The 56,499-nt window shown below is 58.8% G+C and carries 55 protein-coding genes (2 of these 55 running past the window's edge); 35 read left to right on the top strand and 20 right to left on the bottom strand.

From position 1 onward, the window contains the following. The 31 genes from fliF to KDX39_RS12600 form a co-directional block, all read left to right on the top strand. Positions 1 to 209: the 3' end of a flagellar basal-body MS-ring/collar protein FliF gene (gene fliF, locus KDX39_RS12450; RefSeq protein ID WP_231660569.1), read on the top strand. Its footprint begins 1,573 nt before the window's first position; only the last 209 of its 1,782 coding nucleotides appear in the window; the start codon falls outside the window, past its left edge; the stop codon is at positions 207 to 209. Next, a complete protein-coding gene (gene fliG, locus KDX39_RS12455) occupies positions 202 to 1,218 on the top strand; it encodes a flagellar motor switch protein FliG (protein ID WP_004880752.1) in 1,017 nt (338 codons plus the stop codon). Before fliF ends, fliG begins: the two co-directional genes overlap by 8 nt. A 15-nt stretch (positions 1,219 to 1,233) precedes the next feature. Next, positions 1,234 to 2,052, top strand: coding sequence for a flagellar assembly protein FliH (gene fliH, locus KDX39_RS12460; protein WP_231660570.1), 819 nt, complete (start codon positions 1,234 to 1,236; stop codon positions 2,050 to 2,052). Next, positions 2,042 to 3,400, top strand: coding sequence for a flagellar protein export ATPase FliI (gene fliI, locus KDX39_RS12465; RefSeq protein ID WP_004880755.1), 1,359 nt, complete (start codon positions 2,042 to 2,044; stop codon positions 3,398 to 3,400). The genes fliH and fliI overlap by 11 nt, the downstream gene beginning before the upstream one ends. Positions 3,401 to 3,406: 6 nt before the next feature. After that, the gene (fliJ, locus tag KDX39_RS12470) at positions 3,407 to 3,856 is read left to right on the top strand and encodes a flagellar export protein FliJ (RefSeq protein ID WP_231660571.1); all 450 of its coding nucleotides are present in this window, start codon (positions 3,407 to 3,409) and stop codon (positions 3,854 to 3,856) included. Positions 3,857 to 3,936: 80 nt separating this feature from the next. After that, a complete protein-coding gene (locus KDX39_RS12475) occupies positions 3,937 to 4,239 on the top strand; it encodes an STAS domain-containing protein (RefSeq protein ID WP_099229043.1) in 303 nt (100 codons plus the stop codon). 3 nt (positions 4,240 to 4,242) lie between these two features. Further along, complete coding sequence (locus KDX39_RS12480) at positions 4,243 to 5,940, top strand: SpoIIE family protein phosphatase (protein ID WP_231660572.1); 1,698 nt, start codon at positions 4,243 to 4,245, stop codon at positions 5,938 to 5,940. 43 nt (positions 5,941 to 5,983) lie between these two features. Beyond that, entirely contained in the window at positions 5,984 to 6,340 is a 357-nt protein-coding gene (locus KDX39_RS12485) for an Hpt domain-containing protein (RefSeq protein ID WP_231660573.1), read from the top strand. A gap of 102 nt (positions 6,341 to 6,442) precedes the next feature. Next, a complete protein-coding gene (locus KDX39_RS12490) occupies positions 6,443 to 7,855 on the top strand; it encodes a flagellar hook-length control protein FliK (protein WP_231660574.1) in 1,413 nt (470 codons plus the stop codon). Between the two features lie 248 nt (positions 7,856 to 8,103). Continuing rightward, positions 8,104 to 8,604 carry a flagellar basal body-associated protein FliL gene (fliL, locus tag KDX39_RS12495; RefSeq protein ID WP_231660575.1) on the top strand — a complete coding sequence of 167 codons (501 nt, stop codon included), beginning with the start codon at positions 8,104 to 8,106 and terminating at the stop codon, positions 8,602 to 8,604. A 9-nt stretch (positions 8,605 to 8,613) separates the two neighbouring features. After that, positions 8,614 to 9,582, top strand: coding sequence for a flagellar motor switch protein FliM (gene fliM, locus KDX39_RS12500; RefSeq protein ID WP_099229038.1), 969 nt, complete (start codon positions 8,614 to 8,616; stop codon positions 9,580 to 9,582). A 62-nt stretch (positions 9,583 to 9,644) separates the two neighbouring features. Then, positions 9,645 to 10,106, top strand: coding sequence for a flagellar motor switch protein FliN (gene fliN, locus KDX39_RS12505; RefSeq protein WP_231660576.1), 462 nt, complete (start codon positions 9,645 to 9,647; stop codon positions 10,104 to 10,106). Beyond that, positions 10,107 to 10,544: a flagellar biosynthetic protein FliO gene (gene fliO / locus KDX39_RS12510; RefSeq protein WP_099229036.1), complete on the top strand. Its 438-nt coding sequence runs from the start codon at positions 10,107 to 10,109 to the stop codon at positions 10,542 to 10,544. Next, complete coding sequence (gene fliP, locus KDX39_RS12515) at positions 10,544 to 11,296, top strand: flagellar type III secretion system pore protein FliP (protein ID WP_231660577.1); 753 nt, start codon at positions 10,544 to 10,546, stop codon at positions 11,294 to 11,296. The genes fliO and fliP overlap by 1 nt, the downstream gene beginning before the upstream one ends. A gap of 25 nt (positions 11,297 to 11,321) precedes the next feature. Beyond that, positions 11,322 to 11,591 carry a flagellar biosynthesis protein FliQ gene (gene fliQ / locus KDX39_RS12520; protein ID WP_043306603.1) on the top strand — a complete coding sequence of 90 codons (270 nt, stop codon included), beginning with the start codon at positions 11,322 to 11,324 and terminating at the stop codon, positions 11,589 to 11,591. 6 nt (positions 11,592 to 11,597) lie between these two features. Continuing rightward, positions 11,598 to 12,383, top strand: a complete 786-nt coding sequence (gene fliR, locus KDX39_RS12525) for a flagellar biosynthetic protein FliR (RefSeq protein WP_231660578.1) — start codon at positions 11,598 to 11,600, stop codon at positions 12,381 to 12,383. Position 12,384: 1 nt separating this feature from the next. Further along, positions 12,385 to 13,521: a flagellar biosynthesis protein FlhB gene (gene flhB / locus KDX39_RS12530; RefSeq protein WP_231660579.1), complete on the top strand. Its 1,137-nt coding sequence runs from the start codon at positions 12,385 to 12,387 to the stop codon at positions 13,519 to 13,521. Between the two features lie 191 nt (positions 13,522 to 13,712). After that, positions 13,713 to 15,842, top strand: coding sequence for a flagellar biosynthesis protein FlhA (flhA, locus tag KDX39_RS12535; RefSeq protein WP_099229032.1), 2,130 nt, complete (start codon positions 13,713 to 13,715; stop codon positions 15,840 to 15,842). 11 nt (positions 15,843 to 15,853) lie between these two features. Next, positions 15,854 to 17,182, top strand: a complete 1,329-nt coding sequence (flhF, locus tag KDX39_RS12540) for a flagellar biosynthesis protein FlhF (protein WP_231660580.1) — start codon at positions 15,854 to 15,856, stop codon at positions 17,180 to 17,182. Positions 17,183 to 17,297: 115 nt separating this feature from the next. Next, positions 17,298 to 18,131, top strand: a complete 834-nt coding sequence (fleN, locus tag KDX39_RS12545; RefSeq protein WP_003412391.1) for a flagellar synthesis regulator FleN — start codon at positions 17,298 to 17,300, stop codon at positions 18,129 to 18,131. Then, the gene (gene fliA, locus KDX39_RS12550) at positions 18,128 to 18,868 is read left to right on the top strand and encodes an RNA polymerase sigma factor FliA (RefSeq protein ID WP_002554271.1); all 741 of its coding nucleotides are present in this window, start codon (positions 18,128 to 18,130) and stop codon (positions 18,866 to 18,868) included. Before fleN ends, fliA begins: the two co-directional genes overlap by 4 nt. Positions 18,869 to 19,123: 255 nt before the next feature. Beyond that, positions 19,124 to 19,498 carry a chemotaxis response regulator CheY gene (locus KDX39_RS12555; RefSeq protein ID WP_161627625.1) on the top strand — a complete coding sequence of 125 codons (375 nt, stop codon included), beginning with the start codon at positions 19,124 to 19,126 and terminating at the stop codon, positions 19,496 to 19,498. A gap of 19 nt (positions 19,499 to 19,517) precedes the next feature. Next, on the top strand, positions 19,518 to 20,303 hold the full coding sequence (locus KDX39_RS12560; protein ID WP_099229030.1) for a protein phosphatase CheZ: 786 nt from the start codon (positions 19,518 to 19,520) through the stop codon (positions 20,301 to 20,303). Between the two features lie 33 nt (positions 20,304 to 20,336). Further along, positions 20,337 to 22,601: a chemotaxis protein CheA gene (locus KDX39_RS12565; protein ID WP_231660581.1), complete on the top strand. Its 2,265-nt coding sequence runs from the start codon at positions 20,337 to 20,339 to the stop codon at positions 22,599 to 22,601. Positions 22,602 to 22,652: 51 nt separating this feature from the next. Continuing rightward, positions 22,653 to 23,819 (top strand): protein-glutamate methylesterase/protein-glutamine glutaminase, encoded by a 1,167-nt coding sequence (locus KDX39_RS12570; protein WP_231660582.1) that lies wholly within the window; start codon positions 22,653 to 22,655, stop codon positions 23,817 to 23,819. After that, positions 23,819 to 24,559 (top strand): flagellar motor protein, encoded by a 741-nt coding sequence (locus KDX39_RS12575; protein WP_231660583.1) that lies wholly within the window; start codon positions 23,819 to 23,821, stop codon positions 24,557 to 24,559. Before KDX39_RS12570 ends, KDX39_RS12575 begins: the two co-directional genes overlap by 1 nt. Positions 24,560 to 24,565: 6 nt before the next feature. Further along, positions 24,566 to 25,453 carry a flagellar motor protein MotD gene (gene motD / locus KDX39_RS12580; RefSeq protein WP_231660584.1) on the top strand — a complete coding sequence of 296 codons (888 nt, stop codon included), beginning with the start codon at positions 24,566 to 24,568 and terminating at the stop codon, positions 25,451 to 25,453. A 43-nt stretch (positions 25,454 to 25,496) separates the two neighbouring features. Continuing rightward, positions 25,497 to 26,285 (top strand): ParA family protein, encoded by a 789-nt coding sequence (locus KDX39_RS12585; protein WP_099229026.1) that lies wholly within the window; start codon positions 25,497 to 25,499, stop codon positions 26,283 to 26,285. A 102-nt stretch (positions 26,286 to 26,387) separates the two neighbouring features. Continuing rightward, positions 26,388 to 27,245, top strand: a complete 858-nt coding sequence (locus KDX39_RS12590) for a CheW domain-containing protein (RefSeq protein ID WP_231660585.1) — start codon at positions 26,388 to 26,390, stop codon at positions 27,243 to 27,245. A 57-nt stretch (positions 27,246 to 27,302) separates the two neighbouring features. Next, a complete protein-coding gene (locus tag KDX39_RS12595; protein ID WP_002554262.1) occupies positions 27,303 to 27,782 on the top strand; it encodes a chemotaxis protein CheW in 480 nt (159 codons plus the stop codon). Continuing rightward, positions 27,783 to 28,184: a DUF2802 domain-containing protein gene (locus KDX39_RS12600; RefSeq protein ID WP_231660586.1), complete on the top strand. Its 402-nt coding sequence runs from the start codon at positions 27,783 to 27,785 to the stop codon at positions 28,182 to 28,184. Between the two features lie 84 nt (positions 28,185 to 28,268). On the opposite strand, the gene KDX39_RS12605 is transcribed toward KDX39_RS12600, so the two are convergent. Together KDX39_RS12605 and fnr are read right to left on the bottom strand one after the other, a co-directional pair. Continuing rightward, positions 28,269 to 28,817, bottom strand: a complete 549-nt coding sequence (locus KDX39_RS12605) for an adenine phosphoribosyltransferase (RefSeq protein ID WP_210042923.1) — start codon at positions 28,815 to 28,817, stop codon at positions 28,269 to 28,271. A 63-nt stretch (positions 28,818 to 28,880) separates the two neighbouring features. Then, positions 28,881 to 29,615 carry a fumarate/nitrate reduction transcriptional regulator Fnr gene (fnr, locus tag KDX39_RS12610; RefSeq protein WP_231660587.1) on the bottom strand — a complete coding sequence of 245 codons (735 nt, stop codon included), beginning with the start codon at positions 29,613 to 29,615 and terminating at the stop codon, positions 28,881 to 28,883. Between the two features lie 152 nt (positions 29,616 to 29,767). Between fnr and KDX39_RS12615 the strand changes: the two genes are divergently transcribed. Next, positions 29,768 to 30,235: a FlxA-like family protein gene (locus tag KDX39_RS12615; protein ID WP_231660588.1), complete on the top strand. Its 468-nt coding sequence runs from the start codon at positions 29,768 to 29,770 to the stop codon at positions 30,233 to 30,235. A 173-nt stretch (positions 30,236 to 30,408) separates the two neighbouring features. Here KDX39_RS12615 and hemN read toward each other — a convergent pair whose 3' ends face one another. From hemN to ccoN, 10 genes are all read right to left on the bottom strand, one after another. Beyond that, a complete protein-coding gene (gene hemN / locus KDX39_RS12620) occupies positions 30,409 to 31,791 on the bottom strand; it encodes an oxygen-independent coproporphyrinogen III oxidase (protein WP_231660589.1) in 1,383 nt (460 codons plus the stop codon). Positions 31,792 to 31,896: 105 nt separating this feature from the next. Next, positions 31,897 to 32,580: a sulfite exporter TauE/SafE family protein gene (locus KDX39_RS12625; RefSeq protein ID WP_231660590.1), complete on the bottom strand. Its 684-nt coding sequence runs from the start codon at positions 32,578 to 32,580 to the stop codon at positions 31,897 to 31,899. An 8-nt stretch (positions 32,581 to 32,588) separates the two neighbouring features. Beyond that, complete coding sequence (ccoS, locus tag KDX39_RS12630; protein ID WP_099229018.1) at positions 32,589 to 32,807, bottom strand: cbb3-type cytochrome oxidase assembly protein CcoS; 219 nt, start codon at positions 32,805 to 32,807, stop codon at positions 32,589 to 32,591. Continuing rightward, positions 32,786 to 35,239: a heavy metal translocating P-type ATPase gene (locus KDX39_RS12635; RefSeq protein ID WP_231660591.1), complete on the bottom strand. Its 2,454-nt coding sequence runs from the start codon at positions 35,237 to 35,239 to the stop codon at positions 32,786 to 32,788. Before KDX39_RS12635 ends, ccoS begins: the two co-directional genes overlap by 22 nt. A gap of 1 nt (position 35,240) precedes the next feature. Beyond that, positions 35,241 to 35,771: a FixH family protein gene (locus tag KDX39_RS12640; protein WP_231660592.1), complete on the bottom strand. Its 531-nt coding sequence runs from the start codon at positions 35,769 to 35,771 to the stop codon at positions 35,241 to 35,243. Between the two features lie 10 nt (positions 35,772 to 35,781). After that, positions 35,782 to 37,197, bottom strand: coding sequence for a cytochrome c oxidase accessory protein CcoG (ccoG, locus tag KDX39_RS12645; RefSeq protein WP_231660593.1), 1,416 nt, complete (start codon positions 37,195 to 37,197; stop codon positions 35,782 to 35,784). 64 nt (positions 37,198 to 37,261) lie between these two features. Next, the gene (gene ccoP / locus KDX39_RS12650) at positions 37,262 to 38,239 is read right to left on the bottom strand and encodes a cytochrome-c oxidase, cbb3-type subunit III (protein WP_231660594.1); all 978 of its coding nucleotides are present in this window, start codon (positions 38,237 to 38,239) and stop codon (positions 37,262 to 37,264) included. Continuing rightward, on the bottom strand, positions 38,236 to 38,427 hold the full coding sequence (locus tag KDX39_RS12655) for a cbb3-type cytochrome oxidase subunit 3 (RefSeq protein WP_099229287.1): 192 nt from the start codon (positions 38,425 to 38,427) through the stop codon (positions 38,236 to 38,238). Before KDX39_RS12655 ends, ccoP begins: the two co-directional genes overlap by 4 nt. Positions 38,428 to 38,432: 5 nt before the next feature. Then, positions 38,433 to 39,041: a cytochrome-c oxidase, cbb3-type subunit II gene (ccoO, locus tag KDX39_RS12660; RefSeq protein ID WP_004880829.1), complete on the bottom strand. Its 609-nt coding sequence runs from the start codon at positions 39,039 to 39,041 to the stop codon at positions 38,433 to 38,435. Continuing rightward, positions 39,041 to 40,483 (bottom strand): cytochrome-c oxidase, cbb3-type subunit I, encoded by a 1,443-nt coding sequence (gene ccoN / locus KDX39_RS12665; protein WP_231660595.1) that lies wholly within the window; start codon positions 40,481 to 40,483, stop codon positions 39,041 to 39,043. The genes ccoO and ccoN overlap by 1 nt, the downstream gene beginning before the upstream one ends. Before the next feature lie 275 nt (positions 40,484 to 40,758). On the opposite strand from ccoN, the gene KDX39_RS12670 reads away from it, so the two are divergent. Further along, on the top strand, positions 40,759 to 41,439 hold the full coding sequence (locus KDX39_RS12670) for an alpha/beta family hydrolase (protein WP_231660596.1): 681 nt from the start codon (positions 40,759 to 40,761) through the stop codon (positions 41,437 to 41,439). Between the two features lies 1 nt (position 41,440). Here KDX39_RS12670 and KDX39_RS12675 read toward each other — a convergent pair whose 3' ends face one another. The 3 genes from KDX39_RS12675 to KDX39_RS12685 all read right to left on the bottom strand — a co-directional run bounded on the left by KDX39_RS12675 (position 41,441) and on the right by KDX39_RS12685 (position 45,848). Then, complete coding sequence (locus KDX39_RS12675) at positions 41,441 to 41,899, bottom strand: hypothetical protein (protein ID WP_231660597.1); 459 nt, start codon at positions 41,897 to 41,899, stop codon at positions 41,441 to 41,443. A 113-nt stretch (positions 41,900 to 42,012) separates the two neighbouring features. Then, positions 42,013 to 43,920, bottom strand: a complete 1,908-nt coding sequence (locus KDX39_RS12680; protein WP_231660598.1) for an Ig-like domain-containing protein — start codon at positions 43,918 to 43,920, stop codon at positions 42,013 to 42,015. A gap of 47 nt (positions 43,921 to 43,967) precedes the next feature. Beyond that, positions 43,968 to 45,848, bottom strand: coding sequence for a hypothetical protein (locus KDX39_RS12685; protein WP_231660599.1), 1,881 nt, complete (start codon positions 45,846 to 45,848; stop codon positions 43,968 to 43,970). 314 nt (positions 45,849 to 46,162) lie between these two features. On the opposite strand from KDX39_RS12685, the gene KDX39_RS12690 reads away from it, so the two are divergent. Continuing rightward, entirely contained in the window at positions 46,163 to 48,448 is a 2,286-nt protein-coding gene (locus KDX39_RS12690; protein ID WP_442964537.1) for an autotransporter family protein, read from the top strand. Between the two features lie 67 nt (positions 48,449 to 48,515). Here the strand turns inward: KDX39_RS12690 and KDX39_RS12695 are convergent, their stop codons facing one another. From KDX39_RS12695 to acnA, 5 genes are all read right to left on the bottom strand, one after another. Beyond that, the gene (locus KDX39_RS12695) at positions 48,516 to 49,043 is read right to left on the bottom strand and encodes a hypothetical protein (protein ID WP_231660600.1); all 528 of its coding nucleotides are present in this window, start codon (positions 49,041 to 49,043) and stop codon (positions 48,516 to 48,518) included. 423 nt (positions 49,044 to 49,466) lie between these two features. Next, entirely contained in the window at positions 49,467 to 50,129 is a 663-nt protein-coding gene (locus tag KDX39_RS12700; protein WP_231660601.1) for a hypothetical protein, read from the bottom strand. 307 nt (positions 50,130 to 50,436) lie between these two features. Next, on the bottom strand, positions 50,437 to 52,002 hold the full coding sequence (locus KDX39_RS12705) for a methyl-accepting chemotaxis protein (RefSeq protein ID WP_231660602.1): 1,566 nt from the start codon (positions 52,000 to 52,002) through the stop codon (positions 50,437 to 50,439). Between the two features lie 96 nt (positions 52,003 to 52,098). Next, entirely contained in the window at positions 52,099 to 52,890 is a 792-nt protein-coding gene (locus KDX39_RS12710) for a CPBP family intramembrane glutamic endopeptidase (protein ID WP_231660603.1), read from the bottom strand. Positions 52,891 to 53,003: 113 nt separating this feature from the next. After that, positions 53,004 to 55,748, bottom strand: a complete 2,745-nt coding sequence (gene acnA / locus KDX39_RS12715; protein WP_231660604.1) for an aconitate hydratase AcnA — start codon at positions 55,746 to 55,748, stop codon at positions 53,004 to 53,006. 188 nt (positions 55,749 to 55,936) lie between these two features. On the opposite strand from acnA, the gene rlmM reads away from it, so the two are divergent. Next, positions 55,937 to 56,499 carry the 5' portion of a 23S rRNA (cytidine(2498)-2'-O)-methyltransferase RlmM gene (gene rlmM, locus KDX39_RS12720; protein WP_210042911.1) on the top strand. It continues 520 nt past the right edge of the window, so 563 of the gene's 1,083 nt are visible here — the first part of the coding sequence; it begins with the start codon at positions 55,937 to 55,939; its stop codon lies beyond the right edge, outside the window.

A 56,499-nucleotide genomic window follows, 5' to 3' on the forward strand; every position in this document is an offset into this window, starting at 1 on the left:
TCGGTGGCGATGCCGAGCTGGGTGGCATGGGCGGCCTGGATGGCGAGCTGTCCAACGACCGCGTCAGCCTGGGCGGTCCGCAGAGCATCCTGCTGCCTAGCCCGACCGAGGGTTATGACGCACAGCTCAACGCAATCAAGAGTTTGGTGGCTGAAGATCCGGGTCGTGTGGCCCAGGTCGTGAAAGAGTGGATTAACACTGATGAATGATCGAGCCCTCGTAGCCAAACTGAGCAAAGTCGAGAAGGCCGCCGTGCTGCTGCTTTCTCTGGGGGAAACCGATGCGGCGCAGGTATTGCGTCACATGGGGCCCAAGGAAGTGCAGAAAGTGGGCGTGGCCATGGCTCAGATGCGCAACGTGCATCGTGAGCAGGTCGAAGAAGTGATGAGCGAGTTCGTCGACATCGTCGGTGACCAGACCAGTCTGGGCGTCGGTTCCGATGGCTACATTCGCAAGATGCTCACCCAGGCCCTGGGCGAAGACAAGGCCAATGGCCTGATCGACCGCATCCTGCTTGGTGGCAACACCAGCGGTCTGGACAGCCTCAAGTGGATGGAGCCGCGCGCCGTTGCCGACGTGATCCGTTTCGAACACCCGCAGATTCAGGCCATTGTGGTGGCGTATCTGGATGCCGACCAGGCTGGTGAAGTGCTCGGGCATTTCGACCACAAGGTGCGTCTGGACATCATTCTGCGCGTCTCGTCCCTGAACACCGTGCAACCGGCGGCACTGAAAGAGCTCAACCAGATTCTCGAGAAGCAGTTCTCCGGCAACGCCAACACGTCGCGTACTACCCTGGGTGGTATCAAGCGTGCGGCCGACATCATGAACTTCCTCGACAGCTCCATCGAAGGCGCGCTCATGGATTCGATCCGCGAGGTCGACGAAGACCTTTCCGTGCAGATCGAAGACCTCATGTTTGTCTTCAACAACCTCTCCGACGTGGACGACCGTGGTATCCAGGCGCTGTTGCGCGAAGTGTCTTCGGACGTGCTGGTGCTGGCGCTCAAGGGGTCGGACGAGGCGATCAAGGAAAAAATCTTCAAGAACATGTCCAAGCGAGCTGCAGAACTGTTGCGCGACGACCTGGAAGCCAAGGGGCCGGTGCGCGTCAGCGATGTGGAAACTGCCCAGAAAGAAATCCTCACCATTGCGCGTCGTATGGCCGAAGCCGGCGAGATCGTGCTCGGTGGCAAGGGTGGCGAGGAAATGATCTAAGGATTCAGCCGACTCATGTCCAGTTCCAATAAAGAATCGGCCAGCGACCTCATTCGTGCCAAGGACGTCAGCGGTCTCGATCTCTGGGCATTGCCCAGTTTCGACCCGCATGTAGAACCCGAGCCGGAACCCGAGCCTGAAGTGCTCGATGAGCCGGCCGAGATGGAAGAAGTGCCGCTGGAAGAAGTCCAGCCGCTGACCCTGGAAGAGCTGGAAAGCATTCGCCAGGAAGCCTGGAACGAGGGTTTTGCCACCGGCGAAAAAGAGGGCTTTCACAGCACTCAGCTCAAGGTCCGGCAGGAAGCGGAAGTGGCGCTGGCTGGCAAGATTGCCAGCCTCGAAACGCTGATGGCCAGCCTGCTCAATCCGATTGCCGAGCAGGATACGCAGATCGAAAAAGCCGTCATTCATCTGGTCGAGCACATTGCCCGGCAGGTAATTCAGCGTGAGCTGGCAACCGATTCCGCGCAGATCGCCAACGTGCTGCGTGACGCGTTGAAGCTGTTGCCGATGGGTGCCAATAATCTGCGTATCTTCATCAATCCTCAGGACTTCGCGCTGGTCAAAGCCATGCGTGAGCGTCATGAGGAGACGTGGAAAATTCTCGAAGACGACACGTTGCTGCCGGGCGGTTGCCGGATTGAAACCGAGCACAGCCGCATCGATGCCAGCATCGAAACGCGGATCGCTCTGGCCATCTCGAAAATGCATGATCAACTGCACGAACAAGTCACGCACCCTGCGCCGGCCGATGTCAGCGTCGAGCTGGACGCTGCGTCCGTGCAGCCATCGAAAACCGTCGCGCCAGACATGGATACGCTCGATGCGCCTTGATCGCACCAGCTTTGGCAAACGCCTGGGAGCCTATGCAGGCTCCATCAGCCTGCCTGCGCAGCCGGTGGTTGAAGGCCGCCTGCTGCGTATGGTCGGGCTGACGCTGGAAGCCGAAGGTTTGCGTGCGGCCATGGGCAGTCGCTGCGTGGTGATCAACGACGACAGTCATCACCCGGTCGAGGTCGAGGCTGAGGTGATGGGGTTTTCCGGTGGCAAGGTGTTTCTGATGCCGGTCGGCAGCGTTGCGGGTATCGCGCCCGGTGCCCGTGTGGTGCCGTTGGCCGATGCCGGTCGTCTGCCGATGGGGATGACCATGCTGGGGCGGGTACTGGATGGTGCAGGCCGACCACTGGACGGACGTCCTCCGATCAAGGCCGAAGACTGGGTGCCAATGGACGGTCCGGCCATCAATCCGCTCAAGCGTGACCCCATCAGCCAGCCGCTGGATGTTGGCATCCGCTGCATCAACGGTCTGTTGACGGTCGGGCGCGGCCAGCGTCTCGGGCTGTTTGCCGGTACAGGCGTGGGCAAGAGTGTGCTGCTCGGCATGATGACGCGCTTCACCGAAGCCGACATTATCGTCGTAGGGCTGATCGGTGAGCGGGGCCGTGAGGTGAAGGAGTTCATCGAGCATATTCTTGGCGAGGAAGGCCTGAAACGCTCGGTGGTGGTAGCTTCGCCTGCCGATGATGCACCTTTGATGCGTCTGCGCGCTGCCATGTATTGCACGCGTATCGCCGAGTATTTTCGTGATCAGGGCAAGAACGTCCTGTTGCTGATGGATTCCCTGACCCGTTTTGCTCAGGCTCAGCGGGAAATCGCCCTGGCCATTGGTGAGCCGCCTGCGACCAAGGGTTATCCGCCGTCGGTGTTTGCCCGTTTGCCCAAGCTGGTCGAGCGTGCCGGTAACGCCGAAGCCGGGGGTGGTTCGATCACTGCGTTCTACACAGTGCTGTCCGAAGGCGATGATCAGCAGGATCCGATTGCCGACTCTGCGCGAGGTGTTCTCGACGGGCACATCGTGCTCTCGCGCCGACTGGCCGAAGAAGGGCATTACCCGGCCATCGACATCGAAGCCTCGATCAGTCGGGTCATGCCCTCGGTGGTGACGCCTGAGCACATGGCCCGGGCCCAGCATTTCAAGCAGCTGTGGTCACGCTATCAGCAGACCCGCGACCTGATCAGTGTGGGTGCCTATGTCGCCGGTGGTGACCGGGAAACCGACATGGCCATTGCGCTGCATCCGGTGCTGGTGCGCTATCAGCGTCAGGGGTTGCGCGACAATGAAAGCATGCAGGCCAGTGGCGAAGCGTTGGCTTCGGTATTCGGTCCGGCACCGGGCGGCTGATAAGCCATGGCCCAGAGTCGAGCGGCGCGTCTGGCGCCTGTGGTCGAGATGGCGGAGGCGGCCGAGCGTTCGGCGGCGCAGCGTCTCGGGCACTTTCAGGGGCAGGTCAATCTGGCCAACAGCAAGCTTCAGGAACTGGACCAGTTTCGCCATGACTATCAGCAGCAGTGGCTGCAGCGCGGTAGCTCCGGTGTGTCCGGCCAATGGTTGCTGGGTTATCAGCGCTTTCTGAGTCAGCTGGATGTCGCCGTGGCGCAGCAGTACAAAAGCCTTGAGTGGCACAAGGTCAATCTCGACAAGGCGCGCGGTTCCTGGCAGGACGCTTATGCGCGTGTCGAGGGGTTGCGCAAACTGGTCCAGCGCTACATGGACGAGGCGCGCAAGCTTGAAGACAAGCGTGAACAGAAGCTGCTTGACGAACTGTCCCAGCGTCTGCCCCGTCACGAACAGTTCTGACACTGATTTTTTGACGAGGCGATCACAAAGTCTGGTCTACGCTCACAGTGTCCAGGTTTTGAAATATTTCAGGAATTCCTATGACAGTCACTTCCGAGCTTTCCCCGGACCGGCGCCAGTTGACGCTTTATATTGCGGGGCGTTTCGACTTTGCTACGCATCAGGCCTTTCGGGGTGCCTACGAAGGGCAGTCGGGGGATTTGAGTTATGTCGTGGACCTGCGCGACACCCATTATCTGGACAGCTCCGCGCTGGGAATGTTGTTGCTGCTGCGCGATCACGCCGGTGGTGACAGGGCGCAGGTGCGACTGATCAACTGCTCGGCCGATGTGTCCAAGATCCTCGCGATCTCCAATTTCTCGAAGCTGTTTCAGTTGAGCTGATCGGTGCAGGCGCTCTCGAAAGGCCTGTGCATTCTGATCGCCGACGACAGCGCCAGTGACCGACTGTTGCTCGCAACCATCATCGCTCGCCTTGGGCATCGGGTGGTGAGCGCGGCCAACGGCCTTGAGGCTGTGGCGATCTTCAGTACCGAGCGTCCGCATCTGGTGTTGATGGACGCAATGATGCCGCTGATGGACGGCTTCGAGGCGGCGCGGCGAATCAAGCTCATGGCTGGCGAATCGTTGGTGCCGATCATCTTTCTGACGTCACTCACCGAAGGCGAGGCGCTGGCACGGTGTCTGGATGCGGGCGGCGATGACTTCGTCTCCAAGCCCTACAACACTCAAGTGCTGGCGGCCAAGATCAATGCCATGAATCGCCTGCGGCTTTTGCAGGAGACCGTTCTGCAGCAACGGGACTTGATCAGCACTCACCATGAATACCTGCTCAACGAGCAGCGCGTCGCCAAGGCCGTCTTCGATCAGGTCGCGCATTCCGGCTGTCTGGGTGCGGCGAATATTCGTTACCTGCAATCGCCTTATGCGCTGTTCAACGGGGACCTGATGCTGGCGGCCTACACCCCGGCCGGGCATATGCACGTGCTGCTGGGGGATTTTACCGGGCACGGTTTGCCGGCTGCCGTAGGGGCAATGCCGCTGGCCGACGTGTTTTACGGTATGACAGCGAAAGGCTTTGGTCTGGTCGAGATCCTGCGCGAAATGAACGCCAAGCTGAAGCGCATCCTGCCGGTGGACATGTTTTGCTGTGCCACGCTGCTGTGCGTCAATCTCTCGCAGCGGCAGGTCGAGGTCTGGAACGGCGGACTGCCGGACGGCTATCTGTTGCGCGCCGACGGGGCTGAGCCGGTCATACTGGTTTCCCGGCATCTGCCGCTTGGCGTACTGAGCGTGGATGCGTTTGAGGTCAGGACCGACGTCTATCCGCTGGCGCTGGGTGACCGGATCTTCCTGCTGTCTGACGGGGTGCTCGATACCAGCGACAGCCATGATCAGCTTTTCGGTGTGCAGCGACTGCGAGATGTATTGGCCGCCAATGACCGGCCCGCGTTTCTGATCCAGGAAATCCTTCAGGCGCTGAACGACTTCGGCGGCAAGGCGCGTGATGACGTCAGCCTGCTGGAAATCACAGTGATCGACGAGCCGCTGGATCCATTGCCGCTGCCCACGTACTCCGACAGCGGCGCCTCAAGCCCTCTGGACTGGTCGGCCAGTTTCGAATTTCGCGGCTCCACCCTCAAGCGGTTCAATCCTGTGCCTTACGTTCTGCAGTTGCTTCTGGAGGTTCACGGCCTGCGCAGCCAGGGCGGTGCGCTGCATGCGGTAATGGGTGAGTTGTACAGCAACGCCCTCGAGCACGGTGTACTGGGGCTCGATTCGGCGCTCAAGCATGATGCTGCCGGTTTTGCCCGCTACTATGAGCTGCGTGCCGAGCGTCTCGAGAATCTTCGTGACGGATTTATCTGCATGACCCTGAGAATTGAACCTGTAGGGCAGGGTGGCCGTCTTACCTTGAGTGTCGAAGACAGCGGCAACGGTTTCGATGCGCAGCAGGTGATCGACCATACACCTGTCATTGACGGTTTGTATGGGCGCGGCATCAGGTTGGTATGTGAACTGAGTCGGCAGGCCCGATGGTCCACGGATGGCAGGATCGCCTGCGTGGAATTTTCCTGGACGTGAGTGGCATAATCGCGCCCTGGAGTCTTGATCAAGGAGTGAGCAAGTGTCTGTTCATCTGGATTACAACGTTTTGAGTACCCTGCAGGAAGTCATGGAAGATGAGTATCCCACGTTGCTGGATGTTTTCTTCAAGGACTCCGAGCAGCGCCTTTCCCAGATGCGTCTGGCGCTTGAGCTCCATGGGCCTGACCTGGAAACGCTGAGCCTGAACGCCCACAGTTTCAAAGGCAGCAGCAGTAACATGGGAGCGCTACGGCTTTCCGAGCTATGTCGCGAGCTTGAGGAGCGCGCCCGTCAACAACGACGTGAGGGTCTGGAAGAGCTGATCGGCAGTATCGACAGCGAGTACGCGACTATCCGCCGGCTGTTCGATGCAGAGCGCCAGTTCTTCGTCAATTAAGCGCTTGGACCCTGTCCGGCAGATGACGTCCAGACTGCTCTTTGAGGGTTGGCCTGCATCTTGCTAGTAATTCGGTAACCAGCTGTTTATGCGGAGACCGAAATGCCCCTCGCCACCAATGCGCTTCTTCAGGCCAATGCCGCTGCGACCTCCAGGTCCAGCGCGGCCAACAATGCGGTCAAGCCTGCCGACGCCGGCAAGGATGAGGCCTCCAGCTTCTCCAATGTCTATGCCAAACAGGCAAAGGATACGGCTTCTGCGCGCGATGATGTGCCTGTGAAATCGGCAAGGGACAAGGCCGCTTCCGGCTCGGACAAGGTCGCAAGCGGCAAGGACAAGCCCTCCGCCGATCAAGGTGCTGCCACAAATACCTCATCCGTTGCCGATAGCGGCAACGGTTTGCCTGCCAACGCAACCACCGCTACTGCCGATGAAGATCAGGCAGCAGCCGACCAGGCCGCGGACGATCAGGTACTGACCGATACGCTGGCCGACGGCGAGACGTTGCCGGTTGCTGATCCGGCGCTGAATCCCGCATTGCAGGCCATGACCGCACAGACGCCTGTTGCACCTGCGATTGCCAAGCCTGCGGTTGCCGATACCAAGGCTTCGCCTGTGGTTGAGCTGGCTGCCGGAGCGAAAGCGGCGCCACCAGCAGTGGTTGACGCTGCCTTTGATCCTGAGGCAGATCCGCTCGACGGTCTTGAGGCAGTGCAGTTGGCGTTGGAAAACGCCAGCGCCAGAACGCAGATGGCGGCCCAGAATGCTCACGCCGCCAGCAAGGCGACGCCATCCAATGCCGAAGCGGACCCGTCACAGAATATCGCCAATAACCTGTCGCTGGTCAGCGAGCAGTTGCCCTCTGATGACAGCAGTACCGAAAGCAGTGACAAGTCGTTCAGCGGTCTCATCGGTGAAGGCCTGAAGGATGTGAAAAGCGCCGCAGGTGACACGCGGGTTGATAACTTTGCCGATCGTCTGGCGGCTCTGAGTCAGGCTGCACAGCCTGCCAGGGCTGCAGCGACGCCGGCGGCAACGCCGTTGATGAGTCAGCCGCTGGCCATGCACCAGAGTGGCTGGACCGAGGGTGTGGTGGACCGGGTCATGTACCTGTCGAGCCAGAACCTGAAGTCGGCCGAAATCAAGCTGGAGCCGGCGGAACTCGGGCGCCTTGATATTCGCGTCAATATGGCGCCGGATCAACAGACTCAGGTGACGTTCATGAGTGCCCATCTGGGCGTGCGTGAAGCGCTTGAAAGCCAGATGTCGCGTCTGCGTGACTCGTTCAGCCAGCAAGGGCTGGGTCAGGTGGACGTGAATGTTTCGGACCAGTCGCAACAGCAGGCCCAGCAACAGGCTCAGGAGCAGGCCAGCCGGGCTCAACGCGGCGGACGTGGTGGTGGAACGGGCTTGGGTGACAGTGCTGACGACGTTTCCATTGCAGATGCCGCCGTTCCTGTAAGTCAGCCGGCAGCGCGCGTGATCGGTACCAGCGAGATCGATTACTACGCTTGATTCGGTGGGAGCTGCGGCTTGACCCCCAGCTTCTGAAGGTGCGCTGAAGTCTGCTTCTGAGCGAAGGGCGTAGTCGGCCTTTCGCAAACTCTATGTCTTCAGCCGTTTGAGCGCCCTTGAGCGCGCGTGCTGCCATGGCTGAAAACTCGTTTGAGTCCGATCCGCCTCCCTTCTGCCAACTCTGGCATAACACTTGCTCTGCCCCTGTCACGTATTGAAGACCCCTTGAATAGTGACGGATTATTGGCATGGCGAAGAGCGAAGAAGTTAAAGACCCCGCTTCCAAAGGCAAACTCAAGCTCATCATCGTAGCGGTTGTGGCCTTGCTGCTCGCTGTCGGTCTGTCAGTGGGTGCAACCTGGTTCATCATGCACAAGAGCGAAAGCGCGCCTGATCCGGCAGTTGCTGCGGCCGCGGCCAACGCCAAGCCAGTGGCGGTTTTCGAACCGCTGACACCTGCTTTCGTCGTTAACTTCAATGCCAATGGCCGTCAGCGCTACATGCAGGTCAGCATCACCATGCTGGGTCGCAATGCTGCGGACATGGAAGCCTTGAAAGTGCACATGCCGGTGATTCGCAACAACCTGGTCATGCTGTTCGCGGCCATCCCTTTCGAGTCGCTGGCCTCGCCGATCGGCCAGGAAATGCTGCGTCAGAAGGCAACCGCCAGCATTCAGGAAGTGGCGCAGAAAGAACTTGGCAAGACTGTGATCGAACAGCTGCTGTTCACTAATTTCGTATTGCAGTAGGACCTCGACATGGCTGTGCAAGACCTGCTGTCCCAGGATGAAATCGACGCGCTGCTGCATGGCGTTGACGATGGTATGGTCCAGACCGAAAGCCCCGGCGAGCCTGGAAGCGTCAAAAGTTATGACCTGACCAGTCAGGACCGGATCGTCCGGGGGCGTATGCCGACCCTGGAAATGATCAACGAGCGATTTGCCCGTTACACCCGCATCAGCATGTTCAACCTGTTGCGCCGCTCGGCGGACGTAGCGGTGGGCGGTGTCCAGGTGATGAAGTTCGGCGAGTACGTGCATTCGCTGTACGTGCCGACCAGTCTGAACCTGGCCAAGATCAAGCCGCTGCGCGGCACGGCACTGTTCATTCTCGATGCCAAGCTGGTCTTCAAGCTGGTGGACAACTTTTTCGGTGGCGACGGCCGTCATGCCAAGATCGAAGGGCGTGAGTTCACGCCGACCGAGCTGCGTGTGGTGCGAATGGTGCTGGATCAGGCGTTCATCGACCTGAAAGAAGCCTGGCAGGCGATCATGGAAGTGAACTTCGAGTACATCAACTCGGAAGTGAATCCGGCCATGGCCAATATCGTCGGGCCTAGCGAGGCGGTGGTCATTTCCACCTTCCACATCGAACTCGATGGCGGTGGCGGCGATCTGCACGTAACCATGCCGTACTCCATGATCGAGCCGATCCGGGAAATGCTCGACGCCGGTTTCCAGTCGGACCTGGACGATCAGGACGAGCGCTGGGTCAACGCGCTCAAGGAAGACGTGCTGGACGTCAATGTGCCGCTCAGTACCACCATTGCGCAGCGTCAATTGCCGTTGCGCGACATCCTGCATATGCGTCCCGGTGATGTGATCCCGATCGAACTGGCCGAGTCGATGGTCCTGCGGGCCAACGGTGTGCCTTCGTTCAAGGTCAAGCTCGGCTCGCACAAGGGCAAGATGGCCCTGCAGGTAATTGAACCCATAGCGCGACGTTGACCTGCCAGGTCGACGTCGGAACATTGTTGCGTAATTGAATCACTGCTTGCAGAGGACTACCGATGGCTGATGAAAACGATATGACGTCTGCTGAAGATCAGGCGCTGGCCGATGAATGGGCTGCTGCACTGGGCGAGGCGGGCGAAGGTGGTCAGGACGATATCGACGCGCTGCTGGCTGCGGATGCGGGCAATGCGACCAATCGCATGACCATGGAAGAGTTCGGCAGCGTGCCGAAAAGCAACGGACCGGTTTCTCTGGACGGTCCGAACCTGGATGTGATTCTGGATATTCCGGTGTCGATTTCCATGGAAGTGGGCAGCACCGACATCAACATTCGCAACCTGTTGCAGCTCAACCAGGGATCAGTCATCGAACTCGACCGTCTGGCAGGCGAACCGCTGGACGTGTTGGTCAACGGTACGCTGATTGCCCACGGGGAAGTGGTGGTGGTCAACGAAAAGTTCGGCATACGCCTGACTGACGTGATCAGCCCGAGTGAACGCATCAAGAAGCTGCGTTAAGTGAAGCGCTTGTTGAGTGTTCTGCTGATGCTGCCGTCGCTGGCGTTGGCCGCCGAGCCCGCTGCGCAGGCAGCGCCCGCCGTGGCCAATACCGTGTCCAGCGGCATGGGTGGTCAGGTGATGCAGCTGTTGCTGGGGCTTTTGCTGGTGGTCGGCCTGATTTTCGCGCTGGCCTGGGTCATGCGACGGGTTCAGCGGGTCGGGCCCAATAACAGTCAGATTATCGAACTGGTGAGCACACGAGCCATCGGGCCGCGTGATCGTCTGGTGCTGGTTCAGGTGGGCAATGAACAGGTTCTGCTGGGCATCACACCAGGCAACATCACCACCCTGCATGTGCTCAAGGAGCCTGTGCAGGTCCCGGTCAGGGAGCAGGCGACGCCCGAGTTCGCTCAGCGTCTGCTGGACTTGATGGGCAAGGATAAGGACAAGAAGTAATGGGCGCCTTGCGTTTCCTGATACTGCTGTTGCTGGTAATGATTGCACCGGTCGCGTGGGCGGCCGATCCGCTGTCGATTCCGGCAATCACCCTGTCCAACGGGGCGGACGGCCAGCAGGAGTATTCGGTCAGTCTGCAGATCCTGCTGATCATGACCGCGCTGAGCTTTATCCCGGCGTTCGTGATGCTGATGACCAGCTTCACGCGGATCATCATCGTCTTCTCGATTCTGCGACAGGCTCTGGGGCTGCAGCAGACGCCGTCGAACCAGATCCTGACCGGCATGGCGCTGTTTCTGACCATGTTCATCATGGCGCCAGTGTTCGACCGGGTGAATCAGGACGCTTTGCAGCCTTATCTGGCCGAGCAGCTCACGGCGCAGGATGCAGTCGCCAAGGCGCAGGTGCCGATCAAGGATTTCATGCTGGCGCAGACGCGTACCAGCGATCTTGAACTGTTCATGCGTCTGTCCAAGCGTACCGACATTCCCACGCCGGACGCCGCACCGCTGAACATTCTGGTACCGGCTTTCGTTATTTCCGAGCTGAAGACTGCGTTTCAGATTGGCTTCATGATCTTCATTCCGTTTCTGATCATCGATCTGGTCGTGGCCAGTGTGCTGATGGCGATGGGTATGATGATGCTTTCGCCGCTGATCATTTCCCTGCCGTTCAAGATCATGCTGTTCGTGTTGGTGGACGGCTGGGCGCTGATCGTCGGTACACTGGCTGGCAGTTTTGGTGGTGTATGAGTCGTTTCGCTGAGGAGTCTGCCCGATGACGCCGGAAGTAGCCGTCGATCTGTTTCGTGAAGCGTTATGGCTGACCACCATGCTGGTTGCGATCCTGGTGGTGCCGAGTCTGATCTGTGGTCTGCTGGTGGCGATGTTTCAGGCTGCGACCCAGATCAACGAACAGACGCTCAGCTTTCTGCCGCGTCTGATCGTCATGCTGATCACGCTGATCGTGATCGGTCCCTGGCTGTTGAAAGTCTTCATGGAATACATGCTGTCGTTGTATACCAGCATTCCGACCGTGATCGGCTGACGCTGCATGCAGCCGATGCTCGCGCTGACCGACGCCCAGATCAGCACCTGGGTCGCCAGCTTCATGCTGCCGCTGTTTCGTATCGTCGCGGTGTTGATGACCATGCCGATCATTGGCACGACGCTGGTTCCACGACGCGTGCGCCTGTATTTTGCCGTGGCCATGACGGTGGTTGTCGCGCCCGTATTGCCTGCGATGCCTACGGTGCAGGCTCTGGATCTGAGTGCGCTGTTGTTGATTGGCGAGCAAATCATCATCGGCGCAGGGATGGGGCTCTCTCTGCAGTTGTTTTTCCATATCTTCGTGGTGGCAGGGCAGATCATCTCGACTCAGATGGGTATGGGCTTCGCCTCGATGGTCGACCCTACCAACGGCGTCTCATCGGCCACCATCGGGCAGTTTTTCACCATGCTGGTGACGCTGCTGTTTCTGGCCATGAACGGTCATCTGGTGGTGTTGGAAATTCTTGTTGAAAGCTTCACCACCATGCCGGTTGGCAGCGGTCTGCTGGTCAATAACTTCTGGGAGCTTGCGACCGGGCTTGGCTGGGTCATGAGTTCGGGGCTCAGGCTGGTGCTGCCGGCGATCACCGCGCTGCTGGTCATCAACATCGCATTTGGCGTAATGACGCGTGCGGCGCCGCAGCTCAATATCTTTTCCATCGGTTTTCCGCTGACGCTGGTGCTGGGCATGGTCATTCTGTGGATGACCATGGGCGATATTCTCAATCAATATCAGCCCCTTGCCAGTCAGGCTCTGCAGGCACTGCGCGACATGGTGAGGGCTCGTTGAAATGGCTGAAAACGAGAATGGCCAGGACAAGACAGAAGAACCCACGGAGAAAAAGGTCCGTGACTCTCGGGCTGACGGTCAGATTGCACGCTCCAAAGAGCTGACCACGCTGGTGGTGATGCTGATGGGGTCGGGCGGGGCGTTGATGTTTGGTGGCGGCATCGCGCAGATGATGTTCGAGTTGATGCGCGACAACTTCACCATCACCCGTGAAACCCTGATGGACCAGGATTACATGGGCAAGGCACTGCTCACCTCCGGCATGCATGCGATGGTGGTGGTGCTGCCGTTTCTGATTGCCATGCTCCTGGCTGCGCTGGTCGGTCCGATCATGCTCGGCGGCTGGCTGTTTGCAACCAAGTCGCTGGCCCCCAAGTTCAGCCGCATGAACCCGGCGGCGGGTCTCAAGCGTATGTTTTCTCCTCACGCGCTGGTGGAACTGCTCAAGTCGCTCGCCAAATTCCTGATCATTCTCGCAGTGGCGCTGGTGGTGCTCGGCAAGGAGCGCAACGATCTGGTGGCTATCGCGCACGAGCCTCTGGAGCAAGCCATCATCCACAGTCTCCAGGTGGTGGGTTGGAGCAGTTTCTGGATGGCCTGCGGCCTGATGTTCATCGCTGCTGCCGACGTTCCGTTTGTATTGTGGGAAGCGCACAAGAAGCTGCTGATGACCAAGCAGGAGGTGCGCGACGAGCACAAGAACAGCGAGGGCAGTCCGGAGGTCAAGCAGCGTATCCGTCAACTGCAGCGCGAGATGTCGCAACGCCGGATGATGGCCTCGATCCCCGAGGCCGACGTGATCATCACCAACCCGACTCACTTCGCCGTAGCGCTCAAGTACGATCCCGAGAAGGGCGGGGCGCCGATGTTGCTGGCCAAAGGCACTGATCTGATCGCGCTGAAAATTCGCGAGATCGCCGCCCATAATCAGATCCTGATTCTGGAATCTCCCGGTCTGGCGCGCTCCATCTACTACAGCACCGAGCTGGAACAGGAAATTCCTGCAGGACTGTACCTGGCCGTGGCTCAGGTGCTGGCTTACGTCTATCAGATCCGTCAGTACCATGCAGGTCAGGGCAAGCGTCCGGATCCGCTGGGCGACGTACCGATCCCGCCGGACCTGCAGCGCGACTCCTGATTGTCTGATACGCCTCGTCGATCCTTTCGCCAGCAATCCGCCTCCCGTTCCTTTGCCTCTCAATGCTGCTTTTCTGCCGTTTCACACCCGTATTCACTGGCTTTTGAAAAGTTGGACAGCTTTTTGCAACAGGTCTGTTCAAGGACGCTGTCGGCGTCAAAGTTTTGATCCAGTGCGCAGGTAAAGAATCGGTGGAACGCTCTCAGATACTCAGTAGCGCACGCAGCAACATTGCAGGCCTCGGCCGTGGTCAGTTGGGCGTGCCGCTGTTGCTGCTGATCATGTTGGCAATGATGATGTTGCCTATTCCGCCGTTTCTGCTGGACGTGCTCTTCACGTTCAACATCGCACTGTCCATCGTCGTGCTGCTGGTCTGCGTGTACGCGTTGCGGCCTCTGGATTTCTCGGTTTTCCCGACCATTCTCCTTGTCGCCACGCTGCTGCGTCTGGCACTGAACGTTGCCTCGACACGGGTGGTCATGCTGCATGGCCAGGATGGACACGCTGCCGCAGGCAAGGTGATCCAGGCCTTCGGTGAGGTCGTGATCGGCGGTAACTACGTGGTCGGTATCGTGGTGTTCGCGATTCTGATGATCATCAACTTCGTGGTGATCACCAAGGGCGCAGGGCGTATCTCCGAAGTAAGCGCTCGTTTTACCCTTGATGCGATGCCAGGCAAACAAATGGCAATCGACGCCGACCTCAACGCCGGCCTCATCGATCAGCCTGAAGCAAAACGCCGTCGTGCAGAAGTCGCCGGGGAGGCCGAGTTCTACGGTTCCATGGACGGTGCCAGCAAGTTCGTGCGCGGCGATGCGATTGCCGGCCTGCTGATTCTGTTCATCAACCTCATCGGCGGCATGCTGGTGGGTATCCTGCAGCACAACATGACGTTCGGCGATGCAGGCCGCGTTTACACCTTGCTGACCATCGGTGACGGTTTGGTGGCGCAATTGCCATCACTGCTGCTGTCCACCGCTGCCGCGATCATGGTGACCCGTGCTTCCGGTTCGGAAGAGATGGGCAAGCTGATCAATCGCCAGATGTTCTCTTCCTACAAGGCGCTGGGTGTATCGGCCGGCATCATGATCGTCATGGGCCTGGTGCCGGGCATGCCGCACTTTGCTTTTATCGGCCTTGGTCTGGTAGCGGCTGGTGGTGCCTACCTGCTGTGGAAGAAAGAGAATCAGGTGAAGTTCGAGGCGCTGGCCGAAGTTCAGCGTCAGCAGGATCTGTTGCCGTCACCGACCCGCGTTCAGGATTCCAAGGAGCTGGGCTGGGATGACGTGACGCCGATCGACATCATCGGTCTGGAAGTGGGTTATCGCCTGATTCCGCTGGTGGACCGCAATCAGGGTGGTCAGTTGCTGGCGCGTATCAAGGGCGTGCGCAAGAAGCTCTCCCAGGAGCTTGGCTTTCTGATGCCGACCGTCCACATCCGCGACAACCTCGATCTGGCGCCCAGCGCCTATCGTCTGACGCTGATGGGCGTGATTCTGGCCGAGGCCGAGATCTACCCCGATCGCGAACTGGCGATCAACCCTGGTCAGGTATTCGGCACGCTGAACGGCATCACCGCCAGAGATCCGGCATTCGGCCTGGAGGCAGTGTGGATCGAAATCAGCCAGCGCAGTCAGGCTCAGTCTCTCGGTTACACGGTGGTGGACGCCAGCACGGTAGTGGCGACTCACCTTAACCAGATCCTGTACAAGCACTCGCATGAGCTGATTGGTCATGAAGAGGTCCAGCAATTGATGCAATTGCTGGCCAAAAGCTCGCCGAAGCTGGCTGAAGAGCTGGTTCCAGGTGTGCTGTCGCTGTCGTCGTTGCTCAATGTGCTGCAGGCGCTGCTGGCCGAACACGTACCGGTACGCGACATCCGCAGCATTGCAGAGGCCATCGCCAACAACGCCGGGAAGAGTCAAGATACCGCCGCTTTGGTGGCGGCGGTCCGCGTCGGTCTGAGTCGCGCAATCGTGCAAAGCATTGTAGGCGTTGAGCCGGAGCTGCCTGTCATCACGCTGGAACCAAGGTTGGAACAGATATTGCTCAATAGTTTGCAGAAGGCTGGTCAGGGTCAGGAAGAAGGCGTTCTGCTTGAGCCGAGCATGGCTGAAAAGCTCCAGCGTTCATTGATCGAAGCGGCCCAGCGTCAGGAGATGCAAGGGTTGCCGGTAATCCTTCTGGTAGCGGGTCCGATTCGGGCGATGCTGTCACGATTTGGACGATTGGCTGTACCGAGCATGCATGTTCTGGCGTATCAGGAAATTCCTGACAACAAGCAAGTAACCATCGTAGCGACTGTCGGGCCCAACGGCTGAGGTAGTGAGTCATGCAAGTTAAGCGATTTTTCGCCGCCGATATGCGTCAAGCCATGAAGCTGGTTCGCGATGAGCTGGGCGCTGAGGCGGCCATCATTGGCAACCGCCGCATCGCCGGGGGCGTCGAACTGACCGCCGCGCTGGATTACAAACTCTCTGCGCTGGCACCCCGCGTTCCGAACATGGAACTCGAAGACGAGTTGCGCAAGACCCAGTCGCGCATCGTCTCTGCGCAGGCTGAACTGAACAACCGCAGCGACAGCGATGCCTCGGTCAATCTTCAGTTGTTTTCCGGCAAGCCGATCAGCGCGACCGACACCCACATCGAGCCGACACTCGAAGAGCCGCCACGTCCGTTTGCCTACGCGCCGGCCCCGGCCGCCGAGCCCGCGGGCGGTCAGCGTGCCTTCGAGTCGATGCGCTCCGAATTGAACGGCCTGCGCGAGCTGCTGGAAGTCCAGCTCGGCTCCCTGGCCTGGACCCAGTTGCAGGGCAGCCGTCCGCAACAGGCCAACCTGTGGCGTCGCCTGCAACGCGTCGGCCTGTCCGGTCCGTTGTCGCGTGACCTGCTGTCGATGATTCCGGACATTGACGAGCCCCGTCAGGCCTGGCGCATGCTGTTGGCCCATCTGGCGCGCATGATTGCCGTGCCTGATGTCGAACCGCTGGAAGAGGGCGGTGTTATTGCCATGGTCGGTCCTGCCGGCATGGGCAAGACCACCACGCTGGCCAAGCTGGCCGCCCGTTACGTGCTGAAGTACGGCGCGCAGAACATCGCGCTGGTCAGCATGGACAGCTTCCGCATCGGTGCCCAGGAGCAGCTCAAGACACTGGGCCGTATTCTCAACGTGCCGGTGACTCACGTCGATCCCGGTCAGTCGCTGGCACAGGCTCTCGAGCCTCTGCTGCGCAAGCGTGTGGTCCTTATCGACACTGCCGGACTGCAAGCCAGTGATCCTGCGTTGCGCATGCAACTGGAAAGCCTGGCAGGTCGCGGCATCAAATCGCGTAACTACCTGGTACTGGCCACAACCAGCCAGAAGCAGGTACTGACAGCGGCTTATCACAGTTACAAGCGTTGTGGCCTGGCCGGATGCATTCTGACCAAGCTGGATGAAACCGCCAGCCTGGGTGAAGTTCTTAGCCTGGCGATCAGTCACGAATTGCCGGTGGCCTACCTCACGGACGGACCACGGATTCCTGACGATTTGCACATTCCGCGTCGTCACCAACTGGTGAGCCGTGCGGTCAGCGTGCAAATGCAGGATGAGCCTAGCGAAGAAGCGATGGCTGATATGTTTGCCGACCTCTATCACTCACCTGGCAAAAGGGTAGGTTAAGTGATGGAGACTATTGGAATGTCCCTGCATCGATGGTCTGCCAGGCATTGTTCGTTCGCGAACGTGCAGCCCCCAATGTGGCTTCGGTCTACGCAAGACAAGGTAAAGAAATAACATGGGCAGCATGCATCCCGTACAGGTTATTGCGGTGACCGGCGGCAAAGGTGGCGTCGGTAAGACTAACGTGTCAGTGAACCTTTCACTGGCCCTGGCTGAACTCGGTCGACGCGTCATGCTTCTTGACGCCGATCTGGGTCTGGCCAATGTCGATGTTCTGCTTGGGCTGACACCCAAACGCACGCTCGCCGATGTCATAGAAGGCCGTTGCGAATTGCGCGACGTGCTTCTTCAGGGGCCGGGCGGCGTTCGCATCGTGCCTGCCGCTTCCGGCACTCAGAGCATGGTTCATCTGTCGCCTGCCCAGCACGCAGGTCTGATCCAGGCGTTCAGTGAAATTGGCGACAACCTCGATGTACTGGTGATCGACACGGCGGCAGGCATCGGTGAATCGGTGGTCAGCTTCGTACGCGCCGCGCAGGAAGTCTTGCTGGTAGTCTGCGACGAGCCGACGTCCATCACGGATGCCTACGCACTGATCAAGTTGCTCAACCGCGACTACGGCATGAATCGCTTCCGGGTGCTGGCCAACATGGCCCAGAGCCCGCAGGAAGGCCGCAATCTGTTCGCCAAGCTGACCAAGGTCACGGACCGCTTTCTGGATGTGGCGCTGCAGTATGTCGGGGCTGTGCCTTACGACGAATGCGTGCGCAAGGCCGTACAGAAACAGCGTGCCGTCTACGAAGCCTTCCCGCGTTCCAAATGCGCGCTGGCATTCAAGGCCATTGCTCAAAAGGTCGATACCTGGCCGTTGCCGGCCAATCCAAGGGGTCACCTTGAATTTTTCGTTGAACGACTCGTTCACCAGACCAGTGCGGGGCCTGTCCAATGACAGCGAGCGGCTACCAGATGTACAGCAAGGCTTCCCGGAATTCGCAGTATGAGCTGATCGAGCGTTATGCGCCCTTGGTCAAGCGCATCGCCTATCACTTGCTGGCCCGCTTGCCAGCCAGCGTGCAGGTCGAGGACCTGATCCAGGCCGGCATGATCGGCCTGCTGGAAGTCTCTACCAAATACGACTCCACCAAAGGTGCGAGTTTCGAGACCTATGCGGGTATCCGTATTCGTGGCGCCATGCTCGACGAAGTGCGCAAGGGGGACTGGGCGCCTCGCTCGGTCCACCGCAATACGCGCATGGTAAGCGACGCAATTCGCGCAATTGAAGCGAAAACCGGACGTGACGCTAAAGATCACGAGGTTGCTGCCGAACTCCAGTTGAGTCTCGATGATTATTACGGGATTTTGAATGATACCTTGGGCAGCCGCCTCTTCAGTTTCGACGACCTGCTTCAGGACGGCGATCACGAAGGGCTGCACGAGGACGGTGCCAGCGGTTCGCTTGAACCGTCACGGGACCTGGAAGACGAGCGCTTCCAGGCAGCCCTGGCCGATGCGATTGCCAATCTGCCGGAGCGTGAGCGTCTGGTCTTGGCGCTGTACTACGACGAAGAGCTGAACCTCAAGGAAATCGGAGAGGTCCTGGGTGTCAGCGAATCGCGGGTCAGTCAGTTACACAGCCAGTGCGCAGCTCGTTTGCGAGGGCGTTTGGGGGAGTGGCGAGCGCGTTGACAGTCAAGGTGCGGCCTGGTCCGCACAGTGACTTCAAGCCGGCTGTGCAGAGCGTTACGTGGTAACAGGATAGACAAGGCAGGAGCCTGTCGGGCGGTGCCTCGATGGGCTGTTCGTTCAGGTCTGTACCTGTCGTTTTGCCAAGCCCGTCGTCGTTTCGTACAGCCGGGGGTGTGCTGTGCCAGTATTGAGTGAACAGCGTGTTCAGGTGCTGAACGCGTTAAAGACTGCTTGGAGGTCGAATTGGACAAGAACATGAAAATCCTCATCGTTGATGACTTCTCAACGATGAGGCGGATCATCAAGAACCTGTTGCGTGATCTGGGGTTCACCAACACATCGGAAGCGGATGACGGTCTGACCGCGCTGCCGATGTTGCAGAGCGGTGCCTTTGACTTTCTGGTGACGGACTGGAACATGCCTGGCATGTCCGGTATCGATCTGTTGCGCCAGGTCCGTCAAGACGAGCGCCTCAAGAGCCTGCCGGTGCTGATGGTCACTGCCGAAGCCAAGCGTGAGCAGATCATTGAAGCTGCACAGGCCGGTGTTAACGGTTACGTGGTCAAGCCATTCACGGCTCAAGCGCTGAAAGAGAAGATCGAAAAGATCTTTGAACGCGTCAATAGCTGATGCATGCCGCGAGGGCGCTATGGATAACAATGATTCGATGGCCGACTTTGAGTCGACCCTGAAAAGACACGCGCAGGAACTGGTTACCAGCCTTGAAAAAGGCCGTTTCGGCGAAGCTGTGCAACTGATCCATGAGCTCAACCAGACACGCGACCGCGGCCTCTATCAGGAAGTGGGCAAGCTGACTCGTGAGCTGCACAGTGCAATCGTCAACTTCCAGATCGATCCGCACATGCCTCAGGCCGAAGAGGTATCGCAGATCACGGATGCCACCGAGCGTCTGGGTTACGTCGTGCGACTGACCGAAAATGCGGCCAACCGCACCATGGACCTGGTCGAGGAAAGCACGCCGGTCATGAACGGTCTGAGTTCCGACGCCAAGGCGTTGAGCGAAGACTGGGGACGTTTCATGCGCCGCGAAATCGGTGCCGAGGAATTTCGCGATCTCGCCAAGCGGGTCGATGGTTTTCTGACGCGTACCGAAAAGGAGACTCACGAGGTTTCCGCTCACCTCAATGACATTCTGCTCGCCCAGGATTACCAGGACCTTACCGGTCAGGTGATCAAGCGTGTCACGCAGTTAGTCACTGAAGTGGAAGGCAATTTGCTCAAACTGGTGCTCATGGCCAGCCATGTCGATCGCTTTGCGGGTATCGAACATGACGAAGAATCCATCCTTGCGGAAAAAGATCCTAAAAAACATCTCGCCAAGGGTGAAGGTCCGCAGATTCATGCCGATAAACGTGAAGACGTCGTATCCGGACAGGATGATGTAGACGATCTGCTATCGAGCCTCGGCTTCTAGGTCTGTTGACGGTTAATTTTAGGGAGCACCCCCATGAGCTTCGGCGCCGATGAAGAAATCCTTCAGGATTTTCTGGTAGAGGCCGGCGAAATTCTGGAGCAGTTGTCAGAGCAATTGGTCGAGCTGGAAAGCCGACCGGATGATGCTGATCTGCTCAATGCAATTTTTCGCGGTTTTCACACTGTAAAAGGGGGCGCCGGCTTCCTCCAGCTTCATGAGCTGGTGGAGTGCTGCCATATCGCCGAAAACGTGTTCGACATCCTTCGCAAGGGTGAGCGTCGCGTTGATTCCGAGCTCATGGACGTGGTCCTGGAAGCATTGGACACCGTCAACAGCATGTTCGGCCAGGTGCGCGAACGTACTGACCTGACGCCTGCGACGCCGGAGCTGCTGGCGGCGTTGTCCCGTCTGGCTGAACCACAGTCCAATGACGAAGTCGCAGTTGCCGAGCCTGAACCTGTGGCTGAAGTCGCCGAATCGGCTGCTCCGGTTGCCGAGGCGGCTGGCGGCGACGACATCACGGACCATGAATTCGAACAGTTGCTCGATTCGCTGCACGGCTCCGGGCCGATTGCAGCACCTGCTGCGGCCCCGGCCGCTCAGGCCTCGTCGAGCGACGAGATCACCGATCAGGAATTCGAATCCCTGCTCGATCAGTTGCACGGCAAGGGCAAGTTTGCCGCCGATGCCGCTCCAGCACCGGCCCCTGCGGCCAAGGCTGGCGGCAGCGCACCGGCCAGTGACGAGATCACTGACGACGAGTTCGAAGCATTGCTGGATCAACTGCATGGCAAAGGGTCGTTCGACGCTGCTGTCGTTGCGCCGGTGGCTGTCGAGGCCGTTGCGGCCAAGGCTCCAGCGACGGCACAGGCTGCGGCCTCCGACGAAATCACCGATCACGAATTCGAAAGCCTGCTGGACGAGCTGCACGGCAAGGGCAAGTTCGAGCCTGACGCGGTCGTCGCCAAGGCGCCTGCACCTGCTGCCAAGCCTGCCCCGGCCCCCGCTGCCAAGCCTGCTGCTGCGCCTGCCCCTGCTGCAAAGGCCGAACCTGCGCCAGCCAAGGCTGCTGCCCCTGCACCCGCTCGTGCTCCCGCCCCGACGGGCGAAAAGCCGGTCGCGACCGAGGCCGAAACCACGGTGCGCGTCGATACTGCGCGCCTGGACGAGATCATGAACATGGTCGGCGAACTGGTGCTGGTGCGTAACCGCCTGGTTCGCCTGGGTCTTAACAGTGGCGACGAAGCCATGTCCAAGGCCGTTTCGAACCTGGACGTGGTGACCGCCGACCTGCAGACCGCAGTGATGAAAACCCGCATGCAGCCGATCAAGAAAGTCTTCGGCCGCTTCCCGCGTCTGGTTCGTGACCTGGCTCGCCAGCTCAAGAAAGAGATCAATCTGGAATTGGTGGGCGAAGAGACCGACCTGGACAAAAACCTTGTCGAGGCACTGGCCGACCCGCTGGTCCACTTGGTGCGCAACGCGGTCGACCACGGTATCGAAACCCCTGAAGAACGCGAAGCCACCGGCAAGTCCCGCGGCGGCAAGGTGATTCTGGCGGCAGAGCAGGAAGGCGACCATATCCTGTTGTCCATCTCGGATGACGGCAAGGGCATGGACCCGAACGTGCTGCGCTCCATCGCCGTCAAGCGCGGTGTCATGGACAAGGATGCTGCGGACCGTCTCAGCGATACCGACTGCTACAACCTGATCTTTGCGCCGGGCTTCTCGACCAAGACCGAGATTTCCGATGTCTCCGGTCGTGGCGTGGGCATGGACGTGGTCAAAACCAAGATTTCCCAGCTCAACGGCTCGATCAACATCTACTCGACCAAGGGACAGGGCTCGAAAATCGTCATCAAGGTTCCGCTGACGCTGGCGATCATGCCGACCCTGATGGTCATGCTGGGCAATCAGGCTTTTGCCTTCCCGCTGGTCAACGTCAACGAGATCTTCCACCTGGACCTGTCGACCACCAACGTCGTAGATGGTCAGGAAGTGGTGATCGTGCGTGACAAGGCCTTGCCTTTGTTCTACCTCAAGCGCTGGCTGGTCAGTTCGGCCGCGCACGAAGAGCAGCGTGAAGGGCACGTGGTGATTCTGTCTGTCGGCACCCAGCGCATCGGCTTTGTCGTCGATCAACTGGTCGGGCAGGAAGAAGTGGTGATCAAACCGCTGGGCAAGATGCTGCAAGGTACGCCGGGTATGTCGGGCGCCACTATCACCGGTGACGGTCGCATTGCCTTGATTCTCGATGTACCGAGCATGCTCAAGCGTTACGCCGCACGGCGTATTTGATTCTGGGGTTGCGGGCAGCTTCGGCTGCCTGCGGCGCCTATTGGAGTGTTTATGGCAGTCAAGGTCCTGGTGGTGGATGATTCCGGTTTCTTCCGCCGCCGCGTTACGGAAATCCTTTCTTCGGACCCCAACATCCAGGTTGTCGGCACGGCAACCAATGGCAAGGAAGCTATAGAACAGGCGCTCGCGCTCAAGCCTGACGTGATCACGATGGACTACGAAATGCCGATGATGGATGGCATTACGGCGGTTCGTCACATCATGCAGCGCATCCCGACTCCGGTATTGATGTTCTCCTCACTGACTCACGAAGGTGCCCGCGTCACGCTGGATGCACTGGACGCCGGTGCGGTGGACTTTTTACCCAAGAATTTTGAAGACATCTCGCGCAACCCGCAGAAGGTCAAACAACTGCTGTGCGAAAAGATCAACAGCATCTCGCGCAGTAACCGTCGTTTCAGTGGAGCAAGTTCCACTTCCGCCGCTCCGGTTTCTTCCTCCGCTGCGCCCGCTGCCCGTACCGCGGCACCTGCATCGACAATGCCTGCACGCACGGTTGCGCCGCGCACCGCAGCGCCTGCGCCTCATGCAGCCCATGCCCAGCCACATGCTCCTGCGCCAGCCCATCCGACCACCTCGGGAGCGCCCAAGCGCAAGGCCTATAAGCTGGTTGCCATCGGTACCTCGACGGGCGGTCCCGTTGCGTTGCAACGTGTGCTGACGCAACTGCCTGCCAGTTTTCCGGCACCGCTGGTGCTGATCCAGCACATGCCTGCTGCGTTCACCAAGGCTTTTGCCGAGCGTCTGGACAAGTTGTGCAAGATCAGCGTCAAGGAAGCCGAGGATGGTGATGTGCTGCGTCCGGGCCTTGCCCTGCTGGCCCCCGGTGGCAAGCAGATGATGGTCGACAGCCGTGGCATGGTGAAGATTCTGCCCGGTGACGAACGCCTCAATTACAAGCCGTGCGTGGACATCACGTTCGGGTCGGCTGCCAAATCCTATGGCGACAAGGTGCTTTCAGTCGTGCTCACCGGCATGGGGGCCGACGGCCGTGAAGGCGCTCGTCTGCTCAAGCAGGCAGGCAGCACGGTCTGGGCTCAGGACGAGGCGAGCTGTGTGATCTATGGCATGCCGATGGCCATCGTCAAGGCTGAGCTGGCGGACGCGATCTACAGCCTGGACGATATCGGTCGTCATTTGGTCGAGGCGTGCCTCTGATGGATGTACTGAGTCTGATCGGACTGATCCTGGCGTTCGTGGCGATCATTGGCGGCAACTTTCTCGAAGGCGGACACCTCAGTGCGCTGCTGAACGGCCCGGCAGCGCTGATCGTGATCGGCGGTACGCTGGGAGCGTCGCTGTTGCAGGCACCCATGAGCGCCTTCATGCGCGCCATGAAAATCATTCGTTGGGTGCTGTTTCCGCCACGTGTCGATCTTGCCGGTGGCGTTGACCGCGTGATCGGCTGGAGCATGACTGCCCGCAAGGAAGGCTTGTTGGGACTGGAAACGGTTGCCGACGCCGAGCCTGACAGCTATGCCCGCAAAGGCCTGCAGTTGCTGGTCGACGGCGCTGAGCCGGAAGCGATTCGCAGCATTCTGGAGGTGGATTTCATCACCCAGGAAACCCGTGACATCCAGGCCGCCAAGGTCTTCGAGAGCATGGGCGGCTACGCGCCGACCGTGGGCATCATCGGTGCGGTCATGGGGTTGATTCACGTGATGGGCAATCTGGCCGATCCGAGTCAGCTGGGCAGCGGCATTGCCGTGGCCTTCGTTGCCACGATCTACGGCGTTGCGACGGCCAACCTGATCCTGCTGCCGGTGGCCAACAAGCTCAAGGCCATCGCCCACCGCCAGGCGCGTTACCGTGAAATGCTGCTCGAGGGTCTGCTGTCCATTGCCGAGGGTGAGAACCCGCGCTCCATCGAACTCAAGCTGCAAGGCTTCATGGAGTAACACCTCATGGCTCGACGTCGTCAGCCCGAAGAACACGAAAATCATGAACGCTGGCTGGTGTCCTACGCCGACTTCATTACGCTGCTGTTCGCGTTCTTCGTGGTGATGTACTCGATTTCGTCAGTCAACGAAGGCAAGTACAAAATTCTGTCGCAGGCCCTGGTCGGCGTATTCAACGACGCCGAGCGCACCATGAAGCCGATCCCCATCGGCGAGCAGCGCCCGGTCTCGGTCAAGCCGTCCGAGCCGTTGCTCAAAGACAGCGAGGAAACCGACGCCGGTATCGCCTCGTCAGCCAGTGACCCGTTGCAGACCATTGCCCAGGATGTACGCGACGCGTTTGGCGATCTGATCAAGTCCGATCAGATGACTGTGCGTGGCAACGAGCTGTGGATCGAGATCGAGCTCAATTCCAGTCTGCTGTTCGGCAGTGGTGATGCCATGCCCAGCGACAAGGCGTTCACGATCATTGAAAAGGTCGCTGGCATCGTGAAACGCTTCGACAACCCGATCCATGTCGAAGGTTTCACCGATGACCTGCCGATCAGTACGGCGCAGTTTCCGACCAACTGGGAACTGTCGTCGGCACGTTCGGCCAGCATTGTCCGCATGCTGGCCATCGACGGCGTCAACCCGGCGCGTCTGGCGTCAGTCGGCTATGGCGAGTTCCAGCCCATTGCCCCGAACACCAGCGCTACAGGGCGTGCCAAGAACCGACGTGTCGTGCTGGTCATATCCCGTAACCTGGATGTCCGGCGCAGTCTGACCAGTACCGGCACCGCGAATGCGCAGCCGGATGCCGCGTTGAAGCGTGCTGGCACACAAACTGCACCGGTGCCAGCAAAGCCGCCGGTACGTGCGAACACTGTCAATTCTCCGTCACCCGCTCCCTAATATTGTATCGGTACGGTCGTCGCTGTACGGAAGGAAATCATCAATGAGAGTCTGGGCAGTAGCCAACCAGAAAGGTGGAGTCGGAAAGACCACCACGACCATTGCCCTGGCCGGTCTGCTGGCCGATGCGGGCAAGCGCGTGGTCGTGGTCGATCTTGACCCCCACGGCTCCATGACCAGCTATTTCGGGCACAACCCTGACGAACTGGAACACAGTGCGTTCGATCTGTTTCTGCACAAGGGCGCCGTTCCTGACGGGCTTCCGGGCCAGCTCCTGTTGCCGACCAGCGACCAGCGTATTTCGCTGATTCCATCCAGTACGGCGCTGGCGACTCTGGAACGACAGTCGCCGGGCCAGAGTGGTCTGGGTCTGGTGATTGCCAAGAGCCTCGCCCAGCTGTGGCAGGATTTTGACTATGCGCTGATCGACAGCCCGCCGTTGCTCGGTGTATTGATGGTCAACGCGCTCGCTGCGAGTCAGCAGTTGGCGATTCCCGTGCAAACCGAATTTTTGGCCGTCAAAGGTCTGGAGCGCATGGTCAACACCCTGACCATGATCAACCGCTCCCGTAAGGTGCCGTTGCCTTACACCATCGTGCCGACATTGTTCGATCGCCGTACTCAAGCCTCCATGGGCACCTTGAAGCTGTTACGCGACAGTTTTCCCGAGCATGTCTGGCAGGCCTATGTGCCGGTGGACACGCGTTTGCGCGACGCCAGCCGTGCGGGGCTGACGCCGTCGCAGAACGACAGCAAGAGCCGCGGGGTGATCGCATATCGGGCATTGCTCAAGCATATGCTCGCCGAGCAACTCAATGCTCAGGTGGCCTGACATGCGCGCATATTCTTTCTCTGCTGTCAGCTCAAGTGATGCCTCAATGCGGCCGATAACTCTATCAGGCTGTACTCGCTCCATTTTTTGTTGGGCCCCGGTATGAACCGCCCTGTAGAAGTTGCAACACGACCCAAGCTGGCTCTGCAGTCCTATCTGGACGCGTTGCTTCAGGACGCGACCGAAGAACCGGAGGTTCCGGCCAGCACCATCGACGAGTTTCAGGCGGCGGTGCTTGAAGAGCAGGCCTTTGATGCGCGCAGGCAGGCGCAGATAAAACCGGTCGCGGTGGCTGTCGCCGCCCCTGCCGCAGTAGCGGTGCCTGTGGTTGTCGCTGCACCGGTTGTGGCGCCTGTGCTGGACGTTGCACCGGTGATCGTGGCTGAAGTCGAGGCGCAGATTCCGGCAGTCGAGTTGGTCGAGCCGGTTGCCGAGCTGAGCACCATGGTGCCGCAGCGCACGCCCACGCCGCCGCCGACCAGCGATGGTCGTCCGGCCTGGGCTGCCGAGCCGTTCGAATGCCTGCTGTTCGATGTAGCGGGTCTGACACTGGCGGTGCCGTTGGTGTGCCTGGGGTCGATTTATCCGCTGGCAGGGCAGGAGCTGACACCTCTGTTCGGTCAGCCGGACTGGTTTCTCGGAATCCTGCCTTCTCAGGCGGGCAACCTGAAAGTGTTGGATACCGCGCGCTGGATCATGCCTGATCGCTACCGCGATGATTTTCGCCAGGGTTTGCAGTATGTGATTTCGGTTCAGGGGTACGAGTGGGGGTTGGCGGTGCATCAGGTCAGTCGCTCTTTGCGTCTTGATCCGAATGAAATCAAGTGGCGCACACAGCGTGGTCAGCGGCCATGGCTGGCGGGCACAGTGATCGAACACATGTGTGCGTTGCTGGACGTTGCAGAGTTGGCCGAGTTGATAGCCAGTGGCGCGGTCAAGCAGTTGAACAAGTCGAAATAATCATGGGTCGTCGCCAGTCGCGTCGCCCGCAGAGTACACACGTGAGGGGTTAGGGGTATGAATAAGTCGTCTGCACAGGGTTCCGAAGATCCTATCCTGCAATGGGTTACGTTCCGCCTGGACAATGAGTCCTATGGCATCAACGTGATGCAGGTCCAGGAAGTGCTGCGCTACACCGAAATCGCTCCGGTACCGGGTGCGCCAAGCTACGTGCTGGGCATCATCAACCTGCGCGGTAATGTCGTGACCGTGATCGACACCCGTCAGCGCTTCGGCCTGGCACCGGTTGAAGTCAGCGACAACACGCGTATCGTGATCATTGAAGCCGATAAGCAAGTGGTCGGGATTCTGGTCGACAGCGTGGCGGAAGTGGTTTACTTGCGTCAGTCCGAAGTCGAAACCGCACCTAACGTCGGTAACGATGAATCGGCCAAGTTCATTCAGGGCGTCTGCAACAAGAATGGCGAGCTGTTGATTCTGGTCGAGCTGGACAAGATGATGTCCGAAGAAGAATGGTCCGAGCTGGAGAGCATCTGATTGATTCTTGAGGTTGCAGTCGTCTTTCTGGGCATTCTCTGGGTGGTCACCCTGGGAATGTTCCTGACCCATACCAGGCGTCAGCGCAAGCTCGACGCCGAGCGTGACGAGGCGGCTGCCTTGCGTGATCAGCGTATCAAGGAGTTGGCCCGGCGCGTGGACAACTTCCAGAGCGGTACAGTGCGCATGGGTGAGGATCTGCACGAACTGCGCGCTATCGTCGCGCCGTTGCCCGACAAGCTGACGGCACTGGAACAGCGCGATCCCTCCACGCTGTCCTTTGCCCAGGCTGCGCGTCTGGTCGGCATGGGTGCCAGTATTGACGAGCTGACTCAGTCCTGCGGACTGACTCAGGCCGAAGCGCAGTTGATGACCAAGCTTCACGGCAATCCGGCGAGCTGACTGCTGTCAAGCCTGGTCCATTCGCGACCAGGCTTTTTCCTTCCCTTGATTTTCCGTTCGGCTCGGTCCTGCTGTAGCGATGCCTTACTGTTCGTCCAGAGCGAATTCAGTCAGGCAGAAGGTCGGGATCGCCATGGCCTGAAGACGTTTCGAACCACCCAGTTCCGGCAGATCAATGATTGCAGCGGCTTCATGGACCCGGGCGCCCATGCGGCGGATCAGGTTGGCGGCCGCGATCAGCGTTCCGCCCGTAGCGATCAGGTCATCGAACATCACGACCGAATCGCCATCGCAGAGGCTGTCGGCGTGAACTTCCAGATACGCCTCGCCGTATTCGGTCTGATAGCCTTCGCTAAGTACGTCAGCCGGCAGCTTGCCCTGTTTGCGAAACAGCACCAGTGGCTTGTTCAGCGCATAGGCCACGACCGAACCGATCAGAAAGCCGCGTGCGTCCATGACGCCGATGTGGCTGAAGTCGGCCTCGATATAACGCTGCACGAAGCTGTCGATCACTTGGCGGGTGGCCTTGGGCGACTGGAAGAGCGGGGTGATGTCGCGGAAGACAACGCCTGGCTTGGGGAAGTCCACGACCGGGCGTATCAGGGATTTGAAGCTCAATTCATCGAAAATCATCAGAAAGTGATCCGGGGCAAGATTGGCCGACAGTTTAAGCCGACCGGCCCCGGATCGCACGTATCAGCTTTGGATGGCGCCACCGGCCAGTGCGCAGAGCTGGATCGGGTCGAGGATATGCACCTCTTTACCTTCTGCGATGATCAGCTCGTTCTGCTGAAAACGGGTAAATACGCGAGAAACGGTTTCGACTGCCAGGCCCAGGTAATTGCCGATTTCATTGCGCGACATGCTCAGGCGGAACTGGTTGGCGGAAAAGCCTCGCGCCCTGAAGCGTGCCGAGAGATTGACCAGAAAGGTCGCGATGCGCTCATCGGCGGTCTTTTTCGACAACAGCAGCATCATTTGCTGATCGTCGCGGATCTCGCGGCTCATGACGCGCATCAATTGCCGACGCAACTGCGGCAACTGCACCGAAAGTTCATCCAGACGTTCGAACGGGATTTCGCAGACCGACGTGGTTTCCAGCGCCTGCGCGGATACCGGATACGCCTGTGCGTCCATCCCGGACATGCCGACCAGTTCGCTGGGCAGGTGAAAACCGGTGAGCTGTTCTTCACCCGCATCACTGATGCTGTAGGTTTTCAATGCGCCGGAGCGCACGGCGTAGACGGACTCGAAGGTATCGCCCTGGCGAAACAGAAACTCGCCTTTTTTCAACGGGCGGCCGCGCTTGACGATCTGGTCAAGCGACTCCATATCTTCGAGGTTCAGCGAGAGGGGCAGGCAGAGCGGGGCGAGACTGCAATCCTTGCAATGAGCCTGGGTTGAAGCACGTGACTTGGCGGGCTCGGACATCACTTGATTCCTTGTGGGAAAACACACATAAGTCGTAAGGGTAACTCACCCAAGGCAAGTAGGGCCAGCCTCGCAGTTCTGGTCAGGCATCAAGGTTCCTTCCGGTCTGCCGATACCGGTGTACTCATTCAATGACAGCGGGACGTCCGATCATGACCCTGACCACTTCACCTGTAGGCGCTATTACATTGGCCGTCGCCACACCAGCGGTGACGTCCCGGTCGCCTCAGGAGGTCAAGGTCGACGCCGCGCCTGTTGCGACAGAAGGCGTGAAAGTCGACCTGTCGGCTGCAGGAAGGGCAGCCGCCTCGTCCTCGTCCAAGGATGCGGACATCGAGCAGAGCGGTTTGCCGTCGTCGGTTCAGAAACTGCTCAAGGCCATTCGCGAACTGCAACGACAGATCGCCGAGCTCACCGTGCAGATCCAGCAGACCCTCAAGGATCCTAGCCTCACTGACGAAGAGCGCAAGAGTAAGGCTGCGGGCCTGCAGGCAGTGATGAGTATGTTGCAGGCGCAGATCAGTACATCGAGCGATGACCTGTCCTCACTGATGAACAAGCTCAAATCCAGCAACGACGACAAGGTCAAGGCGGGCATGCTGATCATGGCCAAAATGTAAGACGCCTGGCTTGCCTAGGCTCTGTACGAAAAGTGGCTGCGCTCGGTGATGCTGCGTTAAAAACAGGCTCGTGCGCGAGTCCGATCGGAATGCTCATTTACAACACGTAGACTCCGCTTCCTCGCCTGTTTTTGCCTTGCCTGACCTTCGCTCGCCGACTTTTCGTACAAAACCTAGATCACCTTCGAAAATTGTTGCGGGTGCTGTCGGGACAGGTAGGTGTCGAACACTCTGCACACCGCGCGCACCAGCAGCCTTCCCGCAGGCAGCACGTCAAGACTGTCGGATCCCAGCGCGATCAGCCCGTCTTCGGCCATCACTTCGAGTTGAGGCCAGATATCACTGAAGCAGGATTTGAAATCGATGGTCAGGGCCTGTCCGATCTTCGCGAAATCCAGGTGGAAGTGGCAGATCAGTTGTTGAATCACTGCGCGTCTGATTCGGTCATCCTCGTTGCAGAACAGCCCCCGTCTGGTCGCCAATTGATCGCTTGCCAGCAGGGCCTGGTAGTCGTTCAGATCGCTGCTGTTCTGACTGTAAAGATTCCCCACCTGACTGATTGCCGAAACCCCCAGCCCGAGCAGATCGCAATGTCCGTGTGTGGTGTAGCCCTGAAAATTTCGATGCAGTGTCAGTTCTTCCTGTGCGATAGCCAGGTCATCGTCAGGCAGGGCGAAGTGATCCATGCCGATGTAGCGATAACCCGCCTGAGTCAGTTGCGAAACCGTACGCTCCAGCATCGACAGCCGGGTTTCAGGACAGGGCAGATCGACGCTTTCGATGCGCCTTTGCGGCATGAAGCGTTCAGGCAAATGCGCGTAGTTGAACACTGACAGGCGATCCGGCTGCAGCCTGATGACCTCGTCGACTGTACGGGCAAAACTGTCGAGGGTCTGTTTGGGCAGACCGTAGATCAGGTCGATATTGACCGAGCGAAATTGCAACGTGCGTGCGGCTTCGACCAGCGTCCGGGTTTCCTCAAGGCTTTGCAGGCGATTGATCGCACGCTGCACCGCAGGTTCCAGGTCCTGCACGCCAAGGCTGACGCGATTGAAGCCCAGTTCACGCAGCAAGCCCATCGTCGCCCAGTCGGCCTCACGAGGGTCGATCTCGATGCCGTAGTCTCCCGAGTCGTCCTGCAACAGATTGAAGTGCGCACGCAGATGCGCCATGAGTTGCCGCAATTGGTCATGGCTGAGAAATGTCGGCGTCCCGCCGCCCAGATGCAATTGCTCGACCGCCTGACCGGGATCGAGATGGCAGCCGATCATCTCTATTTCATGCATCAGCCGCTGCAGGTAAACCTGCGCCCGACCGCGGTCCTTGGTGATGACCTTATTGCAGGCGCAGTAGTGACAAACGTTGGCGCAGAACGGGATGTGCACGTACAGCGACAACGGCCGCCGGGCCTTGCGACTGTCACGCAGCGCGTGCAACAGGTCGAAAGCGCCAACATCGGTCCTGAACTGCACGGCCGTCGGATACGAGGTGTAACGCGGGCCTGTGAGGTCGTAGCGGCGGATCAGGTCTGAATCCCAACGAATGACGTCCAGCATGCGCATGTTTCCCGGATGGGGTGATGAGGGCCGGAGCATACGAGGGGCGTGTTTATGGGGTGTTGACGTGGGTCAAGCGGGCCGACAGCGAACAGGCCCGGTCAATCAATGGCCCATCAGCCAATGCTGATGAGGCCCCGGCAATGTCCAGAGTCCGAACAGGATCACCAGCACACCACCGGCCGCGCGGACGCTGCGTTTACGCAGCAGTGCGGTGGTGCGTTCGGCGGCCATGCCGGTGGCGAGCAGCACCGGCCAGGTGCCCAGGCCGAACGCCAGCATCAGCAAGGCGCTGTCGATCGCGTTGCCCTGGCTGGCAGCCCAGAGCAGGGTGCTGTAAACCAGTCCGCAGGGCAGCCAGCCCCACAGTGCCCCGAGCAACAGAGCGCGGGGCATGCTTGAGATCGGCAGCAGGCGTTTGGCAAAGGGTTGCAGGTGGCGCCAGATGCCTCGGCCCAGGCGTTCGATGCGGGTCAGACCGCTCCACCAGCCGGCGAGGTACAGGCCCATGGCAATCAGCAGCAGTGCGGCGATCACGCGCATTGTCGTCGCTCCCGGGCTGTTCGCCACTGCCCAGCCGACCAGTCCGCTGAAGAAACCGGCAATCGCATAGCTGATGATGCGACCCAGGTTATAGGCCATCAACAGCCGCAGTCGGCGTGTGCGTTGTTCTCGGGGAATGGCCAGGGTCAATGCACCCATCAGCCCGCCACACATGCCAAGGCAATGGCCGCCACCCAGCAGTCCCAGCACCAGGGCGGAAAGCAGCAGTGGGATGAGGTCAAGCATGCCGGGCTTCAGGCATCGGGCGCTTGATCACGATTCTGCGCCTTGGGTTCGGGAGTGCTGCGTTGCGCCGCAGCCTGATGATCGGGGTCCTGATCATCGAACAGGATGCTGTGGGCCGGACCATCCATGTCGTCGTACTGACCACTGTCCACCGCCCAGAAAAAGACGTAGATCGCGACCGCCACCAGCACCAGCGCGGCGGGAATCATGATGTAGAGCGCAGGCATGAAACCTCCGGAGCGAGCTGTTGCCTGGAGCCCGGAATACGGGTCAGGCGCAGGGCGTTGAGCACCACGATCAGCGAGCTTGCTGACATGCCGATGGCAGCCCAGACCGGCGTGATCCAGCCCAGTGCCGCGAACGGCAGCATCATGCCATTGTACAAGCCGGCCCACAGCAGGTTCTCCCTAATCACCCGGCGGGTACGTCGCGCCAGACCGAACGCTTCGATCAGGCTGTGCAGGCGGTTGTACAGCAGCACCGCATCAGCCCCGGTCTTGGTCAGGTCGGTGGCTGAGCCCATTGCCACACTGACAGTGGCTGCGGCCATCGCCGGTACATCGTTCACGCCGTCACCGATCATCAATACAGCGTGTCCTTGCGCCTGCAACTGCTGCACTATGGCCAGTTTGTCCTCAGGTCGCAGACCGCCGCGCGCATCGTCGATGCCCAGCGCGGTTGCCACCGTCTGCACCATCGGCGAACTGTCTCCGGACAACAGCAGGGTTTTCCAGCCGCGTGCCTGGCAGGCTTGCAACAGTTCAACGGCACCGTCGCGCAGTCGATCATCCAGGGCGAACCAGGCCAACGGGCCTTCGGTGTCGCCTAGCAGCAGCCATTGGCCGGTTTCGTCCGGCATCGTCAGAACGCGGGTATTGCTCAACGCGCAGACGAATTCAGGCTGGCCGATGCGCAGGTGGTGATTATCCACACAGCCTTCCAGACCGCGTCCGGGCGTACTCGTGACCTGCCTGGCTTGCATTGATGCACGGCCAAATGCCCGGGCGACAGGGTGTTCGGAGCGGCTCTCCAGCGCGGCGGCCAGCGCCAGGCACGTGTCTGCATCCAGCTTTGCCACTGGACGGACAGCCCGCACTGTCAGGCGCCCTTCGGTGAGGGTTCCGGTCTTGTCGAAGATGACGGTGTCGATTGTGTTCAGGCCTTCCAGCACATGGCCGCGTGTCACCAACAGGCCCAGTTTGTGCAGCGTGCCGGTCGCCGCAGTCAGTGCCGTGGGCGTTGCCAGTGACAGGGCACAAGGGCAGGTGGCGACCAGCATCGCCAGAACGATCCACAGGGCGCGGGATGAGTCGAGTTGCCACCAGACGATGCCGATCACCGCAGCGGCGATCAGTGAAATCAGCAGAAAAAGCTGAGCGGCGCGATCTGCCATTTCGGCCAGTCGCGGCTTGTCCGCCTGGGCGCGCTCCAGCAAACGAACGGTGGCAGACAACTGGGTGTCATGACCCAGCGCGAGCACCAGGATCTTCAGGGCGTTCTCGACATTGAGCGTGCCCGCCGTGACGCTGTCACCGACGGTTCTCGTGCGGGGCAGGTATTCGCCGGTCAACAATGATTCATCGACGCTGGACTGCCCGTCGAGAATCTTGCCGTCCACCGGAATCACTGCGCCGGGCTGCACCAGCACCTGATCGTTGATGCCCAGCTCGCTGAGCAGAACGCGTTCGGTCTTTGCCTCGGTGTTCACCCGCAGGCACGAGGCGGGCAGCACATTGACCAGTTGTGCCGTCGCAGCCGCCGTGCGTTCGCGTGCCCTACGCTCCAGATAGCGTCCCGCCAGCAGAAACAGTGCAAACATGCCGACGGCATCGACGTACAGCTCTCCTGTTCCACTGATGGCGGTCCAGAACCCTGCGATGTAGGCCGTACCAATGGCCAGCGACACCGACACATCCATGGTCAGATGGCGGCTGCGCAGATCGCGCAGCGCGCCCCGAAAGAACGGCGTACAGCTGTAGAACACGATGGGCGTGGTCAGAAACAGCGCGACCCAGCGCAGGATGGTATGCATCGACGGGCTGAGGTCCAGATTGAATTCCGGCCAGGTCGCCATGGTCGCCATCATCGCCTGAAACCACAGCAGGCCGGCGACGCCCAGTTGCCTCAGCGCCAGCCGATTCTCGTTTGCCAGACGTTCGGCAGCGCGATCGGCCTGCCAGGGATGTGCGACATAGCCGATATCGCGCAGCATGTTCAGCAGTTGACTGAACGCAACCTGATCGCTGACCCAGCGCACCCGCAATCGATGGTTCGACAGGTTCAGTCGCGCCTCGACCACCCCCGGTAACTTTCCTAGCCGTTGCTCGATCAGCCAGCCACAGGCCGCACAACTGATGCCTTCAATTAGCAGTGTGGTGTGCGAAACCTCGGCGTCACGCCGTACGAAACTCGCCTGCACATCCGGGCGGTCGTAAAGTGCCAGTTCATCAAGCAAACGTGTGGGCAGGCTTTCCGGGTTGGCAGAGGTTTCACTGCGATGCGCGTAATAGTTTTCCAGACCGCCCGCGACAATGGCCTCGACAACCGCCTGACACCCCGGGCAGCACAGCTCGCGGGTGTCACCGAGCACCACGGCAGTAAAGCGGCTGTCGGCAGGAACAGGCAGGGCGCAGTGATAGCAGAGCAGGGGCGCTTTCACGTCAGTCCTTCCGGCCTTGAACGGCCTGCAACGGCTCGTCACCCAGCGTGAGTGTGCGGTCACGGCCCAGCCATTCTTCTTCGAACAGGCGCCAGGTCTGGCCGCCTTCACTGCCCAGCAGCTCGACGAAGCGGCGGCCTTCGACCCGGTCCTGAAGTTGCCCGACATAGCGACCGGCCTGGGACGGGCTGCGGGTCAGGAACACGCGGCGGTCCTTGTCCGGCTGGGTCGGTGAGATGAGGTTCAATTCGAGTCTTTCGGGATTGCTGTTGCCGCTCAGGCGCAGCTCGGCTTCGCCGGTCACGTCGTCCAGATGCAGGCTGGCGCGCAGCTTGAGGGTCTGGGCGAGCATCTCGCGATTGATCGAGCGGTTGATGCCTTTGCCCGCTTCGTAATAGTTGTCGGTGACCAGATTGTCCGGGTGATTGATGGCGATGCCCGCCATGGTCAGGCTGAGCAGGACCGAGCCACCCAGCATGGCAATGATGATCCAGGGCCAGAGGTGCTTGTACCAGGGGCTTGCAGCGGGCATGGCGGTGCTCTTAGCGGGTGGACGGGCCGATGAACCGGCTTCTGGTTTCGACATGAATCCTGTCGTCATGCACATCCCAGAGGATGAACGTGATCTCCTGCGAGCTCGACGGCAGCGATTCGGCCGCGCTGGACAGTTGCACCGGCATACTGAGGATTTCGCCTGCTTCAACCGTTATTTCACGACGCCCCTGCCATTTCAGATCCGGCAGTCCATGTGCTTCCAATGCGTAGGTATGGGCGACCTGATCCTTGTTCAGGACCTTGAGGCTGTAGACGTTTTCGATCCGACCTTCGGCGTTTTCCCGATACAGCACGCGGTCCTTGCTGACATCCAGCCCCACCAGAGAGCGGCTCAAAAAGGCGCTGATCAGCAAGCCGGTCATCAGCAGCAACACCAGCGCATAGCCGATCAGGCGCGGGCGCAGTGTACGCGTTGCCTGCCCTGACAATCTGTTCTCGGTGGTGTAGCTGATCAGCCCGCGCGGATACGCCATTCTGTCCATGACCGTGTCGCAGGCATCGATACAGGCCGCGCAGCCGATGCACTCCACCTGCAGGCCGTCGCGAATGTCGATGCCGGTCGGGCAGACCTGGACGCACATCGTGCAGTCGATGCAATCACCCAGCCCCTGCGCTTGATGATCAGTCTCTTTTTTTCGAGCGGCGCGTGGCTCTCCGCGTTGCGGGTCGTAGGACACGATCAGGGTATCCCTGTCGAACATCACGCTCTGGAAGCGCGCATAAGGGCACATGTAGACGCACACCTGTTCGCGCAGCCAGCCCGCGTTGGCGTAGGTCGCCAGCGTAAAGAACCCGACCCAGAAATACGCCCAGCCATCGGCCTGTCCCGTGAACAGGTCGATGCTCAATTGGCGGATCGGTGAAAAATAACCGACGAATGTCAGTCCGGTGACAAAGCCGATCAACAACCAAAGGCTGTGCTTGGCCAGCTTGCGCGCCAGTTTTTCGGTGGACATCGGCAGGCTGTCGAGTCTGATGCGCTGGTTGCGGTCGCCTTCGGTGATGTTCTCGCACCACATGAAAATCCAGGTCCACACACTTTGCGGACAGGTATAACCGCACCACACGCGTCCTGCGTAAACCGTCACGAAGAACAGGCCGAACGCCGCGACGATCAACAGGCCCGATAGCAGGATGAAATCCTGCGGCCAGAACGTAGCGCCAAAAATGTAGAACCGGCGCTCAGGCAGGTCCCACCATACCGCCTGATGACCATCACTGTTGAGCCAGACCGTGCCGAAGTAGATCAGCAGTAACACCACGCCGACGGTCATGCGCAGGTTGCGAAAGAAACCCTTGAACGCACGGGTGTGGATCTTTTTCCGCGAGGCGTACAGGTCGACGAACGCGTCTTCGCCATCGGTTGGCGGCGTGATGTTGCGGACCGGGATCCGTTCACTCATTGCGCGGTCCAGCAGTGAAGGGATTCACCGGGCCGCCGTTGAGTGGCTTGCTGACAATGCACCGTCATTGTGAGACCGCCGGTTTTTCCTGACGCGACAGGCTGTACACATAAGCCGCCAGAATGTGCACGCGGTCATCACCTTGAGTCGCCTGTTGCGCTGGCATCTGGCCCTGACGGCCATAACGGATCGTCTGTTGAAGCTGGGCAAAACCCGATCCGTAGATCAATCCTCCTGATTGAGTCAGGTCCGGCGCACCGAGAACAGCCAGGCCCTTTCCCTCGACGCCATGGCAGGCGACGCAACTGGTTGAATAGATCTTCTGCCCGGCAACCGGATCGGCCTTGGCGCCCTCGGGCAGGTTCCGGCTGGCCATGAGCGTCATGACATAGGCCGACACATCGCGTACGCCTTGCTCACCCAGCACGTCGCCCCAGGCGGGCATGACCGCGTGACGGCCATTCAGGATCGAGGTTTTGATTGACTGCGGGTCGCCGCCCCAGCGCCAATTGTCGTCTGTCAGGTTCGGAAAACCATACGCGCCCTTTGCATCCGAGCCGTGGCAGACCGAGCAATTGGAGGCAAACAGCCGCGCGCCCATGCCCAGTGCTTTCGGATCCTTGGCAACTTCCTCGATGGGCATCGCGGCATATTTCGCAAACAGCGGGCCATACTGGGCTTCGGCACTCGCCACTTCCTTTTCCCACTCGTGAACGCCGGTCCAGCCTTGCCTGCCGTCGGCAAATCGCAGCTGTTTGTCATTGTCCAGATAGCTGTAGCCAGGCAGCAGGCCTTGCCAGTTGCCGAGGCCCGGATACAAAACCAGATAACCCACGGCAAACACGATGGTGCCGATGAACAGCTTGAACCACCACCGAGGGAGCGGGTTGTCGTATTCTTCGATGCCATCGAAGGAGTGGCCCATGGTTTCGTCGGTCTGATCCTTTCGCTCGCCCTTGCGGGTCGCCATCAGCAACCAGACCAGCGCGACCAGCGTTCCCAGCGTCAGGACCGTGACATACAGGCTCCAGAACGTACTCATGGCGCATCGCTCCGGGACGTTTTGGAATGCATGACTTTGCTGATCGCTTCGGGGTCATCGGCAAACGGCAGCAGCGTTGCATCATCGAACTCGACCTTGCGCTTCGGGCTGAATACCCACAGCGTCAGGCCGATGAACGCCACCATCACCACCAGCGTGCCAAGGCCTCGGATCATTCCGATGTCCATCATGTTCACCGTTTGCTCTTGATGAGGGTGCCGAGACCCTGCAGGTACGCGACCAGCGCGTCCATCTCGGTCTTGCCCTGCACGGCCGCCGCGGCACCCGCGATGTCGGCATCGGTGTAAGGCGTACCCAGCGTGCGCAGCACCTCGAGCTTTTTAGCGGTGTCCTTGCCGTCGAGCACTTTTTCGACCAGAAACGGATAGGCTGGCATTTTCGATTCCGGCACCACGTCGCGGGGGTTGTACAAGTGGGCGCGATGCCAGTCATCCGAGTAGCGACCGCCAACCCTCGCCAGATCAGGGCCGGTACGTTTCGAGCCCCACAGGAACGGGTGATCCCAGACGCTTTCGCCCGCGACCGAGTAATGGCCGTAGCGCTCGGTTTCAGCCCGGAACGGGCGGATCATCTGTGAATGGCAGCCCACGCAGCCGTTGGCGATGTAGACGTCGCGGCCTTCCACCTCCAGCGCCGTGCGCGGCTTCATGCCTTCGATGGGCTGGTTGGTGACGTCCTGAAAGAACAGCGGGACGATCTGCGTCAGGCCACCGATGCTGACGGCAATAACCATGAACAAGGCCAGCAGACCGATGTTCTTTTCCAGCACTTCATGCTTCATCAGCGCGCCCCCACGACGGTGATCCGGGCCGCTGCTTCTGCTTCTTCAGGGCTGGCGGCACGCACGGTGCGCCACACGTTCCAGGCCATCAGGAACATGCCACTGGTGAAAATCGCACCGCCGATAAAACGCACCACGTAGCCCGGATGACTGGCTTGCATGGCTTCGACAAAGGAATAGGTGAGCGTGCCGTCGGTGTTGATCGCGCGCCACATCAGGCCTTGTGTGATGCCATTGACCCACATCGAGGTGATGTAAAGCACGGTGCCGATGGTTGCCAGCCAGAAATGTGCGTTGATCAGGCCGACGCTGTGCATCTGCTGCCGACCGAAAACCCTGGGGATCATGTGGTAGGTCGCGCCGATGGTGATCATCGCTACCCAGCCCAGCGCGCCGGAATGTACATGGCCGATGGTCCAGTCGGTGTAGTGGGACAGCGAGTTGACTGTCTTGATCGCCATCATCGGCCCTTCGAACGTCGACATGCCGTAGAACGCCAGCGACACGACCAGAAAGCGCAGAATCGGATCGGTTCGCAACTTATGCCAGGCCCCGGACAGGGTCATCATGCCGTTGATCATGCCGCCCCAGCTCGGCGCCAGCAGAATGATCGACATGACCATGCCCAGCGACTGCGCCCAGTCGGGCAGAGCGGTGTAATGCAGGTGGTGCGGGCCGGCCCAGATGTACAGCGTGATCAATGCCCAGAAGTGCACGATGGACAGACGATACGAGTAGATCGGACGTTCGGCCTGTTTGGGCACGAAGTAGTACATCATCCCGAGAAAACCGGTGGTCAGGAAAAAGCCCACGGCGTTGTGCCCGTACCACCATTGGATCATCGCGTCGGTGGCGCCCGCGTAGGCCGAGTAGGACTTGAACAGACTGACCGGCAGGGCGATGTGGTTGACCACGTGCAGCATGCCGGTCACGACGATGAATGCGCCGTAGAACCAGTTGGCGACGTAAATGTGACGGGGCTTGCGCTGCACGATGGTGCCGAAGAATACCGCACCATAGGCGATCCACACGATGGCCAGCAGGATTGCAATGGGCCACTCCAGCTCTGCGTATTCCTTGGTGGTGGTGTAACCCATCGGCAATGAGATGATGGCGCTGACAATGACGGCCTGCCAGCCCCAGAAGGTGAAAGCCGCAAGCCGGTCGGAGATCAGCCGGGTCTGGCAGGTGCGCTGGACCACGTAATAGGACGTGCCGAACAGCGCGCAGCCGCCGAAGGCAAAGATCACCAGGTTGGTGTGCAGCGGGCGCAAGCGGCCGAACGTCGTCCACTCAAGACCGAAGTTCAGCTCGGGCCAGACCAGTTGCGAGGCGATGAACACACCCAGCGCCATGCCGACAATGCCCCAGACCACGGTCATGATGGCGAACTGGCGAACCACAGTGTAGTTGTAAGCCGTCGGGCTGATTGCTGCGCTCATTACAGACTTCCAGAATTCAGGTTGTTGCGAGGCATAAGCGGGCTTTGGCGAGGCACGATATCGCCGGAGCAGACCGAAAAGGCGGGGCAATTCGAGACCGGCAAAACGCTCTGGCACAAGGCGTTTGCCACAGGTTACTGGTCGGCAAGCTTAACTTTGAAAGGCACACGTGGGAAGCCGATGCGCTCATCTTGAGTGGCATCGAGGTGCAGCTGTCGATCGCTCACGGGTATAGTCCGTTTTTTGACGGCCACCTATATGGAAGAGAAGTACCCATGAGTACCGGGACACACGCCGAATATCAGTGCACGCGTCTGGCGCAGGACAATGGCTGGCTATGGACGGCGGGTCAGCGCGAGGCCGGGCAGGATCCGGTCACGCTGTTGCTGGCCCATGGTGCGGGTGCGCCGATGGACAGTGATTTCATGAACAGCATTGCCGCCTTTCTTGGCAGGCAGGGTGTGGACGTCATGCGCTTCGAGTTTCCCTATATGGCCCAGCGGCGTCATGGCGGCAGCAAGCGTCCGCCCAATCAGCAAGGTCAGTTGCTCGATTGTTGGCGTGAGGTTTATGGACAGATGCGACCTTGTGTCACGGGGCGGTTGGCGATCGGTGGCAAATCCATGGGAGGAAGAATGGCGAGCCTGATGGCCGACGAATTGAGCGCCGATGCGCTGGTGTGTCTGGGCTACCCCTTCCATGCGGTGGGCAAGCCGGAAAAGCCGCGGACTGCGCACCTGGCCGATCTTCGTACTCGAACGCTGATCGTGCAGGGCGAGCGCGATGCGCTGGGCAATCGTGAGGCGGCGGAGCAGTACACGCTGTCCAGTGCGATACGCCTGCACTGGCTGCCGACGGCCAATCACGACCTCAAGCCATTGAAGGCGGCTGGCTTGACTCATGATCAATGCCTGATGGATTCGGCAGAACAAATTGCCGCATTTTTGCGCGAGTGAGTCATTTGCAGAGCACTTCGAAAGCGCCTTCAGTGACCTCGAATGCCACGGCCGAAATGCTGAAACTGAATTCGCCTTTCAAACGCATCGTGCGGGGATTGGCTTCGATCAGTTTCAGTACGCCGGTCTGAAGATGCCCCGAGTGATAGATCACACTCTGCCAGTGGGGTGTTTCGTTGTAGATCACCTTGATTCGGTCGTGACCGATCAGGTTATGAGTTCCGGGCCGCAGGTCATGATCGAAGAACAGGCCGATGCTGGTTCGCTTGTTGCCGACCTTGCCGTCGGCAATCACTTTCCAGATCCAGTGATCGGGGGCGTGGGACAGTTCCGGACGCTGCGTCAGACGCCCCAGCAGCGAGGTCAGGGCAAAAGGCTTCTGGTTGACAAGGGCGTCGAAGGTGCCTTCGCTGGACGGTGGGCGGACGAAGCGGCGAGTGGGCGTGACTGTAGGGCGCATGGTCGGGCTCTTGAAGCGGGATGGCTGTACGCCTGATGTGCATACATGAAAAGAGGGCGCTACGTTGATGACGTAACGCCCTCGTTGATCCTGGCTAACGCTTCAGCAATCGCTTAGCGAATGGCGACGCCAAGACTGGCATTGTGGTGCAGCAATTTGAAGTCTGCGCCTGTGACCAGATTTTTCACGAAATACCACTTCCAGCCCACCAGGTTCACCGCCGCGACGGTCGACGACCAGTATTTGCCGTTGCCCAGCGGCCAGCGGTTGCCGTAGGTGGCGTAGATTTCCTTCAACTCGTTGATCGACGGAATTCGGCCGCCCTTGGCCGAAGCCGCGCTGCTCATCTGCGACAGGCTGCCGCTGCCCAGCCCCAGACAGTGAATCACTTTGGTGACGGTCACCTTGTAACTCTTGCTGGCCCCCGACGCATCGGTGACCGAAATGGTTGCCGTACCGTTGCCACGCACGGTGGTCAGACCATTGCCGTCCACTTTTGCCACCAGCGGGTTGCTCGACGTGTAACGGTAAGGAGCCTGTCCCCCCGAGGCCTGTCGCCTGATGCTGGTGCCAGCCGGAAGCGCAGGCAGCAGGTCCGGCACGCTCGGGATCAGGTAAACCTTGCTCCCCAGCGTGACGGGCGAGGTATCGAATACCAGCTCCTTTTCAACCGTGAGCCACAGTGGGGCCGAGCCTTTGGAAACACTGTCGCGCGACACGGTATATGTGACGCTCGCAGAGCCGCCTTGTGAAGCGATGATCCATGCCTTGGGAACGTTGAACTGCAGTTCATTGCCTGTCGCAGGTTTCGCCGGCGTGTCATGACTGGAAAAACCGCGCCAGTTGAGTACTACACTGTCCTCGCCACTCATGCCCGGGTAACTCACCCGAACCGTCGCCCCGGACTCGGGAATCAGCGACGGCCTGACCACGCCATCGTGACCGACCGTATCCATGCGCGGTGCCGGTAGCTTCGTCAGACCGGCTAGAACTCTCAAAGCCAGTGCCGCGGACGTCTGCACCAGGCCGTTGGCGCGGTTGACGGTGTAAAACACGTCCACGACCTGTCCGGCGTTGGCGACCACCAGCGCAGAGGCGAACACGGTTTCCAGCGGCTGACCGGCCTCGCTGTCGATGAGGGTCTTTTCCTTGGTATCGCTGCCTTTCGGACCCATCCACTGCACTGTAACGCGGTCACCAGCCTTGAAGCTCGCGCTGGCGTCGATGACGACGGTTGCGCCGTTCGGGGCGTTGGCAGGGTCGAGGGTGTCACCGGTGGCTTGTTTAACGGTGGGGGTGGGCAACGGAATCTCTGCAAACAATTGCAGTTTGACCGCCAAGGGTTCCGAGTTCATGGACAGGTTACCTGCCACATCGGTTACCGTGTAATAGACCGGGGCTTCGATGTCGCCAATCAGTTCCAGAAAGGGCCTGACGAAGTCGACCATTACCCGCTTCAAGCCCATGTCATCTCTGGTGACTACAGCCATTGGGCCTGGCACGTCGTTCCAGTAAGTACGAATGACATCGCCTTCTTCCATGCCTTTGTAGCTGGCAACAGTTCCTGACAAGACATCCCCCATACCATTCAATTCGTCTGAGGTCAGGCCGTCCTGGACTTGCTTCGGAAACAGGATGGGAGCGAGGACAGGGCTGCCTGGTCGTACGCGGTCAATAGTGATCCCGGTTTCCAGAGATTGTTCCGTCACCATGTTGACAGGGTTTTCAATTTCGTAGGCAACAGCATGGTGACCTTCAAGAAGCAAACCGGAAGGGATTTCAAGCGTTAGGATGTCGTCCGGTTTATGACTCTCCAGAATGATTTTTCTGGGCCCGATAAGGGTCTGGTCAAAGTACAGCTGGTACGTATAACCAGGCATTGCGCCCGGCCAGACTTTGAGCTCCACGATAAGCGGTTTATCCAGGTAGGCAATTGGGATAACGCCGTTATCCAGAGCTACAGGAATGTTCGGCGCTTCCAGAGCAGGAGTGTCCCTGTTGAGCGCGAGGTTGTCAGTCATATAAAAGTCCTTTTAGTTTAAAGTTGCGGGCCGTGAGGCCCGCACGGTTAACGGATGTAGCAGGTGACTTCAGACGGTTTGAGCATGTTGACAATAACCCGGGTGGTGACCGAGTTGGCCGGGCTCTGGTTACTGCCTTCTACGGGGTTGACCGTATAGCTGGCCTCCGCAAAGCCGGTGCAAATTATTCGGGTATTAATGAAAGGGACTTTGAAGCGATAACCGTCCACGCTGTCGATTTCGTCCAGTTTCCGAGTCGCGATATACGTTGCGCTGTCGATCGGGTTGTTGGATGTATCAAAGCCCTTGAACGTGAACGTGATGCGTTGCCCTTCTGCGATGTTCACATAAGGTTCGATAGTTACAAATGCTCCATCGGGATTTTCATTGGGGCCCAAAACACCATTTGACGTAAGATTGAACTTGGGGCCTTCAAGACCGTCAGGACCACCCGGCTGGTCCTCTTTGGATCTGACAGTTACCGATTGTGCTGGAGATTTGACTGGGTTGGGATTGCCAGCTCGCGTCACCGTAAAATATACCGGAATTGCCGGGCCTGTTCCTTGATTCCTTATGATGTCGCCATCGATGGGAATGATAAGGTCTCTGGCGTTGGATACGTCGCCCGCCTTTATTTGATACCACTGCAGCTTGACTTGCTCACCCCAATGAAGGTTCAAGTCGTCACTGATCGTCAGGCCCGTGTTCCATTTTACGACAGCTCGACCATTCAGTTCATAGTCATCCTCGTCGATAAAGTTATCGTCCTTATTGGGATTTGCCACGCTAGTGCCCTGAATAACCAGGCTGTCCAATGGTTCAGGGAAAGGCAAGGCAGCGAAAACGTCGATATCCGTATACAAGGACAGACCCGCGATCTCTTCTTTTCGTGACACTTCGTAATGAACGCTTACCCTGCCTTGCGGTTGATTCATGATTGCTTCATAAGGCACCCGGATTGTTGCGACGATGTCTTCATTCTCGTCGCCGCCGGGCAGGATAACCGGCAACAGAGGATTATCGTCGCCCCAGAAGAGCTGGATATGATCAAGTGCCGCTGCGCCAGGGTAGTGGGGGATATCAACCAGAACGCCTGTTTTTGCTTCGACGTAATCGATCAGGTCTCCAACTGACGGGTCAATAACGGGAGCAGGGAAGTTTGAAGGCGTGTCCTGAAGCCTTAATACGACAGGCACCGAATTTGAGAAAATCGACGCGTTCCCTGCCCGATCAAAAACCTGATAACTGACCAACTGTTCCTGATCGCCTGCACTCTCCAGAAATTCGCGCGTGAAGGTAATGACGACTTTGTTCAGCCCCATGTCGTCTTCGCTAACCACAGCGTTCGGGCCTTCAATGCCACCCCACCATGTTTGAATAAGGTCGTGCTTCCGCATGCCGGTATAACCAGCGATTTGCACGTCAAGCTTGCCACCCAAATGATCAAGCTCTGCCGCAGTCAGTCCATTCTGGACTTCGGGCGGAAACTGGATGGCTGCCAGTTCAGGCGCGCCGGGTGGGGTCTTGTCTATTTGTATTCTGAAGACATCCGAATATTCCTTCACCTCGTTCGTAGGGTTGAAAGCTTTATACTGAACCGTGTGAAACCCTTCGGTCATGAGGTCTGTAGGAATTTCGAGCGTCAGGATGTCGCCTGGCGTATGAGTTTCCAGAATCTCTTCAGTAGGCCCGATATCCTCACTGTCGAAATGAAGTTGATAGCCGTAGCCCTTTACTGCACCTGGCCAGACCTTGAGGGTCACAGTCAGCGGAGCATCCAGCGCGCTGATGGGAATGAGGCCTGGCGTGTCCTGATCATGAAAGGCTACTTCGATGTCGGGTGCAACCAGTTCCAATGGTTGTCCCTTGGCGTATTTTTTCAGGACATGGATGGGGGCTGGCACGGTACTCTTTAATACTGTTTTCATAAATGAATTTCCAGTGGTTTTTTATGATGTTTCTGAACTTTTCCAAGTGATTGTGCGAGAGACGTCCATTGGCAGTTTTGTTTGCCAGTTGTCTAAGTCACGATTTGACGTAATACGTTTTTTAATTTTGTGTCAATGGATGGTTTTGGTTTTTTTTTCTGGTTATGAAGTTTTTCTTGTTTATGCGTTGAAATAATTTGGTTGTGGGATTTTATTTATATTAATTTCGGAAGTGTCCTACATTCATTGCGGACGCTGATGCCTGCAGAAAAAGCTTCACCACGCTAATTTTCCTGGCTTCGACAATTGAGGAGATGGCGGTGAATTATTCGGCAAAAATATGCGGAAAAAAAAGATACCTTGTTTCACGTTGCGTGATTGTTTTGATCGGCGCTTCGTTGGCAAGCAAGGTTTTGGCAAATACTCAACCCAGCGGGCTGAAGCAGCCTTTACGCTTGCCTGACGGGCAGACGATTATGGCGGTACCCGTTAACGGTGAGACATTGACGGTGGACTCAACTACTACGATCCCCGAATACTATAATGTAAACAGCTCAGGTCAACTCAATATCATCGACAACGCCAGGATAATAGGAGCCACATTCAGTGACTCTAGGCTGTTTATGGATTCGGGTTATGTAGAGAAAGGTATACTGTTGGATGGCAGTTTTGCAGATATCAACGGCGCTACGGTAAAGGGGGTTTCTCAAACAGCTATTCGTGTCGGCAGTTCTGGTATTCCCTCTTCGGGTTCCACATTGAAAGTCCGTTCCAGCACCGTGACTGGAGCAGGCGTCGGAATAAGCGCTGGAGTCTTTAGTGATATCGATCTCAGAGCGACTAAAGTATATGGTCATGCTTGGAGCCCATTGGGCAGCCCGGGTTACGGTGTCAACGCTTCTGGCTCGAATATGGTCATCGCTGAAGGTAGCTATATTTCGGGTGATGAGAGTGGTATCAGGATTATAGATCCGGCGTCTGGTCGACTGATTGAAAAGGAATCTGTCATAACTATCGATAACTCGATCATTGAAGGTATAGGTGGTGCATCCATAAGGGTATATCATCGTGACTTGCTCGATGTTCGCGCAGATATTACGGTACAGAACGGATCCGAGTTGCTTTCCGGTAATGGCAATCTGCTTGAGGTTGCTGAAAGCAGCATCGTCGATTTCAAGGTGGATAACAGTACGCTTGGAGGAAATCTGGTTTCTGATGACACCAGCACCTTGAACATCACCCTGCAAAACCATGCCAGCTTCACTGGCGAGATCATCAACGGCAACACCTTGGCCGTGAAGTCCGGTGGCAACTGGCAGATGGTGGGGGATAACGCTATGAGGTCGCTGTCCATGGACGGCGGTAGCGTGAGTTTTGCAGAAGAGGGATTTCATACCTTGTCGCTGAATGAGCTGTCGGGGCAGGGCAGTTTCGGGATGCGGGTGGATCTGGACAACGGCGCTGGCGACCTGATTGATGTCAACGGTCAGGCGAGCGGGCAGTTTGGGTTGCGGGTGCGTAATACCGGATTGGAAGTCGTTTCTTCCGACATGGAGCCCCTGAAAGTGGTCCACACCGAAGGCGGCGACGCGCAGTTCAGTCTGCTCGGCGGCCGAGTGGACCTGGGGGCTTTTTCCTATCAGTTGAAGCAGCAAGGCAACGACTGGTTCATCGTGGGCGAGGACAAGGTGATCAGTCCGTCCACTCAAAGTGCATTGGCGCTGTTCAACGCTGCGCCAACGGTGTGGATGAGTGAGCTTTCGACGTTGCGTACGCGCATGGGAGAAATTCGCGGGACGGGCCAGGGCGGTAGCTGGATGCGCGCCTATGGCAGTCGCCTCAACGCCACGACCGGTGACGGCGTGGACTATCGCCAACAGATCAGCGGACTTTCGCTGGGTGCGGATGCGCCGGTCGAGGTCAGCAACGGTCAGTTGCTGTTCGGTGTGCTGGGCGGTTACAGCAAGTCGGACCTTGATTTGAGCCATGGCACTTCGGGCAAGATCGACAGCTACTATGCGGGCGCTTACGGCACCTGGCTGGCGGACGATGGCTACTACCTGGATGGCGTCCTCAAGCTCAACCGCTTCCGCAACAAGGCCAAGGTGGCGATGAGCGATGCCAGCCAGGCCAAGGGTGACTACAGCAACACCGCAGTGGGCGGTTGGGTAGAGTTTGGTCGTCACATCAAGCTGGCGGACGACTACTTTCTGGAACCCTTCGCTCAGTTGTCCAGTGTTGTTGTTGAAGGGAAGGACTACCGTATGGACAACGGTCTGAAGGCGAAGAACGACCGCACGCACTCGCTGTTGGGCAAGGTCGGCACCTCCGCGGGTCGTTCCATCGCGCTCAAGGACGGCGGTGTTCTGCAGCCTTACGTGCGCGTTGCATTGGCGCAAGAGTTCTCGCGCAGCAACGATGTGAGTGTCAATGACGCGAAGTTCGACAACAGCCTGTTCGGCTCGCGGGCAGAACTGGGTGCCGGTGTGTCGGTTTCGCTGTCCGAGCGCCTGCAGGTGCATGCGGACTTTGATTACATGAAAGGCAGGCATGTCGAACAACCCTGGGGAGCCAATGTGGGTGTGCGCCTGGCGTTTTAACGCTTAGGGCGCAGCAGGTTTCATCCCATCCAAGGCCCCCGGTGATTGCTCACCGGGGGCTTTTCAGTCAGTTATCGGGGAAACGGCGGCTGATCCAGCGCTTTCGTTGTCGTTGTTTGGGCGTCAGCGGAGGCGAGTAGTTGACGGTCACCTTCAGAGCAGGTGAGGTGCCGATCAGTTGGTTCTCCCGATGGATTTCATAATAAAGATCGACGAGCCCGTACTGCGGCTCGGCCATGAAGTGGTAGGACAGGCACAGCGCTCGCACGATGCTGTTTGCTCCGACACGGTGATAGACCTGTGTCGAAGATATATTCCTGCCCCAGTAAAAGAAGATGACATCGCCTTCGCATAGTTTTACGGATCCGGGGATGTGAATAACGATGCCCGCAAATACCTGTTCCTGAGTGATGGCGTCAGGGTTGACATGTGGCAGTTGAGGCGGTTTCAACGTGTCTGAAATATCAGAAGGTGGAATGACTGCAATCAACGGCGTGTTTTCTGCATAGGCAGCAGCGGGTTCTTTGACTGAGTCGGCTGCGTCTTCCTTTTGTTGTTCTTCCGGTGTTGTTGTTTTCGAATCATCTTCGCTCATCGCGTTCCCTTGCCTGATATCGATAGTTGTTATGAGAGTGTTGTGTTTGCAACGGCGGTTTGTCGTTGCGGCAAATATTACAAGGCAATCTGCAGTCAATATCAAGTCACTCGCCATTGGCGAAGTGTGCAACAGGTATCTGATTATGATGTTACAGTTTGTGTCCGTTTAAAATGTTTATTTTTGGCTCCTTGGCCTGTATTTAAAGGGCTAAACCTGAGTTCGGATCTTTCTATGTCATCAACTTTTCATACGTAGAGTAGGACGCTTACTACAGTCACTTCCGAAAATAAGTAAAGCGTCCTGCAATCATCCTTATCCCACTTCTGTGTAGGATGTTTCGTGCGACATTATCAACGGAATCGTTCACGCGTCCGCGTGGGTGGCGATGTTTTATGTATTCAAATGAATGTATTTTGGGGATTAACGCTGCATCGAGAGCTCGACGAGTTGCGCCATGATCGAAACATTGCCCGCCCGATCAGTAATCTGGTAGCTGAACGTGATGTGCTCGCTGTCCAGATTCTTCAGAAATTCACGCTCAAAACCGATTTGCACAGGCCGGTCGGTCAGGTCTTGCGGCGTGACCACGTGAACCGGTCCTTCGAGGCCGTTGCACAGGGTCTGGATACGGTCACCGGGCTGCATGTCAGCGTAGCCGGGGATCGCGCCTTTCAGGACGTCGCCGAAGTTGATCTGCGGGAAGATGATCGGGGCGAGGAGGGTTGCGCCGGGGGCGGTGCGGTCGATTCGGATGGTCGTCTTGAGCGAGTCCTGCGCCACCAGGCTTGGAAAACCAGTCCACCTGTAATGGACCGTATAGGATCCGTCGGTCGCCAAGTGACGTGGATGTATATTCATGATGAAGGACAGTTCGCTTGGCGGGTTTGGGTCAGAAATGATCTGCTCAAACACTGTTTCAGCACCGTTGATTTTCAATTCAATAAGATCGCCCTGTTGAATCATACCTTTAACGGTAAACAGAACCTCAATGTTCGCTGCCAGATCCGCCGCCTTTATAAGGCCGTCGTCGTCAGCTGCGGGAATGACAGGAGCTGACAAGTCAATGTTGTTGAAGATTTTCATGGGCTTTCTTCATTTAGTTAGCAAGGTGCGTCTGCACGCTTGTTTTTGAGTTCTGCTTGAGCAACGCGCTATATCGCTAAAGGATAAAAGTGATATTGCTTGAGCTTTAACTAATAGGATGTGAATGTCTTTGTCAAATCCATGCTGGCAGTTTTGTACTCATATTAATGCTTAAGGAAAAATCTTACGCAATGCTCAGACCCTGTTGTAGGAGTGGCTATTTTTATAAATGAATTTGTTTGGCTGGATGACATAAAAAAGCCCCGACAAACACAAGTCTGTCGAGGCTCTTCCAAACATTATCCCCTTACCGATTAAACCGCTCCACCAGCGAATATTGCGAATTGGCCGTGTCCGTCAATTCCGCACTCAATACCGCAGAGCGATGCGCTTCATCGGAAGTCTTGTCGGCCAATCCTGCAATGGTCGAGATATTGCGGTTTATCTCTTCAGCCACCGAGCTTTGTTCTTCGGTGGCCGTGGCGATCTGGGTGGTCATGTCGGTAATGTTGGCCACCGCTTCGCTGATGCCTACCAGCGCCTGATCGGCTTCCAGTACGCGGGCTACGCCTTCTTCGGCCTGGCGATGCCCGATGTTCATGGTCTGCACGGCGTCGTTCGCGGTCTGTTGCAGTTTGGCGATCAGGCCATGGATCTGTCCGGTGGATTCGGCTGTGCGTTGCGCCAGTTGGCGGACTTCGTCGGCGACCACGGCAAACCCACGGCCCATTTCTCCGGCGCGGGCGGCTTCGATGGCCGCGTTGAGGGCCAGCAGGTTGGTTTGATCGGCGATGCCTTTGATCACATCAACCACGCCGCCGATTTCATCGCTGTCCTTGGCCAGTTGCGTCACGGTCAGGCCGGTTTCGCCGACCGAAGTCGACAGGCGCTGAATGGCTTCGCGGGTCTCGCCAGCGATGTCGCGGCCGCGACGGGTCAGTTCGTTGGCCTGTTGCGTGGCCTCGGCAGCGCGATTGACATGGCTGGCGACTTCTTGCGTGGTAGCCGCCATCTGATTGATCGCAGCGGCAACCTGTTCGGTTTCCACGCGCTGACGCTCCAGCCCGGTCGAGCTGGCGTTGGCCAGCGAGTTGGATTGGCGTGCCTGCTGGTTAAGGTGTTCAGCGGTGTCCTGCAGGCGCGTCAGGCAGGTTTTCATGCGCGCCTCCTGACTGAGGATCGACATTTCCAGACGCGCCTGCGGGCCGCGACTGTCGGTGTACATCTGCGCAATCAGCGGGTCGGACGTGGTCTGTTCGGCCAGGCGCAGCAGGCGCTTGGTGCCGCGTTGTTGCCACGACAGGCCCATCAGGCCCAGCGGCACCGAGAGCGCGGCGGCCAGGGCAAAGCCCCATGACGAGTTCAGCCATACGCCGATCAGGAAACCGAGTTGGCTGACGAGAATGAACGGCAACCAGTCCTGCAGCACCGGCAGCCACTTATCACGGCCAGGCACTGCGCTCTTGCCTTGGTTCAGGCGTGCATAAAGCCCTTCGGCACGACGGATCTGCTCGGCGGTCGGCTTGATGCGCACCGATTCGAAACCCACGACCTGGCGGTTTTCCAGCATCGGCGTCACATAGGCATTGACCCAGTAATGATCGCCATTCTTGCAGCGGTTCTTGACGATGCCCATCCAGGGCTGACCGGACTTGAGCGTCGTCCACATGTGCTCGAAAACGGCAGGCGGCACGTCCGGGTGGCGCACCGTGTTGTGAGGCGCGCCGACGAGTTCTTCATGGCTGTACCCGCTGATGTCCACGAAGGCGTCGTTGCAGTACGTAATCGTGCCGCGGGTATCGGTGGTGGAAATCAAGCGTTGTTCGGCAGGAAAAGTCCGCTCACGTTGAGTGATGGGCTGGTTATCGCGCATTGGATTTCGGTCCTTCGATCAATAAGACTTTTGCGTGTTATCGGCCGGTGACCCCGAAAATTGAATAGTCTCGACAGCGTCTGATTGATTGAGCCGCTATCGGTCCAGCATGGGGTAGGTAAACAACCCGAAATGCACCAGATTCAGCCCGAAGTGGCTGATGACCGCAGCCGAAAAACCACCGAAGCGCAAGGCCACGCCGTAACCGATACCTGCCATACCTGCGAGCAGAACCCACTCCCATCCAGCACCCAAATGGCAAAGCCCGAAAAGGCAGGCCGTGATGGCAATCGCCAGAGGGGTCGCGAACCTTGCGGAACCGAACCATCGTTGCAGACCGCCTTGAAGATAGGCGCGGAAGAACAGTTCTTCGGTCAGGGTCACCAGGAGCAGGTTATTCACCCACCAGATCGTGCTCTGCGCAGGCCACTTTGGTGTCCAGCCCGTGATGCCCATCAGAACGGCTGCCGTCATGCAGAAGGCCGACGTGACCACGAGAGCGAGAACGCCGACTTTAAGTGAATGGGCAATGCCTGTGCTGACCAGAATCCAGGGGCAGGCCAGCAGCAGCCAGAAGCCGATCAGAGGCTTGTCCAGGTTCAGGTCCATCGTGAAAGGCGCTGCGTCGGGCGTAAACCGTATGGCATCGATGACGATCGCGTTGTTGAAACCAGGCATCAGACTTACAGCCAGCGCCAGGCCCGTCAGGATGAACGCCCCATGACCCATCACGCGAACGTAGCGAGGACGAGCGCGCTGGACGCACACGCCAGCGATGATCAGCAAGCTGAAGGCCGGTGCCGCCGTAAGGGTGACACTGCCATATGAAAGCGCCAGGCCGTAGCCGATGCTCAGAAGACTTAAAACCAGCCAGTGCCGTGGGGCCATGGAAAGAACCCTGAGGAGTGGAATCGGGGGGATTCTACTGCGTTCTCAAGGTAAGGGAGTGCCTATGACAAAGTCCGCAGGCACCTGGGAAGTCCCAGGTGCCTGCGCGGTGATCAGGACGCGATCAACTGCCGCAGCACGTAATGCAGGATGCCGCCGGATTTGAAGTACTCGACTTCATTAAGCGTGTCGATACGGCATAGCACGTCGACCGTCTCTTGACTGCCATCCTCGCGGGTGATGTGCAATTGCAGGCCCATGCCCGGACGAATGTCGGCATCGGTCAGTCCTGTGATGCTCAGCATTTCCTTTCCGCTCAGGTTCAGGCTCTTGCGGGTCTGCCCGTTCTTGAACTGCAGCGGCAGCACGCCCATACCGACGAGGTTTGAACGGTGAATACGCTCGAAGCTCTCCGCAATCACTGCTTTTACGCCCAGCAGGTTGGTCCCTTTGGCTGCCCAGTCGCGGCTCGAGCCGGTGCCGTATTCCTGCCCGGCAATGATCACCAACGGCGTGCTGTCCTGCTGATAACGCATGGCCGCATCGTAGATCGCCAGCTTCTCGCCGGAAGGAACGTGCACCGTATTGCCGCCTTCTTCGCCGCCAAGCATTTCGTTGCGGATACGGATATTGGCGAAGGTGCCGCGCATCATCACTTCATGGTTGCCGCGTCGCGAGCCATAGGAGTTGAAGTCCTGATAGTCCACGCCTTTCTCCTTCAGGTAGCGACCGGCCGGGCTGTCGGCCTTGATGTTACCGGCGGGGGAAATGTGGTCGGTGGTCACCGAGTCGCCCAGCAGCGCCAGAACGCGGGCATTCTCGACATCCTTGATAACGGGCAGAGGTCCGCCGATGTCTTCGAAGAATGGCGGATGCTGGATGTAGGTCGAATCGTCCTGCCACACATAGGTAGCTGCTTGCGGCACTTCAATGGACTGCCATTGCTCGTCACCGGCAAACACTTCGGCGTATTCCTTATGGAACATGCTGGTGTTGACGCTTTCCACGGCTTCAGCGATCTCTTTCTGGGTCGGCCAGATGTCACGCAGATAAACCGGCTGACCATCCGAGCCTTCGCCCAGCGGCTCGCTGCTGATATCGATGCGCACCGAACCTGCCAGCGCGTAGGCCACAACCAGCGGCGGGGAGGCGAGCCAGTTGGTCTTTACCAATGGATGAACACGCCCTTCAAAGTTGCGGTTGCCCGACAGCACTGACGCCACAGTGAGGTCGGACTGTTGAATGGCTTTTTCAATCGGCTCCAACAGGGGGCCTGAGTTACCGATGCAGGTCGTGCAGCCGTAGCCCACCAGATCGAAACCCAAGGCATCCAGGTACTCGGTCAGACCAGCAGCCTTGTAATAGTCAGTGACAACTTTTGAGCCTGGGGCCAGCGAGCTTTTCACCCACGGCTTGCGCTGCAGGCCTTTTTCAACGGCCTTCTTCGCAACCAGCCCGGCCGCCATCATCACGCTCGGGTTGGAGGTGTTGGTGCATGACGTGATGGCGGCGATAACCACTGCGCCATCCTTCAGGCGATGGGTTTCACCATTGTGCTCGTAAGAAATTTCGCCGCTGACCTGCGCTTCGTTGCCCACGGCAACGCCGCCTCCGCCTTCGCTTTCGAGTCGACCTTCCTCGACCTTGGCGGGTTTGACCTGCAAACCGAGGAAATCACTGAATGCCTGAGCGACATGGGGCAGCGCAACCCGGTCTTGCGGGCGCTTTGGCCCCGCCAGGCTGGCTTCTACGGTACTCATGTCCAGCTCCAGGCTGTCGGTGAATACCGGCTCCTGACCTGGCAGACGCCACAGGCCTTGGGCCTTGCTATAGGCCTCTACCAGTTTCACGGTGTCATCCGGACGACCGGACAGGCGCAGATAATCCAGCGTCACGTCATCGACCGGAAAGAAGCCGCAAGTGGCGCCATATTCGGGTGCCATGTTGGCGATGGTGGCGCGGTCGGCCAAGGGCAGATCGGCCAAGCCGTCGCCAAAGAACTCGACGAACTTACCCACCACGCCTTTCTTGCGCAGCATCTGGGTCACAGTCAGCACCAGGTCGGTGGCTGTGATGCCTTCTTTCAGTTTGCCGGTCAGCTTGAAGCCGATTACTTCAGGGATCAGCATCGACACCGGCTGGCCGAGCATGGCAGCCTCGGCTTCGATCCCGCCCACGCCCCAGCCCAGCACGCCCAGACCGTTGATCATGGTGGTGTGCGAGTCGGTGCCGACCAGGGTGTCCGGGAACGCATAAGTGCGACCGTCTTCCTCTTTGGTCCAGACCGTACGGCCCAGGTATTCCAGATTCACCTGGTGGCAGATCCCTGTACCCGGCGGCACCACGCTGAAGTTGTCGAAAGCGCTCTGGCCCCAGCGCAGGAACGCGTAACGCTCCCCGTTGCGCTGCATCTCGATATCGACGTTCTGCTCGAAGGCCTGCGAATCGCCGAACTTGTCGACCATTACCGAGTGGTCGATCACCAGGTCCACCGGCGACAACGGGTTGATACGCTGCGGATCGCCGCCGGCCTTGGCCACGGCGGCGCGCATGGCGGCCAGATCGACCACCGCAGGTACGCCCGTGAAGTCCTGCATCAGAACGCGGGCTGGCCGATATTGAATCTCACGGTCCGAACGCCGGTCTTTCAACCAGTTGGCGATGGCCTTGAGGTCATCGCCGGTGACCGTCTTGTCGTCTTCCCAGCGCAGCAGGTTTTCCAGCAGCACCTTGAGGGACATCGGCAGCCTGTCCAGATCGCCCAACGAGCGGGCAGCGTCCGGCAGGCTGAAGTAGTGGTAGGTCTTGTTATCGATGTCGAGCGTTTTCAGGCTTTTCAGGCTATCGAGGGAGGGCATGAACGGCTCCTTGTAGAATAATCTGTGAGCAACGAATCGCGGGTCCGGATGTATCAGGTCGTGGACGCCGCGTGTGGCTTCAAGCTTAGTGGACTGCCGGGCCGCGCCAGTGGTTCCTGATTCCGTTATCATGCGCGGCTTTCAAGTCCGCCGGGTTACGCCCGCGTGTCGTTGTCCCAGGAGTCACCATGAATACGCTGTTTATGCATTGCCGGCCCGGTTTCGAAAGCGAGGTTTGCTCGGAGATCGCCGACCATGCTGCGCGCCTGGAAGTGGCCGGTTACGCCAAGGCGCGCCCCAACACCGCCTGTGCGGAGTTCATCTGCAGCGAGCCTGATGGTGCCGAACGGCTGATGAATGGCCAGCGCTTCGATCAGCTGATTTTTCCTCGGCAGTGGGCACGCGGCGTCTTTCTGGATTTGCCGGAAACCGACCGTATCAGCGTGATCCTCGGTCAGATGGCCGATTTCCCGGTCTGCGGCAGCCTGTGGCTGGAGGTCGTGGACACCAACGACGGCAAGGAGCTGTCGAATTTCTGCAAGAAGTTCGAAGCGCCGCTGCGCAAGGCTCTGTCCCAGGCCGGCAAGCTGATCGACGATCCGCACAAGCCGCGTCTGCTGTTGACCTTCAAGAGTGGTCGCGAGGTGTTTCTGGGGCTGGCCGACGCGGGCAATTCGGCAATGTGGCCGATGGGCATTCCGCGCTTGAAGTTTCCTCGCGAGGCGCCCAGCCGCTCGACCTTGAAGCTGGA

This window comes from Pseudomonas sp. CDFA 610 (assembly GCF_021147865.1).
Taxonomy (GTDB): Bacteria; Pseudomonadota; Gammaproteobacteria; order Pseudomonadales; family Pseudomonadaceae; genus Aquipseudomonas; species Aquipseudomonas alliivorans.

Excerpts from the sequence above, each read along its gene's own strand:
- KDX39_RS12475 (WP_099229043.1), top strand. The coding sequence starts at position 3,937 with ATGACAGTCACTTCCGAGCTTTCCCCGGACCGGCGCCAGTTGACGCTT.
- fliJ (WP_231660571.1), top strand. The coding sequence starts at position 3,407 with ATGGCCCAGAGTCGAGCGGCGCGTCTGGCGCCTGTGGTCGAGATGGCG.
- KDX39_RS12555 (WP_161627625.1), top strand. The coding sequence starts at position 19,124 with ATGAAAATCCTCATCGTTGATGACTTCTCAACGATGAGGCGGATCATC.
- fliA (WP_002554271.1), top strand. The coding sequence starts at position 18,128 with ATGACAGCGAGCGGCTACCAGATGTACAGCAAGGCTTCCCGGAATTCG.
- KDX39_RS12595 (WP_002554262.1), top strand. The coding sequence starts at position 27,303 with ATGAATAAGTCGTCTGCACAGGGTTCCGAAGATCCTATCCTGCAATGG.
- KDX39_RS12670 (WP_231660596.1), top strand. The coding sequence starts at position 40,759 with ATGAGTACCGGGACACACGCCGAATATCAGTGCACGCGTCTGGCGCAG.
- hemN (WP_231660589.1), bottom strand. The coding sequence starts at position 31,791 with ATGCTGGACGTCATTCGTTGGGATTCAGACCTGATCCGCCGCTACGAC.
- acnA (WP_231660604.1), bottom strand. The coding sequence starts at position 55,748 with ATGCCCTCCCTCGATAGCCTGAAAAGCCTGAAAACGCTCGACATCGAT.
- fliR (WP_231660578.1), top strand. The coding sequence starts at position 11,598 with ATGCAGCCGATGCTCGCGCTGACCGACGCCCAGATCAGCACCTGGGTC.
- KDX39_RS12685 (WP_231660599.1), bottom strand. The coding sequence starts at position 45,848 with ATGAAAACAGTATTAAAGAGTACCGTGCCAGCCCCCATCCATGTCCTG.
- ccoP (WP_231660594.1), bottom strand. The coding sequence starts at position 38,239 with ATGAGTACGTTCTGGAGCCTGTATGTCACGGTCCTGACGCTGGGAACG.
- KDX39_RS12675 (WP_231660597.1), bottom strand. The coding sequence starts at position 41,899 with ATGCGCCCTACAGTCACGCCCACTCGCCGCTTCGTCCGCCCACCGTCC.
- KDX39_RS12705 (WP_231660602.1), bottom strand. The coding sequence starts at position 52,002 with ATGCGCGATAACCAGCCCATCACTCAACGTGAGCGGACTTTTCCTGCC.
- fliI (WP_004880755.1), top strand. The coding sequence starts at position 2,042 with ATGCGCCTTGATCGCACCAGCTTTGGCAAACGCCTGGGAGCCTATGCA.
- KDX39_RS12565 (WP_231660581.1), top strand. The coding sequence starts at position 20,337 with ATGAGCTTCGGCGCCGATGAAGAAATCCTTCAGGATTTTCTGGTAGAG.
- flhF (WP_231660580.1), top strand. The coding sequence starts at position 15,854 with ATGCAAGTTAAGCGATTTTTCGCCGCCGATATGCGTCAAGCCATGAAG.
- KDX39_RS12695 (WP_231660600.1), bottom strand. The coding sequence starts at position 49,043 with ATGAGCGAAGATGATTCGAAAACAACAACACCGGAAGAACAACAAAAG.
- KDX39_RS12490 (WP_231660574.1), top strand. The coding sequence starts at position 6,443 with ATGCCCCTCGCCACCAATGCGCTTCTTCAGGCCAATGCCGCTGCGACC.
- ccoS (WP_099229018.1), bottom strand. The coding sequence starts at position 32,807 with ATGCCTGCGCTCTACATCATGATTCCCGCCGCGCTGGTGCTGGTGGCG.
- KDX39_RS12615 (WP_231660588.1), top strand. The coding sequence starts at position 29,768 with ATGACCCTGACCACTTCACCTGTAGGCGCTATTACATTGGCCGTCGCC.
- motD (WP_231660584.1), top strand. The coding sequence starts at position 24,566 with ATGGCTCGACGTCGTCAGCCCGAAGAACACGAAAATCATGAACGCTGG.
- KDX39_RS12655 (WP_099229287.1), bottom strand. The coding sequence starts at position 38,427 with ATGGACATCGGAATGATCCGAGGCCTTGGCACGCTGGTGGTGATGGTG.
- KDX39_RS12690 (WP_442964537.1), top strand. The coding sequence starts at position 46,163 with ATGGCGGTGAATTATTCGGCAAAAATATGCGGAAAAAAAAGATACCTT.
- KDX39_RS12710 (WP_231660603.1), bottom strand. The coding sequence starts at position 52,890 with ATGGCCCCACGGCACTGGCTGGTTTTAAGTCTTCTGAGCATCGGCTAC.
- fliL (WP_231660575.1), top strand. The coding sequence starts at position 8,104 with ATGGCGAAGAGCGAAGAAGTTAAAGACCCCGCTTCCAAAGGCAAACTC.
- KDX39_RS12575 (WP_231660583.1), top strand. The coding sequence starts at position 23,819 with ATGGATGTACTGAGTCTGATCGGACTGATCCTGGCGTTCGTGGCGATC.
- fliH (WP_231660570.1), top strand. The coding sequence starts at position 1,234 with ATGTCCAGTTCCAATAAAGAATCGGCCAGCGACCTCATTCGTGCCAAG.
- KDX39_RS12570 (WP_231660582.1), top strand. The coding sequence starts at position 22,653 with ATGGCAGTCAAGGTCCTGGTGGTGGATGATTCCGGTTTCTTCCGCCGC.
- KDX39_RS12700 (WP_231660601.1), bottom strand. The coding sequence starts at position 50,129 with ATGAAAATCTTCAACAACATTGACTTGTCAGCTCCTGTCATTCCCGCA.
- KDX39_RS12640 (WP_231660592.1), bottom strand. The coding sequence starts at position 35,771 with ATGCCCGCTGCAAGCCCCTGGTACAAGCACCTCTGGCCCTGGATCATC.
- KDX39_RS12590 (WP_231660585.1), top strand. The coding sequence starts at position 26,388 with ATGAACCGCCCTGTAGAAGTTGCAACACGACCCAAGCTGGCTCTGCAG.
- KDX39_RS12585 (WP_099229026.1), top strand. The coding sequence starts at position 25,497 with ATGAGAGTCTGGGCAGTAGCCAACCAGAAAGGTGGAGTCGGAAAGACC.
- KDX39_RS12605 (WP_210042923.1), bottom strand. The coding sequence starts at position 28,817 with ATGATTTTCGATGAATTGAGCTTCAAATCCCTGATACGCCCGGTCGTG.
- fliQ (WP_043306603.1), top strand. The coding sequence starts at position 11,322 with ATGACGCCGGAAGTAGCCGTCGATCTGTTTCGTGAAGCGTTATGGCTG.
- fliG (WP_004880752.1), top strand. The coding sequence starts at position 202 with ATGAATGATCGAGCCCTCGTAGCCAAACTGAGCAAAGTCGAGAAGGCC.
- KDX39_RS12625 (WP_231660590.1), bottom strand. The coding sequence starts at position 32,580 with ATGCTTGACCTCATCCCACTGCTGCTTTCCGCCCTGGTGCTGGGACTG.
- ccoG (WP_231660593.1), bottom strand. The coding sequence starts at position 37,197 with ATGAGTGAACGGATCCCGGTCCGCAACATCACGCCGCCAACCGATGGC.
- fliP (WP_231660577.1), top strand. The coding sequence starts at position 10,544 with ATGGGCGCCTTGCGTTTCCTGATACTGCTGTTGCTGGTAATGATTGCA.
- KDX39_RS12680 (WP_231660598.1), bottom strand. The coding sequence starts at position 43,920 with ATGACTGACAACCTCGCGCTCAACAGGGACACTCCTGCTCTGGAAGCG.
- KDX39_RS12560 (WP_099229030.1), top strand. The coding sequence starts at position 19,518 with ATGGATAACAATGATTCGATGGCCGACTTTGAGTCGACCCTGAAAAGA.
- ccoO (WP_004880829.1), bottom strand. The coding sequence starts at position 39,041 with ATGAAGCATGAAGTGCTGGAAAAGAACATCGGTCTGCTGGCCTTGTTC.
- ccoN (WP_231660595.1), bottom strand. The coding sequence starts at position 40,483 with ATGAGCGCAGCAATCAGCCCGACGGCTTACAACTACACTGTGGTTCGC.
- flhB (WP_231660579.1), top strand. The coding sequence starts at position 12,385 with ATGGCTGAAAACGAGAATGGCCAGGACAAGACAGAAGAACCCACGGAG.
- fnr (WP_231660587.1), bottom strand. The coding sequence starts at position 29,615 with ATGTCCGAGCCCGCCAAGTCACGTGCTTCAACCCAGGCTCATTGCAAG.
- fleN (WP_003412391.1), top strand. The coding sequence starts at position 17,298 with ATGGGCAGCATGCATCCCGTACAGGTTATTGCGGTGACCGGCGGCAAA.
- fliM (WP_099229038.1), top strand. The coding sequence starts at position 8,614 with ATGGCTGTGCAAGACCTGCTGTCCCAGGATGAAATCGACGCGCTGCTG.
- fliN (WP_231660576.1), top strand. The coding sequence starts at position 9,645 with ATGGCTGATGAAAACGATATGACGTCTGCTGAAGATCAGGCGCTGGCC.